General features: G+C 67.4%; 48 protein-coding genes and 1 pseudogene (2 of these 49 only partly in view). 32 read left to right on the top strand and 17 right to left on the bottom strand.

Features of this window, described 5'->3' with window-relative positions:
- The 11 genes from DES47_RS16200 to DES47_RS16250 form a co-directional block, all read left to right on the top strand.
- On the top strand, positions 1-673 hold the 3' portion of the coding sequence (locus DES47_RS16200; protein ID WP_133701779.1) for an ABC transporter ATP-binding protein. Its footprint begins 20 nt before the window's first position; the window shows 673 of its 693 coding nt (coding positions 21-693); its start codon lies off the left edge, out of view; it ends in the stop codon at positions 671-673.
- Between the two features lie 81 nt (positions 674-754).
- Positions 755-1,543, top strand: coding sequence for a septum site-determining protein MinC (gene minC, locus DES47_RS16205; RefSeq protein WP_133701780.1), 789 nt, complete (start codon positions 755-757; stop codon positions 1,541-1,543).
- Positions 1,544-1,612: 69 nt separating this feature from the next.
- Entirely contained in the window at positions 1,613-2,428 is an 816-nt protein-coding gene (minD, locus tag DES47_RS16210; protein ID WP_133701781.1) for a septum site-determining protein MinD, read from the top strand.
- Between the two features lie 3 nt (positions 2,429-2,431).
- Positions 2,432-2,695 (top strand): cell division topological specificity factor MinE, encoded by a 264-nt coding sequence (gene minE / locus DES47_RS16215; RefSeq protein ID WP_133701782.1) that lies wholly within the window; start codon positions 2,432-2,434, stop codon positions 2,693-2,695.
- Positions 2,696-3,028: 333 nt separating this feature from the next.
- A complete protein-coding gene (locus DES47_RS16220; RefSeq protein WP_133701783.1) occupies positions 3,029-4,168 on the top strand; it encodes a hypothetical protein in 1,140 nt (379 codons plus the stop codon).
- A 14-nt stretch (positions 4,169-4,182) separates the two neighbouring features.
- A complete protein-coding gene (locus DES47_RS16225) occupies positions 4,183-4,611 on the top strand; it encodes a type 2 periplasmic-binding domain-containing protein (protein WP_133701784.1) in 429 nt (142 codons plus the stop codon).
- A 75-nt stretch (positions 4,612-4,686) separates the two neighbouring features.
- Positions 4,687-6,192 (top strand): methyl-accepting chemotaxis protein, encoded by a 1,506-nt coding sequence (locus DES47_RS29610; protein ID WP_279537340.1) that lies wholly within the window; start codon positions 4,687-4,689, stop codon positions 6,190-6,192.
- 115 nt (positions 6,193-6,307) lie between these two features.
- Positions 6,308-6,838 (top strand): GNAT family N-acetyltransferase, encoded by a 531-nt coding sequence (locus tag DES47_RS16235; RefSeq protein ID WP_243748335.1) that lies wholly within the window; start codon positions 6,308-6,310, stop codon positions 6,836-6,838.
- A 91-nt stretch (positions 6,839-6,929) separates the two neighbouring features.
- Positions 6,930-9,572, top strand: a complete 2,643-nt coding sequence (locus DES47_RS16240) for a prolyl oligopeptidase family serine peptidase (protein ID WP_133701786.1) — start codon at positions 6,930-6,932, stop codon at positions 9,570-9,572.
- On the top strand, positions 9,573-10,532 hold the full coding sequence (locus tag DES47_RS16245; RefSeq protein ID WP_133701787.1) for a carbohydrate kinase family protein: 960 nt from the start codon (positions 9,573-9,575) through the stop codon (positions 10,530-10,532).
- Positions 10,533-10,535: 3 nt separating this feature from the next.
- Positions 10,536-11,450 (top strand): pseudouridine-5'-phosphate glycosidase, encoded by a 915-nt coding sequence (locus DES47_RS16250; RefSeq protein WP_133701788.1) that lies wholly within the window; start codon positions 10,536-10,538, stop codon positions 11,448-11,450.
- Here the strand turns inward: DES47_RS16250 and DES47_RS16255 are convergent.
- Both DES47_RS16255 and DES47_RS16260 read right to left on the bottom strand, forming a co-directional pair.
- Complete coding sequence (locus DES47_RS16255; RefSeq protein WP_133701789.1) at positions 11,434-12,183, bottom strand: alpha/beta fold hydrolase; 750 nt, start codon at positions 12,181-12,183, stop codon at positions 11,434-11,436. The genes DES47_RS16250 and DES47_RS16255 overlap by 17 nt on opposite strands.
- Positions 12,180-13,217, bottom strand: a complete 1,038-nt coding sequence (locus DES47_RS16260; RefSeq protein ID WP_133701790.1) for a M14 family zinc carboxypeptidase — start codon at positions 13,215-13,217, stop codon at positions 12,180-12,182. The genes DES47_RS16255 and DES47_RS16260 overlap by 4 nt, the downstream gene beginning before the upstream one ends.
- Before the next feature lie 118 nt (positions 13,218-13,335).
- Here DES47_RS16260 and DES47_RS16265 point away from each other — a divergent pair, with 118 nt between their 5' ends.
- Both DES47_RS16265 and DES47_RS16270 read left to right on the top strand, forming a co-directional pair.
- Entirely contained in the window at positions 13,336-13,545 is a 210-nt protein-coding gene (locus tag DES47_RS16265; RefSeq protein WP_133701791.1) for a helix-turn-helix domain-containing protein, read from the top strand.
- 14 nt (positions 13,546-13,559) lie between these two features.
- Positions 13,560-14,066, top strand: a complete 507-nt coding sequence (locus tag DES47_RS16270; protein WP_133701792.1) for a Clp protease N-terminal domain-containing protein — start codon at positions 13,560-13,562, stop codon at positions 14,064-14,066.
- A 20-nt stretch (positions 14,067-14,086) separates the two neighbouring features.
- Here DES47_RS16270 and DES47_RS16275 read toward each other — a convergent pair whose 3' ends face one another.
- Complete coding sequence (locus DES47_RS16275) at positions 14,087-14,818, bottom strand: LysR substrate-binding domain-containing protein (protein WP_133701793.1); 732 nt, start codon at positions 14,816-14,818, stop codon at positions 14,087-14,089.
- A 180-nt stretch (positions 14,819-14,998) separates the two neighbouring features.
- On the opposite strand from DES47_RS16275, the gene istA reads away from it, so the two are divergent.
- Together istA and istB are read left to right on the top strand one after the other, a co-directional pair.
- Positions 14,999-16,537, top strand: a complete 1,539-nt coding sequence (istA, locus tag DES47_RS16280) for an IS21 family transposase (RefSeq protein WP_133701794.1) — start codon at positions 14,999-15,001, stop codon at positions 16,535-16,537.
- A gap of 24 nt (positions 16,538-16,561) precedes the next feature.
- On the top strand, positions 16,562-17,326 hold the full coding sequence (gene istB, locus DES47_RS16285; RefSeq protein ID WP_133701795.1) for an IS21-like element helper ATPase IstB: 765 nt from the start codon (positions 16,562-16,564) through the stop codon (positions 17,324-17,326).
- Positions 17,327-17,519: 193 nt separating this feature from the next.
- Here the strand turns inward: istB and DES47_RS16290 are convergent.
- Positions 17,520-17,705: pseudogene (locus DES47_RS16290) on the bottom strand (LysR family transcriptional regulator); the annotation flags it as partial.
- A 97-nt stretch (positions 17,706-17,802) separates the two neighbouring features.
- Here DES47_RS16290 and DES47_RS16295 point away from each other — a divergent pair.
- On the top strand, positions 17,803-18,822 hold the full coding sequence (locus DES47_RS16295) for a zinc-dependent alcohol dehydrogenase family protein (RefSeq protein ID WP_133701797.1): 1,020 nt from the start codon (positions 17,803-17,805) through the stop codon (positions 18,820-18,822).
- Between the two features lie 288 nt (positions 18,823-19,110).
- Here the strand turns inward: DES47_RS16295 and DES47_RS16300 are convergent, their stop codons facing one another.
- Together DES47_RS16300 and DES47_RS16305 are read right to left on the bottom strand one after the other, a co-directional pair.
- A complete protein-coding gene (locus tag DES47_RS16300) occupies positions 19,111-21,924 on the bottom strand; it encodes a sensor histidine kinase (RefSeq protein ID WP_133701798.1) in 2,814 nt (937 codons plus the stop codon).
- Positions 21,921-24,755 (bottom strand): sensor histidine kinase, encoded by a 2,835-nt coding sequence (locus tag DES47_RS16305; protein WP_133701799.1) that lies wholly within the window; start codon positions 24,753-24,755, stop codon positions 21,921-21,923. The genes DES47_RS16300 and DES47_RS16305 overlap by 4 nt, the downstream gene beginning before the upstream one ends.
- Before the next feature lie 278 nt (positions 24,756-25,033).
- On the opposite strand from DES47_RS16305, the gene DES47_RS16310 reads away from it, so the two are divergent.
- On the top strand, positions 25,034-26,782 hold the full coding sequence (locus DES47_RS16310; protein ID WP_133701800.1) for a methyl-accepting chemotaxis protein: 1,749 nt from the start codon (positions 25,034-25,036) through the stop codon (positions 26,780-26,782).
- A 58-nt stretch (positions 26,783-26,840) separates the two neighbouring features.
- Here the strand turns inward: DES47_RS16310 and DES47_RS16315 are convergent, their stop codons facing one another.
- The 3 genes from DES47_RS16315 to DES47_RS16325 are packed head-to-tail and all read right to left on the bottom strand — an operon-like array spanning position 26,841 to position 29,355.
- Positions 26,841-28,166: an ABC1 kinase family protein gene (locus tag DES47_RS16315; RefSeq protein ID WP_133701801.1), complete on the bottom strand. Its 1,326-nt coding sequence runs from the start codon at positions 28,164-28,166 to the stop codon at positions 26,841-26,843.
- Positions 28,163-28,618 (bottom strand): hypothetical protein, encoded by a 456-nt coding sequence (locus DES47_RS16320; protein WP_133701802.1) that lies wholly within the window; start codon positions 28,616-28,618, stop codon positions 28,163-28,165. The genes DES47_RS16315 and DES47_RS16320 overlap by 4 nt, the downstream gene beginning before the upstream one ends.
- Complete coding sequence (locus tag DES47_RS16325; protein WP_133701803.1) at positions 28,615-29,355, bottom strand: TetR/AcrR family transcriptional regulator; 741 nt, start codon at positions 29,353-29,355, stop codon at positions 28,615-28,617. The genes DES47_RS16320 and DES47_RS16325 overlap by 4 nt, the downstream gene beginning before the upstream one ends.
- Before the next feature lie 172 nt (positions 29,356-29,527).
- On the opposite strand from DES47_RS16325, the gene DES47_RS16330 reads away from it, so the two are divergent.
- From DES47_RS16330 to DES47_RS16345, 4 genes are read left to right on the top strand one after another with little or no spacing between them, the layout of a single operon-like run.
- Positions 29,528-31,408 (top strand): M3 family metallopeptidase, encoded by a 1,881-nt coding sequence (locus tag DES47_RS16330; RefSeq protein WP_133701804.1) that lies wholly within the window; start codon positions 29,528-29,530, stop codon positions 31,406-31,408.
- Positions 31,405-31,902, top strand: a complete 498-nt coding sequence (locus tag DES47_RS16335; RefSeq protein WP_243748336.1) for a M48 metallopeptidase family protein — start codon at positions 31,405-31,407, stop codon at positions 31,900-31,902. Before DES47_RS16330 ends, DES47_RS16335 begins: the two co-directional genes overlap by 4 nt.
- On the top strand, positions 31,902-32,804 hold the full coding sequence (locus DES47_RS16340; RefSeq protein WP_208115029.1) for a DUF808 domain-containing protein: 903 nt from the start codon (positions 31,902-31,904) through the stop codon (positions 32,802-32,804). The genes DES47_RS16335 and DES47_RS16340 overlap by 1 nt, the downstream gene beginning before the upstream one ends.
- A gap of 13 nt (positions 32,805-32,817) precedes the next feature.
- Entirely contained in the window at positions 32,818-34,032 is a 1,215-nt protein-coding gene (locus DES47_RS16345) for an SLC13 family permease (RefSeq protein WP_133701806.1), read from the top strand.
- Positions 34,033-34,511: 479 nt separating this feature from the next.
- On the opposite strand, the gene DES47_RS16350 is transcribed toward DES47_RS16345, so the two are convergent.
- Entirely contained in the window at positions 34,512-37,055 is a 2,544-nt protein-coding gene (locus tag DES47_RS16350) for a putative bifunctional diguanylate cyclase/phosphodiesterase (RefSeq protein ID WP_133701807.1), read from the bottom strand.
- 11 nt (positions 37,056-37,066) lie between these two features.
- On the bottom strand, positions 37,067-39,334 hold the full coding sequence (locus DES47_RS16355) for a S8 family serine peptidase (protein WP_166652032.1): 2,268 nt from the start codon (positions 39,332-39,334) through the stop codon (positions 37,067-37,069).
- A 321-nt stretch (positions 39,335-39,655) separates the two neighbouring features.
- Between DES47_RS16355 and DES47_RS16360 the strand changes: the two genes are divergently transcribed.
- From DES47_RS16360 to DES47_RS16370, 3 genes are all read left to right on the top strand, one after another.
- On the top strand, positions 39,656-40,912 hold the full coding sequence (locus DES47_RS16360) for an esterase-like activity of phytase family protein (RefSeq protein ID WP_133701809.1): 1,257 nt from the start codon (positions 39,656-39,658) through the stop codon (positions 40,910-40,912).
- A 76-nt stretch (positions 40,913-40,988) separates the two neighbouring features.
- The gene (locus tag DES47_RS16365; protein ID WP_133701810.1) at positions 40,989-42,947 is read left to right on the top strand and encodes an O-linked N-acetylglucosamine transferase, SPINDLY family protein; all 1,959 of its coding nucleotides are present in this window, start codon (positions 40,989-40,991) and stop codon (positions 42,945-42,947) included.
- The gene (locus DES47_RS16370; protein ID WP_133701811.1) at positions 42,944-43,903 is read left to right on the top strand and encodes a tRNA dihydrouridine synthase; all 960 of its coding nucleotides are present in this window, start codon (positions 42,944-42,946) and stop codon (positions 43,901-43,903) included. The genes DES47_RS16365 and DES47_RS16370 overlap by 4 nt, the downstream gene beginning before the upstream one ends.
- Here the strand turns inward: DES47_RS16370 and DES47_RS16375 are convergent.
- On the bottom strand, positions 43,900-45,222 hold the full coding sequence (locus DES47_RS16375) for an NAD(P)/FAD-dependent oxidoreductase (RefSeq protein WP_133701812.1): 1,323 nt from the start codon (positions 45,220-45,222) through the stop codon (positions 43,900-43,902). The genes DES47_RS16370 and DES47_RS16375 overlap by 4 nt on opposite strands.
- 165 nt (positions 45,223-45,387) lie before the next feature.
- On the opposite strand from DES47_RS16375, the gene DES47_RS16380 reads away from it, so the two are divergent.
- Together DES47_RS16380 and DES47_RS16385 are read left to right on the top strand one after the other, a co-directional pair.
- Positions 45,388-46,062: a DUF4197 domain-containing protein gene (locus tag DES47_RS16380; protein ID WP_208115030.1), complete on the top strand. Its 675-nt coding sequence runs from the start codon at positions 45,388-45,390 to the stop codon at positions 46,060-46,062.
- Between the two features lie 76 nt (positions 46,063-46,138).
- Positions 46,139-46,723, top strand: coding sequence for a GGDEF domain-containing protein (locus DES47_RS16385; RefSeq protein WP_166652033.1), 585 nt, complete (start codon positions 46,139-46,141; stop codon positions 46,721-46,723).
- A 306-nt stretch (positions 46,724-47,029) separates the two neighbouring features.
- Here DES47_RS16385 and DES47_RS16390 read toward each other — a convergent pair whose 3' ends face one another.
- On the bottom strand, positions 47,030-49,663 hold the full coding sequence (locus DES47_RS16390; protein WP_166652034.1) for an ATP-binding protein: 2,634 nt from the start codon (positions 49,661-49,663) through the stop codon (positions 47,030-47,032).
- A 167-nt stretch (positions 49,664-49,830) separates the two neighbouring features.
- On the opposite strand from DES47_RS16390, the gene DES47_RS16395 reads away from it, so the two are divergent.
- From DES47_RS16395 to DES47_RS16405, 3 genes are all read left to right on the top strand, one after another.
- The gene (locus DES47_RS16395; protein WP_208115031.1) at positions 49,831-51,258 is read left to right on the top strand and encodes a tetratricopeptide repeat protein; all 1,428 of its coding nucleotides are present in this window, start codon (positions 49,831-49,833) and stop codon (positions 51,256-51,258) included.
- 96 nt (positions 51,259-51,354) lie between these two features.
- Entirely contained in the window at positions 51,355-52,386 is a 1,032-nt protein-coding gene (locus DES47_RS16400) for a PEP-CTERM sorting domain-containing protein (protein ID WP_133701816.1), read from the top strand.
- Between the two features lie 215 nt (positions 52,387-52,601).
- Positions 52,602-53,222, top strand: a complete 621-nt coding sequence (locus DES47_RS16405; RefSeq protein WP_133701817.1) for a UPF0149 family protein — start codon at positions 52,602-52,604, stop codon at positions 53,220-53,222.
- 10 nt (positions 53,223-53,232) lie between these two features.
- Here the strand turns inward: DES47_RS16405 and DES47_RS16410 are convergent, their stop codons facing one another.
- Complete coding sequence (locus DES47_RS16410) at positions 53,233-53,829, bottom strand: DUF938 domain-containing protein (RefSeq protein ID WP_243748337.1); 597 nt, start codon at positions 53,827-53,829, stop codon at positions 53,233-53,235.
- A 17-nt stretch (positions 53,830-53,846) separates the two neighbouring features.
- On the bottom strand, positions 53,847-54,779 hold the full coding sequence (locus tag DES47_RS16415; protein WP_133701819.1) for a LysR substrate-binding domain-containing protein: 933 nt from the start codon (positions 54,777-54,779) through the stop codon (positions 53,847-53,849).
- A gap of 99 nt (positions 54,780-54,878) precedes the next feature.
- Between DES47_RS16415 and DES47_RS16420 the strand changes: the two genes are divergently transcribed.
- Genes DES47_RS16420 through DES47_RS16430 form a run of 3 tightly spaced genes read left to right on the top strand, consistent with a single transcriptional unit; the run spans position 54,879 to position 55,756 of the window.
- The gene (locus tag DES47_RS16420) at positions 54,879-55,148 is read left to right on the top strand and encodes a hypothetical protein (protein ID WP_133701820.1); all 270 of its coding nucleotides are present in this window, start codon (positions 54,879-54,881) and stop codon (positions 55,146-55,148) included.
- 43 nt (positions 55,149-55,191) lie between these two features.
- Positions 55,192-55,422 (top strand): hypothetical protein, encoded by a 231-nt coding sequence (locus DES47_RS16425; protein ID WP_133701821.1) that lies wholly within the window; start codon positions 55,192-55,194, stop codon positions 55,420-55,422.
- A 58-nt stretch (positions 55,423-55,480) separates the two neighbouring features.
- Positions 55,481-55,756 (top strand): hypothetical protein, encoded by a 276-nt coding sequence (locus DES47_RS16430; protein ID WP_208115032.1) that lies wholly within the window; start codon positions 55,481-55,483, stop codon positions 55,754-55,756.
- Between the two features lie 8 nt (positions 55,757-55,764).
- On the opposite strand, the gene DES47_RS16435 is transcribed toward DES47_RS16430, so the two are convergent.
- A complete protein-coding gene (locus tag DES47_RS16435) occupies positions 55,765-56,613 on the bottom strand; it encodes a cupin domain-containing protein (RefSeq protein WP_133701822.1) in 849 nt (282 codons plus the stop codon).
- Between the two features lie 8 nt (positions 56,614-56,621).
- A protein-coding gene (locus DES47_RS16440) for a sigma-70 family RNA polymerase sigma factor (protein WP_133701823.1) crosses the window boundary here: on the bottom strand, positions 56,622-57,208 show its 3' portion. 154 nt of this gene lie beyond the right edge of the window; the window shows 587 of its 741 coding nt (coding positions 155-741); the start codon falls outside the window, past its right edge; it ends in the stop codon at positions 56,622-56,624.

Consider the following 57,208-nt stretch of genomic DNA (forward strand, 5'->3'; position numbering starts at 1 on the left):
AGTCCAGCGCATCACCAAAGACGTCAAAGACTCCACCGGAACCTTGACGATTCTGCATGAGATCAGCTTCAGCCTGCAGGCGCAGGAGTCGGTGGCCATCGTCGGCGCCTCGGGTTCGGGCAAGAGCACCCTGCTGTCGATACTGGCAGGTCTCGATACGCCGACCACCGGCTCGGTCAAGCTGGCCGGCACCGAGTTGTTCGACCTCGATGAAGATGCCCGCGCGGCGGTGCGATCCGCCCAGGTCGGATTCGTGTTCCAGAGCTTCCAACTGCTGGGCAACTTGAATGCGCTGGAGAACGTGATGCTGCCCCTTGAGCTGCAGGGCCACCCGGAGGCCAAGCGCCTGGCCACCGAGATGCTCAAGCGCGTGGGCCTTGGCGAACGGCTGAAGCACTACCCGCGCGTGCTGTCCGGCGGCGAGCAGCAGCGCGTGGCGCTGGCCCGCGCCTTCGTGATGCGACCGGCCCTGCTCCTGGCCGACGAGCCCACCGGCAGCCTGGACTTCGCCACCGGCGCCCAGGTGATGGAGCTGATGTTCGAGCTGAACCGAGAGGCCGGCACCACCCTGGTGCTGGTGACCCATGATGTGGGCATCGCCCAGCGCTGCCAACGGCAGCTGCACATCGAGGCCGGGCGCATGACCGAGGCCTTGGCGGCACAGCCCGCTTGAGAGGCTTTCTAGGGGTGAGCCTCAGGGCGCCACGTAAGGAGCAGCCATTACACTTGGGCTCCTTTCCAGTCCTGTCGCTCCATGCCTCTTGTTTCTGCAGCTGCGGCCGCCTCGTCGCCTCCCAATACGGCTGTGTTTGATCTGAAGAGCGCTTCGCTGACCCTGCTCGCGCTGCTGCTCAAAACCACGGACATCAAGGCGCTGAGCCAGGAAATGGCACAGCGTCTGGGCGAAACCCCCGACGTCTTCAGCCAGGATCCGGTGCTGATAGACCTGTCACCCGTGGCAGCGGCCGGCGAGATCGACTTCAAGGCGCTGGTCAAGCTGCTCAAGAGCTACAAGCTGCTGCCGGTGGCCGTGCGCGGCGGCTCTGGCGAGCAGATGGCCGCGGCGCTGGCTGCGGGGCTCGGCGAAGCGCCCGATGCCGGGCCTGCACCGGCCCGCCAGGAACCGCGTGTGCAGACCGTCGAAGTGATACGCGAAGTACCCGTCGAGGTGGTGCGCGAGGTCGAAGTTCAGGTTGCCGCGCCGGCCACCAGGACCGTCATCGTCGACAAGCCGCTGCGCTCGGGCCAGCAGGTCTATGCCAAGGGCGCCGATCTGGTGGTGATGGCCGTTGTCAGCCACGGCGCCGAAGTCATTGCCGACGGCAGCATCCACATCTACGCGCCGCTGCGCGGCAAGGCGATTGCCGGCGCCAAGGGCAATACCGAGGCGCGCATCTTTGCTGCGGTGATGGAGCCGCAGCTGGTGTCGATTGCCGGCATCTACCGCGCCATCGAGGGGCCGCTGGCGCCCGATGTGCAGGGCAAGCCGGCGCAGATCCGACTGGACGGCGAAAAGTTGCTGATGGAAGCACTTCACTACTGATCACGCATGCGCGGTCTGTCATACAGGCAGACGGCGTTTCACTCACATTCAATCGAAAGACCTTCATCTATGACGAAAATTGTTGTGGTGACCTCCGGCAAGGGCGGCGTGGGCAAGACCACGACCAGCGCCAGCTTTGCCTCGGGCCTGGCCCTGCGTGGCTACAAGACCGCGGTGATCGACTTCGACGTCGGCCTGCGCAATCTGGACCTGATCATGGGCTGCGAACGACGCGTGGTCTATGACCTGATCAATGTCATCAATGGCGAGGTCAATCTGACCCAGGCGCTGATCAAGGACAAGCAGGCCGACAAGCTCTATGTGCTGGCCGCCTCGCAGACTCGCGACAAGGATGCGCTGACCAAGGAGGGCGTCGAACGCGTGCTCGACGAGCTGAAGGCAATGGAGTTCGAGTACATCGTCTGCGACTCGCCGGCCGGCATCGAGACCGGCGCGCTGATGGCCATGCACTTCGCCGACGAGGCGCTGGTGGTGACCAACCCCGAAGTCTCCAGCGTGCGCGACTCGGACCGGATACTTGGCATGCTGAACTCCAAGACCAAGCGGGCCATCGAGGGCAAGGAGCCGGTCAAGGAGCATCTGCTGATCACCCGCTACAACCCGAACCGGGTCGAGGGCGGGCAGATGCTGTCGCTGGAAGACATTCACGAGATCCTGCGCACGCCGCTGATCGGCGTGATTCCGGAGTCGGAGTCGGTGCTGACGGCCTCCAACCAGGGCCTGCCGGCCATCCATCTGAAGGGCACGGAAGTGTCCGAGGCCTATATGGACGTGGTCGGCCGCTTCCTCGGTGAAGACAAGCCGATGCGCTTTGTCGAGGCCGTCAAGCCCAGCTTCTTCAAGCGCATTTTCGGAGGGCGTTGAGCGATGAATCTGTTTTCATTCCTGCTCGGTGAGAAGAAGAAAACCGCCAGCGTGGCCAAGGAGCGGCTGCAGCTGATCCTGGCCCACGAGCGCAACGGCCGCAGCGCCAGCCCCGACTACCTGCCGGCGCTGCAGCGCGAGCTGGTGGCGGTGATCTCGAAGTACGTCGCCATCAACCCGGACGACATCAAGGTGCATATGGAGCGCCAGGACAATCTGGAGGTGCTGGAAGTGAAGATCGAGCTGCCGGATCTGGTGACGCGCTAGACGTCGAGCCCTCGGCTCAAACAAACCCGCCGCCCGGAGTTTCCGGGCAGGCGGGTTTTTTTTGACCTGAATCAAGCAACGGCACATTCCGCACCAACTTGGGCCTCTTGTGCTATCGATTTTGTCAATTACACCATGAAATACGTTTTAACTTTTGTCACTTTTCCACCGATATGAGGGGGACAGCAGCTTTGCTGGGGTTGGGCTTGGTCCGGCGCCGGCAGGCACTTTTTTCATCACCAGGAGTCCCCTATGCACTCTCGTATTCACGTCATCGCGGCCGCATGCCTTGTGGCGCTCGCTTCCAGTGCCCAAGCTCAAGACGGCGCTTCCATGTTCAGCGTGTCGGGCTTCGGCACCGTGGGCGCCGTCAAGACCAGCACCGATATGGGGGCCTATCAGGCTTCCGTGCGCCCCGGTGGTGCAAAGTCCGACTGGAACACTGACGTGGATACCAAGCTGGCCGTGCAGGTGACGGCCACCTTCAACCCGATGTTCTCCGCCACCGGACAGTTGATGACCCGCGTCAATGGCGAGGGCAACTGGAACCCGGCCATCCAGTGGCTGTTTGCCAAAGCCAAGTTCGGCAAGGGCTTTAGCGCACGTGCGGGCCGCATCGGCGCGCCGTTCTTCATGGTCAGCGACTTCCGTGACGTCGGTTACACCAATGTCTGGGTGCGTCCGCCGGTCGATGTCTACGGCCAGGTGAACTTCAGCACCTTTGACGGTGCCGATCTGCTGTACCAGGGCGATGTGGGCCCGGCCAGCATCAATGCGCAGGTTTTCGGCGGCAAGGCCTCGGTGGACTTCGGTGGCGGCGTCGACGTCAAGCTGAAGAACCTGCTGGGCTTCAATGCCTCCGCGGAGATGGGTCCGGTCACCGTGCGTGTCGGTCATCTGAAGACGAAGCTGACGGTGCTGGGCAGCGCCGGGCTGAACTCCCTGGTTGGCGGACTCAAGCAGGTGGGCCAGACGCCGGGTCTGGGCGGCCTGGTCACCCTGGCCAATGACATGGATGTCAACGGCAAGAATGCCACGTTCACCGGCATCGGCATGGCGCTGGACTGGAACAACATCGTCGCCAGCGCCGAGTTCACCAAGCGCCGCACCGACAGCTATATCGCCGACACCACGGGCTGGTACACGACCGTCGGCTATCGCGTCGGCAAGTTCACGCCCTATGTCACCCTGTCCGAGATCCAGCAGGACAGCCCGACCTCATCCAACGCGATTCCGCCGCTGCCGCAGCTTGCGCCGCTGGCAGCCGGATTGAACGGTCTGCTGCGCTCGCTGGGGCAGAGCACGACCGCCGTGGGCGTGCGCTGGGATGCCATGAAGAATGTCGCCGTCAAGGGTCAGTACGACCGGATCAAGGTCGATGCGGGTGCCGCCGGTCTGTTCAACAGTGCCCTCCCGGGCTTGGGTGGCACGTCGGTGAATGTCTATAGCGTCGTTGTCGACTTCGTGTTCTGAGGAGGGGCCCTGTCATGAAGAACCAAATCTCCTCTCTTGCCATTGCCCTGGCCGCCGTGTTCGCCGCGCCGGCAGCGCTGGCCCAGGTCGCAGTCGTCGTCGGTGCCAAGAGCCCCGCGACCGCACTCAACGCCGAGCAGGCGGCCAATCTGTTCCTGGGCAAGTCCGCCCAGCTGCCCGGCGCCGGCAATGCGGTGCTGATCGACCAGGCCGAGTCGGCCGCGGTGCGCGACCAGTTCTACACCAAGGTGGCGGGCAAGTCGGCGGCCCAGGTCAAGGCGGCCTGGTCGCGGCTGGTGTTCTCGGGCAAGGCCACACCGCCCAAGGAAGTGGCCAATAGTGCCGAAGTCAAGAAGCTGGTGGCGGCAAACCCGGATGCCGTGGGCTACATTGAAAAGAGCGCAGTGGATGCGTCGGTCAAGGTCTTGCTGGCCGTTGACTGACGTTCTAGACGGGCGAGACCCCCCGGCAGCGCCCGGGGGTTGATCACAATAACGAGGTGCCGCATGAGCGTCCGCATGAAGATTTGGGCCCTGCCCATCATTGCCACAGTGATCTTTTCGCTGGGCATTGTGGTGGTCTTGTTCTCGTCGATGGGCACGATGAGCACGATCAAGGATGTGGGTGGCAGCAGCTACCCCTACCTTGATGCGACCACGCAGATGGGTAGCCAGTTGGAGGCGCTGTCGGGCACGATACAGAGCGCGGTAGCCGAGGGCGAGAAGAAGCGCCTGGATGAGGCCAACGAGCGTGCCACCGGCATACGCAAGACATTGGCGCGCATCGTCGCCCTGCCTGCCCATGCGGACGAAGGCAAGGCGCTGACCCAGGACTTCGAGGGCTATTACGCGGCAGCACTGGACACGGCCCAGCTGTTTCTGGGCGTCAAGCAGGGGGATGGCGCTGCCTCGGTGCCCGCCATGCAGGCGGCGCAGAAGAAGCTTGAAGAACGGCTGAAGAAGGACCAGGCCAAGGCCCAATTGACATTCTCCGAGGGCCTCAGCGGCGCCGAGAGCGGCGTGCGTGCCAGCCTGTATGCGACCCTGATCAGCGGCCTGGTGGTCGTGATCGTACTGGGCATCGCCTCCTGGCTGGTCATCGGCAGCGTCTGGAGCCAGCTGGGCGGCGAACCCGAATATGCCCGCGAGGCGATGCGCGCGATGGCCCTGGGCGATCTGTCACAGAAGATCGAGCTCAGCCCGGGCGACGAGACCAGCCTGCTGGCCGCCGTCGCGGCCATGACCGAGGGCCTGCGCAGCATGGTGTCCGGCGTGCGCACCAGCACCTTCCAGATCACCGATGCCTCGCGCGAGATCGCCGCCGGCAATATGAACCTGTCGGTGCGGACCGAGGAGCAGGCCTCCTCGTTGGCGCGCACCGCCAGCAGCATGGAGAAGATCACCGGCACCGTCCAGCAGAACGCCGAAAGTGCGCGCATGGCCAATCAGCTGGCCAGCTCGGCCTCAACCGTGGCCACCCAGGGCGGTGAGGTTGTCGGCGAGGTGATACAGACCATGGGCACGATCTCGACCTCGTCGAAAAAGATCGCCGACATCATTGGCGTCATCGACGGTATTGCCTTCCAGACCAATATCCTGGCCTTGAACGCGGCCGTGGAAGCTGCCCGTGCCGGCGAGCAAGGCCGCGGCTTTGCCGTGGTGGCCGCGGAAGTGCGCAGCCTGGCCCAGCGCTCGGCCCAGGCGGCCAAGGAGATCAGCTCGCTGATCAAGGCCTCGGTCGAGCAGGTCGAGCACGGTTCGGTGCTGGTGGAGCGCGCCGGCAGCACGATGCGCGAGATTGTCAGCTCGGTTCAGCGTGTCGGCGACATCATTGCCGAGATCTCGGAGGCCTCGAAGGAGCAGGCCACCGGCATCGGCGAGGCCAGCGCGGCAATCGCCCGCATGGACGATTCGACGCAGCAGAACGCGGCGCTGGTGGAAGAAGCCGCCGCCGCTGCCTCCAGCCTGGAGCAGCAGGCGGTGTCGCTGACGGAAGCGGTTTCCAGCTTCAAGCTGCAGTCCTAGCGGCCCCTCGTCCAGGGAATTTGCCGGGAATTTCCGGGTCAGAGCGGGATCGGCCCCTTTTGAGGGCACAATCCCGCCTCCCCGGAAGATTCGTATGCAAAGCAGTCCATCGCTCATGTCTCGTCAGTTGTCCCAGTACCAAGTTCGTCCCGCCACGCTTCGCGATGCCAAGGCCATTGCCCAGGTCCATGTCGCCGCCTCGCAGGCCGCTTACGCTGGCCTGGTGCCCGAGGACCATCTCAAATCCCTGTCGGTCGAAAAGCGCCAGGCCTTCTGGCGAGAAGCCATCGATCTGTGCGAGCCCCAGGTGCTGGTGGCCACCGAGAACGATCAGATCGTCGGTTTCGTCGGCTTTGACCGCTCGCGTGACAAGGGCACGCCGGCCACCACTGGCGAGATCTGGGCGATCTATGCCAATCCGGCCCTCTGGGGCACCGGCGTTGGCGCTGCGCTGTGGGAGGCCGCACGCGACGGTCTGGTGGAGGAGGGCTGTACCAAGGCCACGCTGTGGACCCTGTGGCGCAACGAGCGCGCCCTGACCTTCTTTGACCAGGCCGGTTTCAAGGCCGACAAGGGCTCGGCCCGCACGACCGAAATCGGCGGCGCCAAGATCGAAGAGATCCGGCTGCAGCGCGCCATCGTCTGACGGCTCCGGGCGCCAGGCGCCCCGGCCGGCATCAACAGACACCTAGAATCGCGGCTCGCTGCCCGCCGGCGGCAACTACCTGCGACTCTTCATGATCCTGAACCGCACGCTGGCCGCCCTGGCCTTTGGCGCGCTGGCCGTCCTTGGCAACAGCCAGGCGGCCTCCGCTCCCATCTCTGCCGCTGCACTCAAGCCGCAAGACCTGACCCTCGAGCAGCTGTACCGGGCCAAACCCTATCGCGGCGTCGATGCCAAGGGCATGGACTTTAGTCATGACGGGCGCTACCTCGCCTATCTGTGGAACCCGTTCGGCGAGGCTGGCACGGACCTCTACATCCACGACAGCCTGACCGGCCAGACCCGGCGCATCACCTCGCTGGCGGTGATGCAGGCCTATGACGCACCCGAGGATGTGGCCCGCTTTCGGCGCAAGGCCGAGCAGCGTGAGCGCGAGTACGCCCAGACCCAGGCCCGTATGCAGGACCAGGCCGCCTATCTGGCCGGCGCCAAGGTGGACCTCGGTGCCTGGGAGCGCGAGGCGCTGGAGCAGGCGAAGAGGGAGTTCCTGGACAAGAAGGCCAGGGATGAGGCGCAGAAGCGGCTGGAGGCCGAGCGCCTCGGCGACGAGCCGAAGAAGGAGGCCGACAAGACCGATGCCGACAAGGCCCGGGACAAGGACAAATCCGCCGACAAGGAGCTCTGGGAGTGGCGCGACGAGCTGAAGAAGAAGCTGGCGCGCGACAAGCTCAAGCCCACTGACACCTATCCCGGCGTCGAGGCCGTGCAATGGGCCAACAAGGCGCCCGAGCTGATCTTCCAGTACCGCGGTGACCTGTTCCGCGTGCAGGCTGCCAGCGGCGCGATCGAGCGCCTGACGCAGACCGACAGGCCCGAGCGCATCGTTGCCTACACGCCCGACGACAGCGGCTATGTGTTCATGGACGAGACCCGCGTGCTGCGGGCCGTTTTTGCCCAGGGCGGCGTGACGCAACTGAGCCGCGAACTGATCCATGCCGATGATGCCGAGCGCAAATACCGCATCGAGCGCAGCGTGCTGACAGAGGACCAGCGCTTCATCGCCCTGATCGCCCGCGCGCCGCTGAGTGTGGGTGACAAGATTCCTGCACCGCCGCCACCCAAGGTCCGGCAGGTCGAGATCATGAATTACGGCGAGCGTTTCGCCACCGCAAAGAAGGTGGACCGCGAGGTCTCCGACGACAAGCGCCTCCAGCAGCCCTTGGCCCTGTTCATCCGCAAGGTCGGCGCGGCCAACGCCGCACAGCCCGAGCCGGTGTTCAGCCATCCCGGCGGCGATGTCTGGTTCGAAATGAGTGCGCTGTCCTGGGCCAAGGACGGCAGCCGCTACACCTTTGCCACCTGGGAGCGTGAGAAGCAGCGCCTGCGCATCTATGTCGGCCTGGCCGATGAGGCGGCAGTACCCGAGCTGGTGCTGGAGCGCAAGGGCGAGGGCAAGACCGGCCATGAGGTGGTCAATGTGATCGCACCGCGCTTCACGCCCGATGGCAAGACCATGATCGCCGTGCTGGACGACGAGGGCTATCGCCAGCCCTATGTGATCGACACCGCCGCACGCACGGCCCGGGCCCTGCTGAAGGGCGAGTTCGAAGCCCATGGACTGATCGGCTTCACGCCCGACAGCCGCCACGTGCTGCTGGCCGCCAACAGGGACGATCCGGCGGCGATGAACCTCTATCGGGTGGACCTGAGCAACGGCGCGATGCAGGCGCTGGGCCGGGCGGGCGACTATCACCGCCAGCCCCGTGCCTCGGATGATGGCCGCAAACTGGCGGCCGTGGCCGGCAACTGGGCTCAGCGGCCCGAGCTGAAGCTGATTGATGCGGCATCGCCGCAGCCGGCGACACGCACCTTGACCGACAGCCACGACAAGGCCTGGGCCCAGGTGGACCTGCTGCGCCCCGAGCGCTTCAGCTTCAGGAACCGCCATGGCGACCTGGTCCAGGGCTATGTATTCAAGCCGCCGGGTTGGAGGGCCAGCGACCGCCGCCCGGCCATCGTCTATCTGTACGGCGGGCCGCTGAATGACCGCCACACCGTCGAGGTGGACAGCTTCCAGTCCACGGCCTACCTGTTCGGCATGTATATGGCCGCAAGGCATGGTTTTGTCACGGTGGCCTTCGACCCGCGCGGCCAGTCCAACTATGGCCGGCGCTTCAGCGCCGCCAACTGGGAGCAACCCGGCCAGGCGCAGACCGAGGACCTGCAGGACCTGGTCAAGCATCTGGGGCAGGGCTGGGGTGTGGACACGCAGCGCCTGGGCCTGACCGGCTGGAGCTTCGGTGGTTTCCAGACCCAGTACACGATGTACACGGACCCCGATCTGTTTGCCGCCGGTGCAGCCGGCGCCGGCCCCACCGAATGGGAGAACTACAACAGCTGGTACAGCGGCCGCACCCTGGGCAAGACCGAGCGCAGCAAGACCACGCTGAAGCGCTTCTCGCTCCTGCCGATGGCCAAGGGGCTGAGGAAGCCGCTGCTGCTGGTGCATGGCATGCAGGACCCGAATGTGCTGTACCAGGACACCGTCAACGTCTATCGCGCCCTGCTCGAAAGCGGCAAGGAGGGCCTGGTCGAGCTCTTCCTCGATCCGGACGGCGAGCATGGCCTGGACGGCGCCGTCAACCGCAAGGCGCTGCACAAGCGCTACGAGCGCTTCTTCCTGCAGCACCTGGGCCGCGTCGGCGGCAGACCCTGAATGGCCAGCAGCCTGCTGCCGCCGCCGCGCGCCCTGGTCTGCTGCCTCGGCGGTGCCAATGTGGACCGCAAGCTGACCAGCCTGGCGCCGCTGCAGATGGGCACCTCCAACCCGGTCGCGCAGCAGGAGACGCCCGGCGGTGTGGCACGCAATGTGGCCGAGAACCTGGCCCGCCTGGGCCTGCCGGTGAGCCTGCTGACGGCCGTCGGAGACGATGCCTCGGGCCGCGCGCTGCTGGAGCATGCGGCCGCCGTGGGCATCGCCACCGGCGGCAGCCTGCGTCTCGCCGATCAAGTCACCGGCAGCTACACGGCCGTGCTCGATGCCAACGGCAGCATGGTGCTGGCCATGGCCGCGATGGCCCTGTGCGAGGCGCTGACCCCCGACTACCTGGCCGGCTGCCGCCCGCAGCGCGCCCAGGCCAGCCTGACGGTGGCCGATCTGAACCTGCCCGCCGCCTCGCTGCAAGTGCTGCTGGACGAGGCGCGGGCCAGTGCCGCGCCGCTGGTGCTGGTGGCCGTCTCCGCGCCGAAGATGGCGCGGCTGCCGCAGGACCTGAATGGGCTGAGCCTGCTGGTGCTGAACCGCGACGAGCTGGAGGCGCTGGCCGGCGAGCCGCTGCCGAACCTGCGCGCCTTGACCCAGGCCTGCATGGCCCTGCGCGCGCGCGGCGTGCGGGATGTGGTCGTGACCTTGGGCTCCGAGGGCGTGGCCCACACCGCTGGCGACAGATTGCAACGCCATGCGGCGCCCAAGGTCAAGGTCGTCGATGTCACCGGTGCGGGTGATGCCTTCAGCGCCGGCCTGTGCTGGTCCCTGAGCCAGCAGCCGCAAGACCTGGCCCTGGCCTGCCAACGCGGCCTGGCCCTGGCCGCACTGACCCTGCAAAGCCCGGCCTCGGTCTGCCCCGATCTAAACCCCAACACTCTGCTGGAGCCGGCCGCCCGAGGCCGTGGCTGAAACATGAACGACTACCTGGTTTTCTCCAATGAAGTGGCCGCCGCGCGCGCCGCCGGTCTGCCCGTCGTGGCACTCGAGTCCACCATCATTTCCCACGGCATGCCCTATCCGCAGAATGTGCAGACGGCGCGCGAGGTCGAGCAGATCATCCGTGACGCCGGCGCGGTGCCGGCAACGATTGCCATCCTTGGCGGCAGGATCCGCGTCGGCCTGTCGGCGGCCGAGCTGGAGCAGTTGGGTACCTCGCCCGACGCGATGAAGGTCAGCCGCCGCGACTTGCCGTTTGTGTTGAGCCAGGGCGGCGTGGGCGCCACCACGGTGGCGGCGACGATGATCTGCGCCGAGCTGGCGGGCATCGAAGTCTTCGTCACCGGCGGCATCGGCGGTGTGCACCGCGGCGCCGAGACCAGCTTCGACATCTCGGCCGATCTGCAGGAGCTGGCACAGACCTCGGTGGCCGTGGTCTGCGCGGGCGTCAAGTCGATCCTCGACATCGCCCTGACCCTGGAGTATCTGGAGACCCATGGCGTGCCGGTGTTGAGCGTTGGTCAGACCAACTTCGCCGCCTTCTACACGCCGGACAGCGGCTTCAAGGCCGACTTCCGGCTGGATGCACCTGCCGAGCAGGCGCGCTTCATCCGCAGCAAGTGGCAGCTGGGCCTTAAGGGCGGCGTCGTCGTCAGCAACCCGGTGCCGGCCTCAGCCGCGATGCCGCGCACCGAGATCGATGCGATCACTGCGCAGGCGCTGGCCGAGGCCGGTGCCCAGGGCATCAGCGGCAAGGCGGTCACGCCCTTTCTGCTGGCCCGCATCAAGGAGCTGACCGGCGGACGCAGCCTGGCCACCAATATCGCCCTGGTCAAGCACAACGCGCGGGTCGGCGCGGCGCTGGCCGTGGCGCTCAAGGCTGCGAGCTGAGCCAGTCGATGATCTGATCGACGACCCAGCCGCCATCGTCCAGCGGCAGGTCATGGCCGGCGCTGGGGTGCTGGCGCAGCGGGCATTGCCAGGCTAGAGCCAGCGCGGCCGAGCAGCGGGAATCGACCAAGCTATCCTGGCCGCTGTTCAGCAGCAGCAAGGGCAGGGCGGGTTTCTCGAGCGGGGCGCGGTAGCGGCTGGCGGCCCACAGCTGGCGCAGCGCGTTGGCGCGGCTCACCGGGCAGTCGCGGCGGTAGCTCAGCCATTGCGCCAGCCGCTCGGCCTGTGGCGTGCCGGCATGGCGGCTGGTCAGGCGCAGCACCGTCTGCTCCCACTGCAGTGGAGTGGCGCCCAGGGCCAGCCGCAGCAGGGCAGGGTAGTTGGCCGGGCGCAGGCGGTGATGAACGGGGCTGAACGGCCGCAGGCTGGTGTTGATCAGCACGGCGGACTGCACGGCGCCGGCATGGCGCTGCGCCCACGCGACCGCGACCATGGCGCCCAGCGACATCGCGATCACGTTCACCGGTGTTTTCAAGCCAGCGCGCCGAGCCTCGCAGAAATCGGCCATTGCCTCAACCGTGCTCGGGCTGCGCTCGCGGTGCCACTGGCCATTGCCGGGCAGATCGAGGGTCAGGACCTGGCTCCCTGGCAGGGCCTTGGCCAGCAGGGCAGGGAAGTCGCCCCAATGCCGTGCCTCCCGCGTCAGCCCGCGCAGCAGCAGCCATGTGTTCACGGCTTGTTCCGAAGGGGTTGCCTTCGGTACCAGAGATCGAGCGCCTGCTGCTGATGCTGCTCGCGCTCATCGCCCCGCGGCAGCCAGCGCGGGTGGCCGCAGGCGGCACGGGTCAGGAAATCCAGCCAGGCCATATGGCTGCGCAGCACGCGCTGCTGGCGGTGGGTGATCAGCGGATTGAAGATGCCATGGCGGCTGAACAGCTGGCGCGGGTTCTTCTTGACCCACAGCCAGGAGCCCATCTCCAGGGTCAGCGGCAGGAAGATGCGGTCGGGTTGCTGCAGTGCCTGCGCGTACAGGTGGTCCCACAGATCGCCGTGGGCCAGGTAGTGGCGGCTTTGCGGTTCGAACAGATAGCGGTGCACCGGGTGGCTCTGATCGAAGATGCGCTTCAGCGCATGGATCTCGGCCAGGTGGGCCATCGGCGGCGTCTTGTGGGCATAGGGAAACCACAGCCTGTCATTGAGGCCGAAACCGGAGTGACAGTCCAGCGCCAGGCTGAACGGGTGGCTCAGCAGCTCCTGCTGCACCAGCGCGCACAGGGCCGCGCTCTCGACCTCCATCGCCGCGCCCTCGGCGCCGCGGTACCAGGGCAGGTCGGCGCTGAGCCGTTGGCCACCGATCATGAACAGGGCCCGCTCGCCGGCGTCGACCGGCGCATTGCGCATCAGGTCGACACCCTTCGGATTGGCCCGTGTGCCGCGCCACAGGCCGCCGGGGTTGACGATGGGCATGAAGACAAGACGAACCGCTTCCAGCTGGCGGTGCAGGCCGGTGTCCCACTGCAGGCGCTGCACCAGGCTGCTCAGATAGGCCAGCACGACCTCGGCGCCGATGCGCTCCAGCCCATGCACGCCGCCGAAGAATCCCACCGCCGGCACGTCCGGGCCGGGGTTGCCGAGGCAGACGGCATAGAGCGGAAAGCTGCGCTCGCCGGCCTCGGCCGTGGCCACTACCCGCGTCTGCAGCTGCGTGCCGCCGGCCTCGATGATGCGTTCCAGCTCCAGCAGTTCGGCGGGGGTGTCGTGGGTCACGGGGTGGGCTGAGCAGGCGTTGCCGCAGCTTAGCGGCCGCAGATGCCAATCGTGTGACAGCAGATGAATTTGTCAACAACCGTTGACGAGAAGATCGCTCGTCAACTAAAGTTGACCTATGAAAATGCCCTACTCCCTGTCTTCCAGCGACGACCCCGAGCAGGCACTTGCCGCCGTCGTGGCGCTGCGCCTGATGGCCGACAAGCTCGAGCGCCAGGCCGTCGCCAAGGCCTTGGAGCAGTGCTGGTCATGGGCCCAGATCGCGCAGGCACTGGGCGTTTCCAAGCAGGCGGCGCACAAGCGCCTTGCCGGCTTCATCAAGCAATGAACAGGGAGTTCACGATGTTTAAAGGGATCAGACAGCGCCTGCGCGATATGGGCACGATCAAGGCGCTGTGCAAGGGCGCGGAACGCCATGCGCTGCGCGACGGCCAGGCCGAACCCGGCGCCGAGCACTTCCTGCTGTCGGCGCTGGAGCTGCCCGATGGCTCGGCGCGCCGCAGCTTCGAGCGCTTGAAGATCGATCCGGCTCAGTTATCCGCCGCCATTGCCCGCCAGCATGGCGAGGCTTTGCGAGGCATCGGGCTGGATCCGGAGCCACTGGCCGCACTGGATACCGCGCCGCAACCGGCGGCCCATGGGCTGTACTGTGCCAGCGCCTCCGGGCAGGCGGTGATGCAGGGCCTGGCCGCCGGCCGGGGTCAGCCGCTGCTGAGTGCCCATGTTGTGGCGGTGATTGCCGGCATGCGCCATGGCGTGGCGGCCAGAACGCTGCGTGCCCTTGGCCTTGAGCCGCAGGCGCTGGCGGCCAGCGCTGCGCAGGAGATACAGGCGTCAAGGTTCGGTTGACGGGCCAGCTGACGATCCGCTCAACCCAGCAGCAGGGCCGGCACGCCGGCTGCCAGCGCATCAACCGCCGCACGCATCTTCATCGAGAGGTGCTGCGTGTAGGGCCAGACCGCGTGGACGTCGGTCGTCAGCCGGTGTGCGCCGTCCCAGACGGTGGCCAGTGTCCGGGCCCGCAAATGGGGGGCTGCCAGCCAGCGTGGCAGCCGGGCCAGGCCATGGCCGGCCAGGGCCGCATCGCAGATCGCCTGCACATCGTCGAAGCGCAGGCGAGGGCGCACGCGCAGCTGGACGGACTGGCCTTCGCTGCCCACCGCCTCCCAGGGGCTGTCCGGCCCGGGGTTGCGATAGACGATGCCCAGGTGCTCGGCAAAGTCCTCGGCGCGTGCGGGCATGCCGTGCTGCTGCAGATAGGCTGGTGCGGCGCAGATCACCCAGTCGTGCGCGCCCAGCCTGCGTGCGGCGAGGCTGGCGCTATCGGGCAGCGGGCCGGCGCGCAGGCCCATGTCGAAGCCTTCCTCGACCAGATCGATGACTCGGTCGGTGAAGGCAATCTCCAGATCGAGCCGCGGATGCTGCGCGGCAAAGCGGCACAGCAGCGGAGCGATGACATGCCGTCCCAGCAGCAGTGGCGCGGTGATGCGCAGCCGTCCGACCAGCTCGCGCCGGCCCTCGTCCAACGCCGCCTCGGCCGCGTCAAGCTCGGCCAGCACGCGCTTGCAGCGCTCGTAGAAGGCCTGGCCCGCCGCAGTCATGCGTATTTCAGCCCATCGTGGACAGCGTTTCAGGCTGATGGTGGACGGGATTTCAGCGTGATGGTGGACGGCATTTCAGCCTGATCGTGGACGCTGTTTCAGCGTCATCGTGGACGATGGGGGGGGGGCGCAGGTGATCTTTGACCGGCATAGGCTGGCCGCTTTTTGCGGGCCGATCCGATGCCAAACAACAGAGTCACGATGCGCCGTATCCGAGAGGCATTGCGCCTTCATCTGCAGGCCGACCTGAGCTTCAGCGAGGTCGGCCGCGCCCTCAAGATCTCCAAGAGCGTGGTCGGCAAGTACGTTTTGTTGGCGCGCGTGGCAGGCGTGAACTGCGCCGTGGCCGACAGCCTGAGCGATGAGGCTTTGGAAGCCCGGCTGTACCGGCCGCCGATGGCTAGGTCGAGCCACCAACTCGCCCCCGACTTCGGCGTCGTTCACCAGGAGCTCAAGCGCCCAGGCGTCACACTGATGCTGCTGTGGGAGGAGTACGCCAGCGCCAACCCGCTGGCCTACAAGTACACGAGCTTCTGCATCAAGTACCGCGAGTTCGCGAAGGCACAGCAGCGCTCGATGCGCCAGGTGCACGTCGCTGGCGAGAAGCTGTTCATCGACTACGCCGGCGACACCGTGCCCATCGTCGCTGCGGGCACCGGCGAGATCACGCAGGCCCAGATCTTCGTGGCTGTGCTGGGCGCATCGAACTACACGTTCGTCTACGCTACGCCGCGCCAGACCACCGAAGACTGGATCGGTGCGCAGGTATTGGCGCTGGAGTTCTTCGGCGGCGTGCCCAAGTTGATCGTGCCCGACCAGGCCCGGGCGCTGGTCAAGACGCACGGGCGGTATGACCCGGAGCCGGGTCGAGCGTACGAAGAATTTGCCCAGCACTACCGATGCGCAGTGCTTCCGGCTCGCCCCGCGCACCCTCGCGACAAGCCGAAGGTTGAAGCCGCCGTGCTGCTGGTGCAGAGGTGGATCCTGGCGCGTCTTCGCAACCGTCGTTTCTTCAGCTTGGCCGAGCTCAACCGGGCCATCGCCGTGTTGCTGGTGGACTTGAACCAGCGGCCGTTCAAGAAGCTTCCCGGCTGCCGGCGCAGCGCGTTCGAGCAGCTCGACGCGCCGGCGCTGACGGCATTGCCGGCCGAGCGCTTCCAGTTGAGCCGCTGGAAGTCGGCCAAGGTCAACGTCGACTATCACGTCGAGTTCGACGGCCACTACTACAGCGTGCCCCACCGGCTTGTGAACGCCAAGGTCGACGTGCGCGTCACCGGGGACTTGCTGGAGTGCTTCGCGTCCAACCAGCGCGTGGCCAGCCACGCGCTGAGCGCCGCGCGCGGCGGGTTCACAACCGCTCCCGAGCACATGCCGGCGTCGCACCGGGCGCACCTGGAGTGGACGCCGGCCAAGCTCATCGCCTGGGGCGAACGCATCGGCGTGAGTACGGCGGCGGTGGTGACTTGGCAGATGACGCATCGCCCGCACCCCGAGCAAGGCTACCGCGCGTGCCTGGGCCTGCTGGCGCTGGCGCGCAAGTACAGCGCACCGCGCCTGGAAGCCGCCTGCACCCGCGCTATGGCGATCCGCGCGCCGAACCTGCGCAGCGTGACCAGCATCCTGCAGTGCGGTTTGGACAGCCAACCCAAGCCGCTGGACGCTGCCGACAACCCGGTCATCGCTCACGAGAACGTGCGCGGCCCGGACTACTACCACTGACCACCACGAGAGAGAACACATCCGATGTTGAGCGAACACACCCTGGATCAACTGCGCACCCTGCGCCTGGACGGCATGGTGCATGCCCTGCAGGACCAGAGCCACAGCACCGCAGCGGCCGAGCTGTCCTTTGACGACCGGCTGACGCTGCTGGTGCAGCGCGAGATCGCCTGGCGCGACGACCGGCGCGTGACCCGACTGCTGAAGGCCGCCAGGCTCAAGGTCAGCGCAGCCTGCATCGAGGACATCAACTGGCGAGCTAGCCGCGGGCTGGACCGCCACCTGATCGTCGCTCTGGCCGGCAGCGACTGGCTGCGCCACGCGCGCAATTTGCTGATCACCGGAGCCACCGGCAGCGGCAAGACGTGGCTGGCTTGTGCGCTGGCCCACCAGGCGGCCCGCAACGGCTTCTCGGTGCTGTACGTGCGCGCAGCGCGCCTGTTCGATGAGCTGCAGGTGGCGCACGGTGACGGCAGCTTCGCCAGGAGGCTGGTGCAACTGGCTCGGCTGGATTTGCTTGTAATTGATGATTTTGCGATTGCGCCCATGGGTGCATCCGAACGCAACGACCTGCTGGAGCTGCTGGACGACCGCACCAGCGCGCGCTCCACCCTGATCACGAGCCAGTTGCCGGTCAAGGCCTGGCACACCTATCTCAACGACCCGACGCTGGCCGACGCCATCCTCGACCGGCTCGTGCACGCCAGTCACAAGATCGAACTCAAGACCACCAAGTCCCTGCGTGATGCGGCCGAGGGGGGCGCCTCCGGCGGCCTGGCAGGAGCCTAAAAATTCAGATCAAGTCGAGCACTTATTAAGTTCCGACACAGCCCCACGGAGAGGTCGCTTCAGACTGATCGTGGACGATTCAGCTACATTTAAACCAGTTCCTGCGCGCCTCCCCGTCGCCGCCACGGCAACGTCAGTTTTGCCGTCCGCGATCAGCCTGAAATAGGCGTCCACGATCGCTGAAATACGCAGCAGTCAGACTTTGCTGCCGGGTGGTGCGCTGGAACAGCCGCACCTCCAGCCGAGCCTCCAGCCGGGCGATGCTCTTGGCCACGGCCGAACGCGTCTGGCGCAGCTGCTGGGCAGCCAACGCGAAGCTGCCCGACTCGGCCACCTTGACGAAGGTGGCAATGCCCTTGAGCTGGTCTTCGGTGCTCATGATTGGTTCCTGTTTGGAATCTGACATCGTACTGAATTGCATCACTGGCGATTTTCCATCGCCATAGACTGAATCATCGTCAACACACGAGCCTGTCATGCACACCTACCAACTCCACCGCGGACGGGGCCTTGAGGGCCTTGAGCGGATCACGCTGACCCGACGGCCGCTGCAGCCGCATGAGGTGCGCCTGCGCGTCCATGCCGCTTCGCTGAACTACCGCGACCTGATACTGGCCCGGGGCGGAAGCCCGGAGCGTCCACCCCTGGTGCCCCTGTCTGATGGCGCCGGCGAGGTGCTGGAGGCCGGCCGCGCCGTCACCGCCGTGGCGCCGGGTGACCGTGTCACCGCAGCTTTCTACCCCGATTGGCTGGACGGCCCACCGACCGTTGCGGGCACGGCCCTGGGCCTGGGCGGTGGTGGTGCCGGCTGGCTGACGCAGGAGCTGGTGATGCCCGGGCAGGCCCTGATCAAGCTGCCCGCGCATTTCAGTTACCGCGAGGGCGCCACCCTGACCTGCGCCGGCACGGCCGCCTGGCATGCGCTGTTCGAAGCGGGGAGCCTCAAGCCCGGCAGCACGGTGCTGCTGCAGGGCACCGGTGGCGTCTCGTTGTGGGCGCTGCAGCTGGCCAAGGCGGCGGGGATGAGGGTCATCATCACCTCGTCCGATGATGCCAAGCTGGACTTCGCCCGAACCTTGGGCGCCGACGCCACGATCAACTACCGCACCCATCCCGAGTGGAGCGTCGAGGCGCGCCGGCTGAGCGGCGGCGAAGGCGTTGACCTGGTCGTCGATGTCGGCGGGCGCGGCACCCTGACCCAGTCGCTGCGCTCGGTGCGCATGGCCGGCGCGGTGGCGGTGGTGGGCGGCGTCAGCGGTTTCGGCGGCGAGCTGGAACCCTGGGCGCTGATCGATGGCGCAAGCCGGCTGCTGGGCGTGCTGGTCGGCAGCCGGGCCATGACCGAGCGGCTGGCCCGCTTTGCCGAGCTGCACAGCATCCGCCCGGTGATTGACCGCACCTTCGGCTTCAACCAGGTGCCCGAGGCCTATGCCTGGCTGGAGAGCGCCCAGCACCTGGGCAAGGTGGTGATAGACACCACGGCGCCGCTGCTGTGAGCCCTGCGTTTCACGCCATTTTCACAATCCCCCGCTAACTTGGCGGCTTCAGCATCCCGGTCTGGAGCCTGTCATGCGCAAGATCCTGAAGTCGCTCGCCCCGCAAGCCCTGCTGGATCGCTATTTCGCCGACCTGCGGGTGTTCGTCTGGCCGCTCGACAAGCTGTCATGAACCGCACCCTGACCCACGGCCTGGTGATCGGCTGCACGCTGCTCTATGGTGTGCGCGAACTGCTGGCCCTGCAGCGCCTGCGCTGGGGCGCCAGGTTCAAACGCAACAGCCACTGATTACTTCGGGGCCGTCAGCGGCAGGTCGATGACGAACAGCAGGCCTTCGCCGGCCGGGCTGTGGGCGCTGATCTGGCCGCCGAACAGCGAGCTGATGATGTTGTGGCAGATGTACAGGCCCAGGCCGCTGCTGCCCTGGCCCAGCTGCGTGGTGAAGAAGGGGTCGAAGATGCGGCGCAGATTGGCCTCGGACAGGCCCACGCCGTTGTCGCGGAAGTTGATCACGACGCGGCCCTCGTGCGGCGTTCCCGCGGAGATCTGGATCAGACCCTGCGCACGGCCGGCCAGACCATGGGTCAGCGCATTGCTGACCAGCTGGGTCAGGACCTGACCCAGTGCCCCGGGGTAGCCATCCACCGTCAGATGCTCGGGCAGGTCCAGCTCGATGCGGTGGCCGGCATCGACGAAGCTGGACATCAGGGTGCTGAGGATGTCCTGCACGGTGCCGCGCAGATCGAAGCGGCGGCGGCGCTCGGCCGCGCGGTCGGTCGCCACCTCCTGGAAGCTGCTGACCAGCTTGGCGGCGCGGGCCAGGCCCTGCACCAACTGATCGGCCGCCTCCGTGGACTGGCGCACGAAGTTGCTGACATCCGAGTGGCGCAGCGTCTGGGCCCTGACCTTTTGCTCGAAGTTCAGCGCCTGGTGCTGCAGCGTGCCGGCAATCAGCAGGCTGTTGCCTATCGGTGTGTTGAGCTCATGGGCCACGCCGGCCACCAGCGCGCCCAGCGAGGCCAGCTTCTCCTGCGCAACCAGCTTGTCTCGCGCCGCCTGCAGCTGGGCATAGGCATGGGCATTGTCCAGCGCGATCGCGCCATAGGCGCACAGGGTGCGGAAGATGCGCTGCTCGCGCTCGCCGTAGGCCTCGGGCCGCATTGACTGGATGGTCATCGCCCCGAGCACGCGCTCACCGGCGAGCAGGGGGGCGAACATGCGGCTGGCCGTGTCCAGCGAGCCGGGGATCAGGTTGGAGTCGGGCTCGTCGTCGCCGGGCTTGCGCAACATCAACACCTCGCGACGCTCACGCACGCAGCGGGCCGAACCGGCATGGGGGTCGTCCAGCGCCACCCGGCAGGCCGGCTGCGGCTGGCCGTTCTCGATGAACAGCGCGGTGCTCAGGCCGAGGCCGTCGTTATCCATCAGATAGATGGCGAAGGACTCCGCGGCCAGCAGCCCCTGGACATGCCGGTTCAGCGCTTCGAAGATGTCCGCGGCATCGAGGTGGGCCGTGATCTCCTGCCCGACCTTGCTCAGGCGTTCCAGCGTCTGGCTGGTCTGCTCCAGCACCTGGGCACGCTGTACCTCGGCCAGGGCCAGCTGGCGATGATGCTCGCCCTCGGCCCGCGTCGTTTCGGTCTGGTAATGGATCTGCAGCGCGATCGCGCGGTTGGTGGCCTCTGCGCCATGGGTTTTCTCCCGGGCCAGGCTGGCCTGCTGCGAGTAGTCGTAGGCACGCTCGAAATCGCCGGTCTTGGCGTACTCCCGGGCCAGTTGGTCCAGCAGGTCGCCCGGCGCCGTGTAGCCCTGGATATGGGTCATCAGGGCCAGCGCCAGCTTCAGGTAGTGCAGGCTGGCCGTGCCCAGCCTCATCTCGCCGGGGGCCGGCAGGCGGTGGCGCTCATGGATATTGGCCAGCACGCGCAGCAGCTCGATCTGCCGGTCGATGCCGCTGCGGCTGCGCGCCAGCTCCAGCGTGCCGCGGGCCATCTCCAGCGCGTCCTCGGCGCGGTCCAGCTGCGACAGTGCCTGTGCCTCGCCGATGCGGGCATCGATGACGAAGTCGATATGGTTCAGCACCTGGGCACGCGCCTCGAGCTGGGCGAAGTAGGCCAGCGCCGCCAGGTGCTGCTCCTGATTGGCGCTGAGTCGGCCCAGGTACATCAGGTTGATGGCATAGGCCCGCGAGCCAGCCAGCGGCTGCATCACGGACAGCGCCTCGCGCAGCAGTTCCTGTGCCGGCTCAAGGCGGCCGAGGCGGCGCAGCGTCTCGGCGGTCTGCATCAGGCATTGCCCCAGGCTGGACGGCCAGCCGGTCGGTCGGGCCAATGCCAGGCCGCGCTCGAACCAGGCCAGCGCCGAGTCGTTGTCATTCAGGTTCGAGAACGAACGGCCCACCGAGGTGGTGGAGACTATCGCCAGGCGCAGCTGGCCGCTGGCCTGTGCCGCTTCATGGGCCGCCATGAAATGGCTGGCAGCGCGCCCAAAGTCGCCGATCAGGCCGGCGCACAGGCCGCGATAGTCCTCGGCCAGCGCGCGCAGGCCGGGCGACTGCTGTGCCAGTGGCAGGGGGAACTCCACCGGCTCGCGGGCGAGGCGGATGTCGTGCAGCACGGTCGAGCGTGCCAGGCAAGCCCGGGCCAGGTTCTCGCGCAGGGCATCGCCGCGGCGCCGTGCCAGGTCGGCCGCGGTTTCAAAGTTCGCCTCGGCTTCGGTCGTCCGGCCCTGGTCGAGGCGGACCATGGCCAGCAGCATGCAGGCATCGGACTGGCCGATGCTGTCGTCCAGCCCGGAGAAGACGCTCGTCGCCTGCTGGATCAGCGTCGCGGCCGGCTCCAGTGCTGCGGTCTGCAGCAGGTGCTCGGCCAGCACCAGGTCGAGCCGGGCCAGCGCCCGCCCATGCTCCACGGCTGCCGCGTCGACGTCGATCAGCGCCAGCGCCTCGTCGCGCAGGCTCAGGGCGCGTGCCTGCTCGCATTGGCGCAACTGCCAGGCCAGTGCGACCAGCGGCGCCAGGCGCGTCGGGCCATGCGCATCGGCCAGCGCAGCCTCGAGCGCTTCACGCCCGGCCATCGGTGCAAAGAACTCTGGTGGACTCATGACTTGCCCTCGGGCGCCTGACGCGGCAGGTCCAGCGTGAAGCGGCATCCCTCGCCGGGTCTGCTATCGGCGCGGATCTCCCCGCCCCACAAGGTATTGACCAGGGTATGACAGACGAACAGGCCCAGGCCGCGACCGCTGTGCGCGCCGGCGCCGGCATCGTCGGCGGTGGAGAAGGGCTCGAACAGGCGCCGCAGCCTGTGCCCGTCCAGGCCGATGCCATTGTCTTGCACGCGGACCAGGATGCGGTCGCCGACGGCCTCCGCCGCGAGGGTGACGCAGCGCTCGCCGGCCTGATGGTCCGCGGGATAGGCATGCAGCAGCACATTGTCCAGCAGCTGCGCCAGCACATGGGTCAGGGCCTGCGGATAGCCCGACAGCATCAGGCCCTCGGGCAGGGCCAGGCGCAGCCGCACGCCGGCGGTCTGCAGCCGGGCCTGCAGGCCACGCAGCAACTGCTGGCCGACGGCAAACAGCTCGAACTCCTGGTGTGGCTCGGTCGGCCCCCGGCCGGCCAGGCGGGTGAAGCTCTGCACCAGGCGCGAGGCCTGCTCCAGCCCGCTGACCAGCAGCGCGCTGGCCTGGGTGCTTTCTTGCGCAAAGCCCTGCAGCTCGGCCCGGCGCAGCTCGTTGGCCCTGAGCTTCTGGTTCAGCGAGCCGGCACGGTGCTGCAGCGTCTCGGCCACCAGCACGGCATTGCCCAGCGGGCTGTTCATGGCCTGGGCCACGCCGGCCACCAGCGAGCCCAGCGTCGCCAGCTTGTCCTGGGCCAGCATCTTGGCCCGGGCCTGGCGCAGTTGCTCGTAGGCGCGGGCATTGTCCAGGGCAATCGCGCCATAGGCGCAGAGGCTGCGGAAGATGGTCTGTTCCCGCTCGCCATAGGCATGGGGGCGTACCGACTGCACGCTCATCACGCCCAGCACCTGATCGGCCACCATCAGCGGCGAATACAGCCGGCTCAGGGTCTGCAGCGTGCCGGGCACCAGGCTGGGGTCATATTGCTCGGGGGGCAGGTGGACGACCAGCTCGCGGCGCTCGCGCACGCAGCGGGCGGTGTTGGCAAACGGGTCGTTCAGTGCGATCAGTTCCACCGGCAGCGGCTTGCCGCGCTCCAGCACATAGGAGGTGCTGAGGTGCTGGCCATCGGGGTGCAGCAGGCAGATGGCGAACGCGTCGGCCGACAGCATGGCCTGGGCATGCTCGGCCAGCGCCTCGAAGACTGCGTCGAAGCGCAGCTGGGCGGTGATCTGCTGGCCGATGCGGCCCAGCTGCTCCAAGGTCTCGCTGGTCTGCTGCAGGGCCAGCGCGCGCTTGTGCTGGGCGGCGGCGAGTTGCCGGTGATAGGCCATCTCGACACGGGCGCGCTCGGTCTGGTGGTGCACCTGCATGGCGATCGCGCGGTCGGTCGCTTCCTGGCCGTGGATCGTGCCCCGCGCGACGCCGGCACGCTGCGAGAACTCGTAGGCGCGGGCAAAGTCGCTTTGGCGGGCGTACGCGCGAGCCAGCTGTTCCAGCAGCTCCGGTGGTGGTGTGTAGCCGCCCACGCCGGCCATCAGGGTCACGGCCTGTCCGAGGTAGTGCAGCACCGCATTGGCCTCCTGCATCTCGGCTGGCGGCGGCAGCGCATGCCTGGCATGCATATCGGCCAGCGCCTTCAGCACATCGGTCTGGCGCAGCACATTGGCCAGGCCGCGGGACTGCTCCAGCACCTGCAGGGCCAGCGCCTGCGCCTCCCGCGGGCGGTCGAGCAGGGACAGGGCGATCGCCTCGCCCAGGCTGGCATCGATGATGATCTCGTTGTGGTTGAGGCCTTGCGCGCGCTGGCCCAGCTCGCGGTAATGGGCCAGCGAAGCTTCGTGCTGGCCCATGTCCCGCTCCAGGTGGGCGAGGAACATCAGTGTCCAGGTGTAGGGGCGCGAGCCCGCCAGTGGTGTCAAGGTCTGCAGGGCCTCATGCAGCAGCTCGGAGGCGGCCTGGTGGCGGCCGAAGTTGCGCAGCGTCTCGCCGAAGTGCATCAGGCACACGCCCAGCGACCAGGGCCAGGGTCGCTGGCGCGCCAGGGCCAGCGCGCGCTGCATCCAGGTCAGGCTGGACTCATGATCGTTGAGCTTGGCATAGGAGCGGCCCAGCAGGCTGGTGCTCTCGACACAGAGGCGGAACTGGCCGCAGCGCGCCGCCGCCTCCTGGCTGGCGGCATAGTGGCCGGTGGACTCGGCAAAGTCGCCGCGCAGTGCAGCGGCCAGGCCCAGGTATTCGCTGTGCACGGCGGTCACGCAGGGATGGGGTTCGCTGCCGGGCTCCAGAACGCTGAAGCGCTGCGGCGACTCGGCGCGGCGGATATCGCGCAGCAGCTCCGAGCGGGCCTTGGCGATCTGGGCGAAGGCGATTCGCGCCGGGTCGCGGGCCAGCATCGCCGCATGGGCGGCGGCCGACCAATGGGCCTCGGCCGGCAGCGACTGGCCGCGGTCGGCCATGATCTGCGCCTCCAGCATATGGGCATCGGCCTGGCCCCGGGCATCGCCCAGCTTGTAGAACGCGGCCTGACCCCGCTGGCAGGCTGCGAGCGCCTGGTCCAGCTCGGCGTTGAGCCAGGCCACCTCGCCGTCGAGCATGTCCAGCCTGGCCTGCACATGCAGGCGCTCGTTCTCGCTGCTGGTGCTGGTGACCAGCAGCGCGCGGGCCTCCTCGGACAGCGCCATCGCGCGGCCGCCATCACGCTGGCGCAGATGCCAGGCCAGCGCGGGCAGCAGGCTCAGTCTGGCATGGGCGTGCAGCTGCTCAAGGGCTGCTTCCAGCCCGGCCAGTTCCCCGTCCAGCGCGAACAAATCCAATGCGCTACCTCGCCAATGCCCTGTCTCCTGCCGATGATGCCACTGCGCCGCCGGTGTTTTTGCCCACTTGTGGCGACCGTGCTCTCGGGGTCAACCCGCGCTCCGTCGGTTCCTGGGCTAAAAAGACATTACTGATAAAAACGGTCTGAATCTGCAATATCGGTCTTTGCGTCGCCGCAGCACTTCATTCGGGCGCGGCCGCGCCGAAAAGCTGTCATCGACGCCTTTGCCGCGCGGCACCGCGTGAGGGCCCACCCATTGATCTGTGAAAGCCCCTCATGAACTTCTTCAAGAATCTCAACATCGGCGCACGCCTGGGTGCCGGGTTTGCGCTGCTGATCGTGATCGCGGTGGCGGTGGTCCTGCTGGGCCTGTCCCGCCTGGCCGAGCTCAACGAGAGCCTGCAACTGATCGGCCATGATCGCGTGCCCAAGGTGCAAAGGCTGGCCGATATCTCCGACGACGTGCACCTGATTGCGCGCGAACTGCGCAATGCCTTGATTCTTGAGGACCCGGCCCAGCAGCGTGCGTCGCTGGAACTGGCCACCAAGTCGCGCGAGAACATCGGCAAGCTGCTGGACCAGCTCGCCCCGACCGTCACCTCCCCTGAGGGCCGAGCCCAGCTGGCTGCCGTGCAGACCGCGCGCGCGGCCTATGTGCCGGTGCAACTGGCGCTCATGGACTTGATAGCCAAGGGCCAGCGCGACGAAGCCAAGGCCCTGCTGGTGGACAAGCTGCGATCGGTGCAGCTCGAGTACATGAAGCAGCTCGACGGCTTGAAGGACATGCAGATCGGCCTGATCAACAAGGCCGCGACCGACGGTCAGGCTCAGTACTCGCAGGCGCTGGTGCTGATGCTCGGCCTGCTGGCGGCGATGGTGACCGGAAGCGCCGCCGTGGGCTGGTTCATTGCACGCTCGATCACCGTGCCGATCGCCCAGGCGGTGAAGGTGGCGCAGACCGTCGCCGCCGGTGACCTAAGCTCGCACATCGAGGCGCAAAGCAAGGATGAGACCGGCCAGTTGCTGCAAGCGCTGAAGGCCATGAATGACAGCCTGGTCACCGTGGTCGGCACGGTGCGTCAGGGTTCAGACTCGATTGCCACCGGCTCTGCACAGATTGCCACCGGCAATGCCGATCTGTCGCAGCGCACCGAGGAGCAGGCCAGCAATCTGCAGCAGACGGCGGCCTCGATGGAGCAGCTCAGCGCCACCGTCAAGAACAACGCCGACACTGCCCGCCAGGCCACTCAGCTGGCCAGCTCGGCCAGCGTCGCCGCCGCCAAGGGTGGCGTGGTGGTGGGTCAGGTGGTGGGCACGATGGAAGCCATCACCGCCAGCAGCAAGCGGATCAGCGACATCATCGGCGTGATCGACGGCATCGCCTTCCAGACCAATATCCTGGCGCTGAATGCGGCCGTCGAGGCGGCGCGGGCCGGCGAACAGGGCCGCGGCTTTGCCGTCGTGGCCTCCGAAGTGCGCAGCCTGGCCCAGCGCTCGGCCGAGGCGGCCAAGGAGATCAAGGTGCTGATCAATGACAGCGTCGTCAATGTCGAGACCGGCAGCCAGCAGGTTGGCGAGGCCGGCCGCACGATGGACGATATCGTGGCCCAGGTCAAGCGCGTCAATGACCTGATCGCCGAGATCAGTGCCGCCACCATCGAGCAGACCGCGGGCATCGGCCAGGTCAGCGATGCCGTGACCCAGCTCGACCAGGTGACGCAGCAGAACGCCGCCCTGGTGGAGGAAAGTGCGGCCGCGGCCGACAGCCTGAGCCAGCAGGCCGCCAAGCTGGTGGCAGCGGTGAGCGTGTTTTCGCTGGGCGGCGAGGTTCGTGGTCATACCGCGTCCACGCCGGCTCCGCGGGCCATCACCCCCAGCTTCAGCGCCAGGCCGGCCGCAGGGAAGCCCGCTGCGCCCAATGCCTCGCCCAAGCCGGCGCCGCGCCCCATGCCCAAGCCGACCGCCAGCAAGGCTGCCGCGCCGGCAGCGGCCGGTGCCGCGGGTGATGACTGGGAAAGCTTCTGAGCGTCAGGCGCCCACTCATCGGCAGCCGTTTATGCCGGCGTGGCGGTGGCTTGCCCGTTCATGCATGAATCCATCGGTTGGTGGTGCGCACCCGCGCGCCCAGCGCGCGCAAGGTCTGCAGCAGGCCCAGATAGCTTCGGTCGAAGTAGGGCATCTCGGGTGCCATGGACTGCAAGTGGGTGAGGGCGGTGCGTTGCCGGTCGGCGTGGGTTCTGGGCGGCGGTGGGTGTTGACCGAAGTCGAACACCGCCTGGGTGAAGGGCTGGACCTGCCAGGCCAGAAAGGGATTCAATGCCGGCAGCAGCTCATCGCGAAAGCGGTCGGCGCCCAGTTCGGGCGAGATCAGGCCCAGGGCCAGATAGGCCTGTTGCAGTGCCTGATGATCGCAGGGCTGGCGCAGCAGCGCATTCCAGGCGGCACTCAACCCCGCGCAGAAGGCGGGTGACAGCGTCTGGGTGCAGCCGAAATCCAGCAGCCCCAGGCGCCCCTTCGACATGAACAGGCTGTTGCCCGGATGCGGGTCGGCCTGCAGGCGCCCCAGCACGAAAACGCAGTGCAGCAACAGGTCGAAGAGCAGCTGGCCATAGCGGTCGCGCTCGGCCTGGCAGGGCCCGCTGGCCAGCCATTCGTTCAGGTGCAGGCCGGGCAGGCGCGTCATCGTCAGGACGCGCTGGCTGCTGCGTTCGGCCACCGGCCGGGGCACGACCAGGTCGGGCATCGAAGCCAGGTGCCGGCCGAACCAGCGCAATTGTTCGGCCTCCTGCCGGTAGTCCAGCTCCTCGGCCAGCTTGAGTTCGATGTCGGCCATCATGCGCGCCAGCACCTCGGGCTTGGGCAGCGACGCCGAACCAAGGGCCAGGCCCTGCAGCAGCCCGCGCAGCAAGGCCATATCGCTGCCGATCGAGGCGGCCATGCCGGGGTACTGCAGCTTGACGGCGACGGCCTCGCCGCTGTGCAGCGTGGCCCCATGCACCTGGCCCAGACTGGCGGCGGCAAAGGCCTGCGGCTCGAAGCCGGCGAACAAGTCCTCCGGCCCGGCGCCGAACTCCTGGCGCAGCAACTTGATCACCAGCGCCCGGTTCAGTGGCGTGACCTGGTAGTGGGCGCGTGCCAGCTCCCTGCGCATGCCTTCGGGCAGCAGGCCCAGCTCCAGGCTGAGCAACTGCGAGGCCTTCAACGCCGTGCCCTTGAGCTGATTCAGCGCGCCGAACAGGATGCGGCCCAGCTTGGCCTCGTGGGCGGCGCGGGCCTGCGTGCCGGCATCGTCCGACTGCGTCAGCACCTGTGCCTTGCGCGCCAAAGCAGCCATGCCAAGCTTGACCGCAGCGGTGCCCGCGATGGCGCCACGGGCCAGGCGGCCGCTGTGCGGGGCTTTGCCGCTCATCCCAGCCGCTCCCAGACCTGGATCAAGTCGATCAGATGCGCCACACCGTAGCCCAGGCAGATCAGCGAGCTCCAGATCAGGAAGGGCGTCACCTGCGCTGGGGCGAACCATTGCAAGGGGATCAGGGCCAGGCCGCGCAGGCAGTAGATGGCGGTGATCAGGGCTAGCGCCAGGCGCGGCCAGGGCAGCATCCATGCCAGTGACTCGGGCGGCGCCCAGGCGCCGCTGGCCGTCAGCGCGTACAGCGCCCACAGCCCCAGCACCAGAGCAATGCCGCTGGTCAGCAGCGGCGGCCACCAGTGGCCGGCCTCGCTCATGCGGGCCATGCCTTCGCCGGCACCGAAGAAGCGGTACCAGCGCGCCCCGCCGAACACGATCAGCACATGCAGGGCCGCGGCGATGCCGCTCAGGGCGGCGGCCAGCAGCAGCCAGCCGTTGACGTCGGCCTTCATCGCTGCACCCCCGCCGAGAGACCGCGCCTGGCCAGGGCGAGCAGGTCCAGCAGGCCGCCGCCCTGATCCTGCAGCAGCCGCGCCAATTGGCTGCGCAGCATGAAGCCGCCCAGGTCCAGCAGCTTGTTGATGATGCCGCTCTGCAGTGCCAGCACCAGCACGCCCAGGCTCAGGTCAATCAGCTGCGTGGTGTTGCCGAATTCATCGGACTCGTCCTTCAGCCAGTAGGCGGCGACGCCATAGACGTAGTCGGCCAGCAGGCCGCCCAGGCTGGGCGTGAAGGCGCAGGGGGCAATTTCGCCGACGGCCTCGGCCTGCTCCAGCATGTCGACAAAGGCCTGCTGGAGCAGCTTCTTGCCCGGCATGGCCTGCCCCAGCAGCAGCATCGGTGCGCGCTGCACCATCTGGTGGGCCATGGCGACGAATTCGCGGTCGGCGAGCAGCAGTTCAAGCAGGCTGTCGATCAGCAACTGCATGCGCTCCTGGAGCGCGAACGCCTGTTGCCCTTTGGTGCCGCCCATCAGTGCCAGCGCCTCGCCGGCCTGCAGCTCAAAGTAGGCCAACACCAGCTTCTCCTTGCTGGGGAAGTAGTTGTAGATCGTGGCGTCTCCCAGCCCGGCGGCGCGACCGATCTGCTTCATCGTCGTGCCGTCGATGCCTTGGGCCGTCATCAGATCGACCGCGGTGCGGAGTATCAAGCGCCGCGTCTTGTCCTGCTGTGATCTGGAAGTGCGCATTTATGTGTTCTAGATACCGTATATTGTGATTATTGTGCAATTTATTGGATAGTTGGTATTCTTTTGTGGGGTGTTGAGGGCAATGCCTTTGGCGGCGAACCCGGCTCCACAGCCTCGCGAGTCGCGCAAACCGCTATCCTCCCGGGCTTGTCATTGCATCAAGGCCCGATCGATGGAATCGTCACAAGCGTTTTTTGACCAGCTCAACAGCGACTATCTGCAGGTCCACAAGACCAAGGAAGACCTGTTCTGGGCCACCTATATGGCCACCAGCGAGGACCATGCCGGCTTCGCCCGCGCCGAGCAGGCTTACAAGCAGTTCATCGCCGACCCGGCTCGGCTGCGCGCCACGCGCGAGCATCTGGCCCTGGCCGAGGCGGCCCCCCCCGGCCCGGAGCGCGACGCCCTGATCCACGGCCTGAAGGGCTGGCTGGCGGTGTTCGATGCCAATATCCTGGAGAGTGCCGAGGCCGCCGCGCTGCTTGACGAGCTGATCGCCGCCGAGGCCGCGCTGTTTGCCAAGCGCCAGGCGCTGGTGCTTCGGCATGTGAATGAGCAGGGCCAGCGCGAAGACGCCACGCTGGGCGGCTTGGCCACCAATCTGGCCATGAACCCGGTCGAGGCGCACCGCCGCAGCTCTTTTGAAGCCTTTGCCGAGCTGGAGCGCTGGGTTCTGGCCAATGGCTATCTGGACCTGGTCAAGTTGCGCAACCGCTTTGCCCGCGCCCAGGGCTTTGCCGACTTTTTCGATTTCAAGCTGCGCAAGACCGAGCGCATGACGCCGGCGGCCCTGTTCTCGGTGTTGGACGACTTCATTGCCCGCACCGCGGGCGCCAATGAACGCGCGCTGGCCGAGGTCAAGGCCCGGCATGGCGAGGCGGCGCTGCAGCCCTGGAACCTGCGCTTCTTCACCAATGGGGATGTGGTGCGCCGCATGGACCCCTTCCTGCCCTTCGGCAAGGGCCTGCAGCGCTGGGTACAGAGCTTCCGGCGGCTGGGCATCCAGTACCGCGGTGCGACGATGCAGCTGGACCTGTTGGAGCGCAAGGGCAAGTACCAGAACGGTTTCTGCCACGGTCCCATCCCCGCCTATTTCGATGCCCAGGGTCGCTGGGTGCCGGGCCAGATCAACTTCACCGCCGAGGCCAAGCCCGACCAGGTGGGCAGCGGACTTCGCGCCATTGCCACCCTGTTCCATGAGGGCGGCCATGCGGCGCATTTCGCCAATGTGACGCAGAACTCGCCCTGTTTCTCGCAGGAGTTCGCGCCGACCTCGGCCGCCTATGCCGAGACGCAGTCGATGTTCTGCGACTCCCTGCTCAACGATGCCGACTGGCTCAAGCGCTATGCGGTCGATGCCCAGGGTCAGGCCATGCCCGATGACTTGATACATGAGCGCATCGCCAGCACCCAGCCGATGATGGCTTTCAATGAGCGTTCGATCGCACTGGTGTCCTACTTCGAGGCGGCCGTCTATGCGCTGGATGATGACGAGTTGACGGCCGAGAACCTGCTGGCCCTGGCACGCCGCTGCGAGCAGCAGGTGCTGGGCATGGACAGCCCGCGCCCGCTGCTGGCCATCCCGCATCTGCTGAACCAGGAGTCGGCCTGCTCCTACCACGGCTATCTGCTGGCCCATATGGCGGTCTACCAGACCCGGGCTTATTTTCTGCAGCGCTTCGGCTACCTGACCGACAACCCGCAGATCGGCCCCCTGCTGGCCGAGCACTACTGGGCGCCCGGCAACAGCATCGACCATGATGCGACCCTGCGCAGCCTGACCGGCGAGGGCTTCAGCGCCCGCCATCTGGCCGCCGAGTGCAATCTGTCGGTCGATGAGGCCTGGGCCCAGGCGCAAGCCACGATGCGGGAGGCCGCGCAGCGCGCCTACCCGGCCGAACATCCGCAACAGCTGGACGCCTTGATACGCGTCGTCCACGGCGCCGAGCTGCTGGCCGACAGCAGCGCCGGTGAAGAGGCGATGTGCGAGCGCTTCGAGACCTGGGTCGGTCAGCGTTATGCAACTTCTGCTGCGCCAGCGGCGGTGCAGTGAAGTATCTGCTCGGCTATCCCGAAACCCTGCTGGCCCAGGTGCGCGAGCTGATCGCTGAAGGCCGGCTGGGTGAGATGCTGGCCAAGCGCTATGCCGAGCCGCACGAGGTGCGCACCGACCGCGCGCTGTTCGACTACACCCAGGCGTTGAAGAGCCGCTTCATGCGCAGCGCCGAGCCGCTGGTCAAGGTGCAGTACGACCAGAAGCTGAAGGTGATGAAGCATGCTCTGGGCACCCACACCACGGTGTCGCGGGTGCAGGGCAGCAGGCTCAAGGCCAAGCGCGAGATCCGCGTCGATGCGCTGTTCCGCGAGGCGCCGGCGGCCTTCCTGAAGATGATCGTCGTGCACGAACTGGCGCATCTGAAGGAGCGCGAGCATGACAAGGCCTTCTACCAGCTGTGCCAGCACATGGAGCCCGACTACCACCAGCTGGAGTTCGATCTGCGTCTGTACCTGACCCACCGAGACATGCAACCCAAAGGAATTGACTGATGGCCACCAGCCTGCTTGCCCTGCTCGACGACATTGCCACCATGCTCGACGACGTGGCCGTGATGACCAAGGTCGCGGCCAAGAAGACCGCCGGCGTGCTCGGCGATGACCTGGCGCTGAACGCCCAGCAGGTCACCGGCGTCAGCGCCGAACGTGAGCTGCCGGTGGTCTGGGCGGTGGCCAAGGGATCCTTCGTCAACAAGGCCATCCTGGTGCCCGCGGCGCTGGCCATCTCCTACATCGCACCCTGGCTGGTGACGCCGCTGCTGATGGTGGGCGGCGCCTATCTGTGCTTCGAGGGCTTCGAGAAGCTGGCGCACAAATACCTGCATGCGCCCGCCGAGGACGATGCCCACCACCAGGAGCTGACCGCCGCGCTGGCCAACCCGGCCGTCGATCTGGTCGCCTTCGAACGCGACAAGATCAAGGGCGCGGTGCGCACCGACTTCATCCTTTCGGCCGAGATCATTGCCATCACGCTGGGCACGGTAGCCGCCGCGCCCTTTATCAGCCAGGTGACGGTGCTGACCGGCATGGCCGTGGTGATGACGGTGGGCGTTTATGGCCTGGTGGCCGGCATCGTCAAGCTCGATGACCTGGGCCTGTATCTGATGCGCAAGCCGGGCCCGCTGCAAAGCCTGGGCGCCGGCATTCTGAAAGCCGCGCCCTGGCTGATGAAGGGCCTGTCGGTGGTCGGAACGGCGGCGATGTTCCTGGTCGGCGGCGGCATCCTGACCCATGGCATCGCGCCCCTGCACCATGCGATCGAGGCCTGGACCACGGGACTTGGCAGCGTCGCCGCAGCGGTGCTGCCGACAGTGATTGATGGCCTGCTGGGCGTGGTCGCCGGCGCGCTGGTGCTGGGCCTGCTGACCGGGGTGCAAAGGCTGCGGGGCAAGTGAGGTGACGCTGGCGATGGATGCCTGGGTGCTGGCGATCTTCGCCATCGTCTATCTGGGCATGATTCTGGGGGGGCTGCCGCGCCTGCATCTGGACCGCACCGGCGTGGCCCTGCTGGGTGCCATCGCCGTCGTCGGGCTGGGCGTGATGACGCCCGAGGCGGCGGCGCAGTCCATCCATCTGCCGACGATACTGCTGCTGTTCTCCTTCATGGTTGTCTCGGCCCAGCTGCGCCTGGGCGGCTTCTATGGCTGGGTGACCACCGCGGTGTCAGGTCTGAACCTCGGGCCTGCGGCCCTGCTGGGCGTGGTGATCCTGGTCGTGGCCCTGCTGTCGGCGGTGTTCAGCAATGACATCGTCTGCCTGGCGATGGCGCCTATGCTGGCCGACGCCTGCGCCCGCAAACGTCTGAACCCGGTGCCCTTTCTGCTGGCCCTGGCTTGCGCGGCCAATATCGGCTCGGCGCTGACCCTGATCGGCAACCCGCAGAACATGCTGATCGGGGAGACCTTGAAGCTGCCCTTCGGCGCCTATCTGCTGGAGGCGCTGGTGCCTGTGACCTTGAGCCTGCTGGCGCTGTGGGCCTGGCTGGCGCGCGGGCTGTCGCGGCCGTACACGCCGGTCGCGATGATGGCTGCAGGCGATGACTTCATCGCGCTGGACCGCTGGCAAAGCGCCAAGGGCGTGGCCGTGGCTGCCGCATTGCTGGCCGTGTTCCTGTTTACCGACTGGCCGCGCGATGTGGCGGCCCTGGTCGGGGCAGGGCTGCTGCTGCTGAGTCAGCGCTTTCACTCCAGCAAGGTGATGCGCGAAATCGACTGGGAACTGCTGGTGTTGTTCATGGGCCTGTTCGTCGTCAACCATGCGCTGGAGCTGACGGGCTTGAGCGCCCGTGGCGTGGCGGCGCTGGCGCAGTCCGGCGTTGATCTGAGCCAGCCGGCACCGCTGTTCGCCTCGACCCTGCTGCTGTCGAACCTGGTCTCCAACGTGCCGGCCGTGATGCTCTTGCTGCCGCTGGCCAGGGAGCCCTGGGCCGGGCCGCTGCTGGCCCTCGTCAGCACCCTGGCCGGCAATCTGCTGCTGGTCGGCTCGATCGCCAACCTGATCGTGGTCGACGCCGCGCGGCGCCAGGGCATCGCCATCGACTGGCGCCTGCATGCCCGGGTGGGTGTGCCGGTGGCGCTGCTGAGTCTGGTGGTGACGGCGGGGTGGTTTGCGGTGCGGGGTTAAGAGCGCGACCGGTCACCCGTTTTGAGGGAACTGCCTTGCGAGGAGCCTGGGGGCGCATTGCGAGCACAAATGATGGCACGCCACTGCTGCCACGCCACCCTGGTTCCGCGCAGGCGCAGCCCCGCCAGCCGACGGGCGCCGGTGCGGGGCTGAAGCGCTCAGCGGCTAGGGGCAGCGCGCCCTGGCGCGCGATTCCAAATCTAGCTGGGCGCGATTGTCCGAGGTGAGTGAGCGTAGCGACCGGTCTGCAACGACCGGCCCCTATCCCGATCGTCCGGCCCAAGCCGCGAGCACCGAGCTCGGACAGAAGACAGCCCCTGCGGGCTGTCTTCTGCCTGGCTAGGGCCATGACGCATGCTTGCGTCATGGCCGCAAGGCAGTCGCCCTGCAAGGGCGACCCCTGCACTGAAGCCCGGCGGCTGGCGGGGCTGTGCCTGCGCCGCCACCCAGCCGCATCGAAGTTTGGGAAAGGAACGCCCTTATTGAGGAGCCAATCTCGGCTCCCGCAGCAGATCGCGCACCTGGGTCGGGTTCAGCGGGCGCGACAGCAGATAGCCCTGGCCGATGGGCGTGCCCATGTCCTTCAGTCGCTGCAGTTGTTCATGCGTCTCGATGCCCTCGGCCACGACCTGCTTGTTCAGCGAGCGGCCCAGCGACAGGATCGTGCGCACAATCTCGACGTTCTGCTGGCTCTTGGCCATGCCGATCACGAACGAACGGTCGATCTTCAGGCAGTCGAAGGGCAGGGTGCTCAGATAGGCGAGCGACGAGTAGCCGGTGCCGAAGTCGTCAATGCCCAGCTTCACGCCCAATGCGCCGAGCTCGGCCAGAGAGCGCATCGCCAGTTCGCGTTGCTCCATCAGCGCGCTCTCGGTGATTTCCAGGGTCAGAAGCTGGGCCGGCAGCCCGTGGCGGCGCAGCACTTCGGCCACATGCGGCACGAGCTGCGGGTGTGAAAGGTCCTTGCCCGACACGTTGACATGCATCACCAGTGCCGCTGATTCCGGCGCCTCGCATCGCCAGACGGCTAGCTGACGTGCGGCCTCATCGATGGCCCAGGCGGTGAGGGCCTGGATGCAGCCCGTTTCCTCGGCCAGCGCAATGAACACGGCTGGGCTGATCGGCCCACGCGTCGGATGCACCCAGCGGGCCAGCGCCTCGAAGCCGTTGAGTCGGTAGGGGTCGAGATCGAACAGTGGCTGGTAGGCCAGCGACAACTGACCCTCGCCGATGGCATGGCGCAGATCCGCCTCGAGCTGCAATTTGTGGCCGAGCTGCTCGTGCAGGCTGGTGTCGAACATCGCGATCCTGCCCTTGCCGTCGGCCTTGGCCTTGTACATCGCCAGATCGGCGTCGCGCAGCACCTCGTCAGGCAGCCGGTAGCCCAGGTCGCTGAAGGTGATGCCGATGCTGACCTGCGGCCGGATTTCGGTGCCGTAGATGCTGACCGGCAGCTCCAGTGCGGCGAGCACCCGATGGCCGAGCGCCAGCACATCCTGCTGGTTCGAGGTCTCCTCCAGCAGGATCGCAAATTCGTCTCCGCTCAGGCGCGCCACCAGATCGCGCGGGCGCACGCAGACGCTCAGCCGTCTGGCCACCTCCTTGAGCAACTCGTCGCCGGCCGCATGACCGAGGTTGTCGTTGACGATCTTGAAGCGGTCCAGGTCCAGGTACATCAGCGCAAAGCTGCAGCGCTGATCGGTGCGGCTGCGCTCGACGGTGGCCTGCAGGCGCTCCAGGAAGCAGTTGCGATTGGGCAGGTCGGTCAGGCTGTCGTGGTAGGCGATGTGGTGCAGCTCGCCCTCGGCATGGCGCCGCGAGGTGATGTCGTGCAGCTGGAAGATCAGGCAGGCATCGGCTGTGGCATCGTCGTCGAAGCGCGCGCAGTGCAGCGATACCCAGGTCTGGCGCTGGTGCGCACCGATGCAGCGCAGCTCGGTGGAGAACATGTCTTCGTGCCGACTCGAGACACCGGCCACATGACGGTCCAGCAGGCTGGCGTCCCCAGCATGCAGCAGGCTGCGAAAACTGCGCTGCTGGATCTCGCCGGCGCTGTATCCCAGCAGCTGGCACAGCGCCTGATTGACCTGCAGCATCTTGCCGTCGGCTGCGACGATGGCCATGCCGATCGACGCGTGGGTGAAGGCGGCGTGGAAGCGCTTCTGGTTGTGGGCGGCTTCGAGCTCGGCAGCGGTGACGCGCGCTTCCTGGGCTTCGTGCTCGACGATCTGCTGCCTGAAATGCGTGCGCAGCAGGGCCAGCGACAGACCCATCACCAGCATGCCCACGGCCACGGCTGCGCGCCCGAAGCTCTGGGCGTTCAGCGACAGCAGGCCGGCCAGCATCGCCGACACCAGGGTCAGCGCACCGACCCAGCCCACGCTGGAGAGCCACTCATCCCAGCTCAAGCTCAGCTGTCGCTTGAGGTAGATGACCTTTGTGAGGGCCCAGGTGCTGATGGCAAAGTGCGCCAGCGCTCCGACCGCCAGGGCAGCCAGATGCGCGGCCGGTTGCGCAAACCCGAGCCCCTGCAGGGGCGGCGCAAGCAGGGTGAACAATGTGCCGCCCACCGTCATGCCGATGGTGGCCGCGGCAAGGCTGCCGACGCGGCTGGTCAGCCGCTTGGACGAGCGCGACGAGGCGAGGTAGGCCTCCACACCTGCGGTCAGCGCCGCGGCCGGTGCGCCATGCAAGGCCAGAAGCAGGAACAAGACGGCGTCGCTGGTTGATACCGACAGCTTGCTGCGTGGAATCTGGATCGGAAATGCCGCGGCGAGCATGGCCAATGCCGCCCAGCCCAGGACTTCCCAGAGCTCACCCGGCGGCAGTCGCGTCAGGCCGACGAGGTTGTAGCCAAAGGCCACCGCGCCCGTCAGTGCCAGCACCAGCCAGAACCGGCTGGCAGCCAGGTTGTAGTCGTGCAGATGGCTCCGGTAGAAACCGGTGCCCTTGAACCAGGCCCAGAGGGCACCACCCTGCGCAGACCCGGTCGTGGGGTCGGTGTTGTCCGCAGGGCGGCCCATGGCTGTTTCGGTCAGCGTTCGCCGCCGACGCTGGGGTCGGCAATGCCGGCGGGGTCGCGCACCGACTCGCTCAGCACCAGGCCCTCGCTGAGGACCAGGCCTTCGCTCAGCACGAGGCCTTCGCTGAGCACCAGACCTTCACTGAGGACCAGACCTTCGCTCAGCACCAGGCCCTCGCTGAGCACCAAGCCTTCGCTGAGCACCAGTCCGCTGCCGGCAAGGGCCCGGCCCGACAGCAGGCCGGTTGACGACCATGGGCTCAGCGCTGAAAGCGACGACGGTCCGGTCATCCAGAGCACACCCGAGGTCACCAGTGATAGGCGACCGCTGAGGCGTGCCTCGGTGATCGACCGGGGCACTGTGTTGAACGTCAGGGGCCAATAGGTGACGGTGCTGCGCAGCACCAGATTGCGGGTCCAGTTCAGTCGAGGGTCGTAGATGGGCTGGAACTTGGTGAACAGTGCGTCGCCCGATAGCAGGTGGTTGCCTCCGGCCGTCACCATGCGCGCCCAATGGAAGGTCTGGCCGTTGATGGTCGACTGCGGGGTGGGCAGGTAGCGGCCCGAGGCCAGCAAGGAGTCTCCGGCACGCAGGTTTCCGGCGGCCAGCGCTGGGGCGATGTCGGTACGCAGCGCCGCGGCCAGGCGCACGGCACCTTCAACGTTCAAGGCGCCCGTGCCCTGCTGCAGCAGGTTGGGGCCGTTCAGCGGCTGGGCCGTGTACTGCAGGATGGCCTTGACCAGTGGCGGCGTGAGGCCCGGGTTGACCTGCAGCATCAGGGCGACGGCGCCGGAGACTGCCGGCGCGGCGACCGAGGTGCCGCTCATCTCCATCAGGGTCTGGTTCGGCGCCTGCGCGGCACCGGGTATGGCGGCCAGCTGCGGGTAGGTGGTCGCCAGCAGGTTCCAGCTGTTGCGATTGCCCGAGGTGTCGGCCGCCAGCGCGCCGATGAGGCGGTTGCCGGGGGCGACCAGGTCGGGTTTGAGGAGGTTGTCGGTCCAGCGTTCACCGCCCGCCAGTACGGTGCGGCCACGGGTCGGGCCTCGCGAGCTGAAGCCGGCGAGCGTGTCATCGCTGCGAAACGAGGTGCCACGCGGATTGGCTGCGCCGACGGTGATGACAGACGGATCATGGCCGGGTGAGCCGACCGCGCCGTAGACCTCGCGTCCGTCGGCGGTCTTGCCGGCGTTGCCGGCGGCGACCACAACGATCACACCGGCGGCGCTTGCTGCGCGGGCGGCGCGGGCAAGAGGATCGGTGACAAAGGATTCCGTCGAGCTGGCGGCCAGGCTCAGATTCATGACGCGGATGTTGAGCAACCGGGCGTGCTGGATGACCCAGTCGATGCCGGCGATCACGTCGGCCAGATTGCCCACGCCCTTGTCATCGAGTACGCGCACGTCGTAGAGGCTGGCATTGGTCGCCAGGCCGGATGAGTCGGGCGACTGGTAGCTGCCGCTGCCGGCAGCGATTGATGCCACATGGGTGCCATGACCATAGGCGTCGGAGATGCCTGAGCCGGGCTTCTGAACCCGGGAGAAGCCGGTCAATGCCTTGCTGCCGTCAAGAGCGATGGTGGCTTCGACCGAATTGTCCGTGCCCTTGGTCCACCCCAGCTGCTTCCAGCTCTTGCCGAATTCGACGAAGTCGACGGCCTGACGCACCCGGCTGCTGACCTTGACGCCATTCACGCTGGTGCCCAGGCTCTGGTGGTTCCAGGCAATGCCGGAGTCGACCACGGCAATGCCGACGCCGCTGCCGTTGAGCATCCCCCGGAATGCAACATCGGCGTCGACGGCGCCGGTCGATGTTTGCAGCAGGCTCGCGGTGCGCGCAACTGCGCGATTGGGCGATACGCTGATCACATCGGCGCGGCTGGCCAGCTCCGTCAGCTTGGCTGCCGGCAACATCACCGCCAAGGCGCGAATCGAGGTGTAGTTGTAGTACACAGAGCCGCCGGCCGACAGCACGTATTTGCGCAGCGAACTCAGGCTGGCATCGTCGCTGCTGGCCACCACCATGGCGCGCACCAGCAACTCGCCCTCCACCGTTGCGGCCCAGGGGACGAAGGCGGTGCCGTTTGCGGTCGTGGACGCCGTCGTGTTGCCGGAAGCCGCGTTTGCGAGGCCTATCAGGTCGGGGGCGATCTTGACCTTGACGAGCTGGTCCGGGCTTGCTTGCGCCCTGGCCGGTGCCGTCAGCAACAGCGAGGCGGCGCTGGCGACAAGCATGAGCGCCTTGCGGATGGCGCGCAGCGAAGGGAAGGACCTGGGAGTCATTGAGTATCCTGTTCGGTCTGGAGGCCCATAGGGCCTGAAAGGCATGGCTGGGTTCTGATGTCGACCGATTACATCGTGGTATCGGCTGCCGTGCCGAACCGTTGAGACACCAGGCGCTGGATGGTGGGTCGGGGCGTGACATGCGTCACGCAATCGCGCCGCCCGGAGGCTCCGCCGATGCCGGCCGGCGGGACCGCGCCCGCAGGCGCGGCATCGATGCATAGGCCGTTTGGCGCTTCCATCGGCCTGCAGATGACCCGCTGACGTCATCTGAGGCAGCCAGACTGCGCCTGCTCTGTTCCCAACGCGCAAGAGGATTCCATGCACCAAGACACCCATACCCGGCTGAGCGGCCGCCTTGGTCTGGCCATCGTGGCCGGACTGATGATCGCCGCCTATGGCGAAGCCCAGGCCGCCAGCCTCAACTACCTCGGCCAGCAGACCCTGGCCACCGGCACCCAATTTGCGGGCACCCAGGTCGGCGGCCTGTCCGGCATCGACTACAACGCCCGCACCGGCGGCTACTTCGCGATCAGCGACGACCGCAGCCAGTTCAACCCGGCCCGCTTCTATGGCCTGAACCTGGACCTGGCCCAATTCCAGCGCTCCAACACCCCAGGCTCGGCCGGTGTGGCCTTCAACCAGGTCACCACCCTGCTGACGGCCGGCGGCAGCGCTTTCGGCGCACTGACGGTGGACCCGGAGTCCATCCGGCTCCTGCCAGGCGCCAGCGGCCCGACCCTGCTGTGGACCAACGAGGGCCAGCGCTCGGCGGGCGGCTTCCAGAGCCCGACCCTGCGCCAGGCGGCGCTGGACGGCGGCCATCTGCGCGACTTCAGCGTGCCGGCGGCCTATATGCCCACCGGCAGCAGCTCGGGCGCCGCTGCCGGCGACAGTGGCATCCGCAACAACCTGGCTTTCGAGAGCCTGACCGTGTCCAAGGACGGCAAGACTGCCTGGATTGCCACCGAAAACGCGCTGGCCCAGGACGGCCCTGCCGCTGCGTTTGGCGTGGCCTCGCCGTCGCGGGTGGCCCAGTTCAATGTCGCCAGTGGCCTGCGCGAACGCGAGTACGTCTATCTGACCGATGCGGTCACCGATGCGCCGAACCCGGCCGGTAGCTTCGCCACCAACGGCCTGGTCGAGCTGCTGGCGATTGACGACAGCCATTTCCTGGCCGTCGAGCGTTCGTTCTCGACCGGCGTGGGCAACAACATCCGCATCTATCTGAGCTCGACCGCCGGGGCCAGCGATGTCTCGGGCCTGGCTTCGCTGGCCGGCCAGAGCTATCAGGCGATGAGCAAGAGCCTGCTGCTGGATCTGGGCACGGTGAAGAACGATGATGGCTCGGCCCTGCTGCTCGACAACGTCGAGGGCATCACCTTCGGCCCGGTGGTCAATGGCAAGCAGACCCTGGTGCTGGTGGCCGACAACAACTTCGCCTCCAGCCAGCAGACCCAGTTCATCGCCTTCTCGGTCGATGGCGCGCTGGCCCCGGTGCCGGAGCCCACAAGTTGGGCGCTGATGCTCAGTGGCCTGCTGGCCCTGGGCGCGGCCGCGCGCAAGCAGCGCAAGTAGAGCGGCGCCCCTCCCGGATTGCGGCGAGCGGGGTGGCCAGGCGGGCAATAATGCGCGCCTGCCACCCAGCCGCCGCATGAGTCTCCCGCCTTCCGTTCCCGCCGTACCGCAAGCCGAACTGCAGGCCCTGTTCGCGCTATTCAGCGCCCGCCGCCATGCCGAGATGGAGGCCCACGCCCGGGCCTTGCTGCTGCGTCATCCGCGGGCCGGCGAGGTTTGGAAGGGCCTGAGCGTGGCCCTGCTGGCTCAGGGCAGGCCGGCGTTCGAAGCCTTGCAGCAGGCCGCCGCGTTGCTGCCCGGCGATGCCGATCTGGCCTGCAACCTCGGCCTGGCCCTGACCGGGCTGGGTCGGCTGGACGAGGCGGCCGCCAGCCTGCAGCGGGCGCTGGCCTTGCAACCCGGTTTTGCCGTGGCCCATCTGAACCTGGGCAATGTGCTGACGGTGCAGGCCCGCTGGGCAGAGGCGGCGGCCAGCTACCGCCATGCGCTGCAATTCAATCCGAATCTTGTGCAGGCCCACTTCAAGCTGGGCATCGCCCTGGCCGAGCAGGGGCAGCACGTGGCCGCGGCCGCCAGCTACCGCGAGGCGCTGCGGCTCAAGGCCGACCATGCCGAGGCCCACGGCAGCCTGGCCAATGCCTTGCAGGCGCAGGGCCGGGCCGAGGAGGCGCTGGTGCATTACCGGCAAGCCGTGCTGCTGCAGCCAGGCTATGCGCTGTTCCACAGCAATCTGGCATTTGCGCTCAAGGAGCTGGGTCGCTTCGACGAGGCCGCGGCCAGCTATCGCCGCGCGCTGGACTTGGAGCCGCTGAACTTCGAGACGCGCAGCAATCTGATCTTCATGCTGAACTACCTGCCCGAGGCGGACGGGGCGCTGGACGAGGCGCGGCAGTTCGGTGAACAGGCGTTGCGGGTGGCTCGACCGTTCGCGAGCTGGAATTGCCCGCCCGAGCCAGGCCGGCGCCTGCGCGTGGGCCTGGTGTCGGCCGATCTGCGCAACCACCCGGTCGGCTATTTCGCTCAATCGGTGCTGGCCGAACTGGGCCGCGACGTGGACCTGGTCGTCTATGCCAATCAGGCGAATGACGATGCGGTGTCAATGGTCATCCGCAGCCACTGCCAGCGCTGGCATGGGGTGCGGGCGCTGAGCGATGAGGCGCTGGCTCAGCTGATCCATGCCGATGCGATCGACGTGCTGATCGACCTGGCCGGCCACACCGCCCACAACCGGCTGCCCGTCTTCGCCTGGAAGCCGGCCCCGGTGCAACTGAGCTGGCTGGGCTATTGCGCCAGCACCGGGCTCTCGACGATCGACGGCTTTGTCGGCGACCCCTGGATCACGCCGCCGGGCGGCGAAGCGCAGTTCATCGAGCCGGTGCTGCGCCTGCCCGAGACCTTTCTGTGCTTCACGCCACCGGCCCTGGACATCGCGGTCGGCCCCTTGCCGGCGCTGGCCCAGGGCTGCATCACCTTTGGCTGCTTCAACAAGCCGCTGAAGATGAACGAGGCCGTGGTCGCGCTGTGGGCTCGGGTGCTGCAGGCCGTGCCCGGCAGCCGCCTGCTGCTGAAGGGCGGTTCACAAGAAGCCGTGCGCGAGGGTTTTGCGCGCCATGGCATCGGTCCCGAGCGCCTGCTGCTCGAAGGTGCCTCACCGCGCGCCGCGTATCTGGCCGCCTACAACAGCGTCGATATCGCGCTGGACCCGTTCCCGTATCCGGGCGGCACGACCAGTGTCGAGGGCCTGTGGATGGGCGTGCCGGTCTTGAGCCTGCGCGGTGCCACGGCCCTGTCTCGCCAGGGCGAGAGCCTGCTGCAAAACCTCGGCCTGTCCGACTGGGTGGCGGCCGACGAAGACGACTATCTGGCCCGTGCCGTCGCCCATGCCAGCGATCTGCCGGCCCTGGCCGCGCTGCGTGCCGGCCTGCGCGAACGCCTGCTGCGGTCGCCGCTGTGCGATGCTCCGCGCTTTGCCGGCCATCTCGACGCGCTGCTGCGCCAGGCTTGGCGCGGCTGGTGTGAGGGGCAGGGGCGATGACGATACTGCTGGCGCCCATGGAAGGCCTGCTCGACTTCACGCTGCGCGATGTGCTGACCCGCGTGGGCGGCATCGACCGCTGCGTGTCGGAGTTCATCCGCGTCACCGGCACCTTGCTGCCGAATCGCACCTTCATCCGCATCGTGCCCGAGCTGCTCAATGGCGGGCGCACGCCGTCGGGCGTGCCGGTGCGCGCGCAGTTGATGGGGTCAGATATTGCCTGCCTGGCCGAGAACGCAGCCAAGCTGGCCGAGCTGGGGCCCGCGGGCATCGATCTGAACTTCGGCTGCCCGGCCAAGGTGGTGAACCGCCACGGCGGCGGGGCGGCGCTGCTGGACGATCCGGAGCTCATTCACAAAATCGTGTCGGCAGTTCGCGCCGCGGTGCCGCAGCCGATGCCGGTGTCGGCCAAGATGCGGCTGGGTTTTCTGTGCACCAGCCGCACCTTGGACTGCGCGCAGGCCATCGAGTCAGCCGGCGCCGACGAGCTGGTGGTCCATGCCCGCACCAAGGCCGATGGCTACAAGCCTCCGGCCTACTGGGACCGTATTGCCGAGATTCGCGCCAGCTTGAAGATTCCTGTCATCGCCAACGGCGAGATATGGACCGCCGAGGACGCCGCTCGCTGCCGCGAGCAGTCGGGCTGCCACCCGCTGATGCTGGGCCGTGGCATGGTCGTCAACCCGGGGCTCGCGCTGAGCATCCTGCAGCCCGGCGCCGGTGTGCTGGCCTGGGACGAGCTGTTGCCGCTGATCCGGCATTTCTGGGGCCTGATCGATATCCACATCGAGCCCCGGCACCGCGCCGGCCGGCTCAAGCAATGGCTCAATTATCTGCGCCGGCTCTACCCCGAGGCCGAGGCCGTCTATGCCGATGTGCGCACGGTCAATGACCCGGCCCTGGTGCGGGCCCGCGTGCACCAAAGTTTTGATGCACGGGAGCTCATCGCAGCCTAAGCATGGTCCTGCGCCTGCGGCACCACCCGCGCATTGCGCTCGAAGGTCCAGTAGGCCCAGGCCCAGTCGATCAGCACGATCAGCCGGTTGCGAAAACCGATCAGGAAGTAGATGTGCGCGAACAGCCAGAACAGCCAGGCGAAGTAGCCCGAAAAGCGCAGGGCACCCAGGCCCGGCACGCCCAGATCGACGACCGCCGCCTTGCGGCCCACGGTGGCCAGGTTGCCGTAGTCGGCATAGCGGAAGGGCTGGGTGGTCTGCCCCCTTAGCCGCCGCAGCACATTCGCCGCCGCGCTGCGCCCCATCTGCTTGGCCGCCGGGCTGACGCCGGGCACCGGCCTGGGCTCTGCACCGGGCGTGTAACTCTTGGCCGCGGCCAGATCGCCGATGACGCTGATCTCCGGGTGGCCCTCGAGGCTCAGGTCCGGCTGCACCAGCACGCGGCCGGCGCGGTCCAGTGTCGCACCGACGCTGTCGGCCAGCGCCCGGCCCAGCGGCGAGCCGGCCACGCCCGCGGCCCAGACGACGGTGTGGCTGGGCAGCGCCTCGGTGCCGGCGGTCGATTCGAAGCGCACGCTGTCGCCGTCGATATGGGTGACGCGGCAGCCGGTGCGAAGCTCCACGCCGAGCTTTTGCAATTGCTCGGCCGCGCGCTGAGACAGCGCCGGCACAAAGCTGCCCAGCACCCGGTCCGAGCCCTCGACCAGCACCACCCGCGCCTCGCGCGAATCGATGCGGCGGAACTCGCTGACCAGCGTGTGGCGGGCCATCTCGCTCAAGGTGCCGGCCATCTCGACGCCGGTAGGCCCGGCGCCGATGACGACGAAGGTCAGCCAGGCCTGGCGCCGGGCGGGGTCCTCGCAGCGCTCGGCCTGCTCGAAGGCATTGACGACGCGTTGACGGATGTTGAATGCATCGGTCAAGGTCTTCAGGCCCGGCGCATGGGCGGCCCATTCGTCATGGCCGAAATAGCTGTGGGTGGCGCCGGCGGCGACGATCAGATGGTCGTAGGCGAGCTGCTCGCCGTCATGCAGGGTGACCCTCCGGCCCGGCGCATCGATGGCTTTGACCTCGGCCTGCAGGATGGTCAGATTGCCGCGCCGCATCTGCGGCCGCAGGATGTGGCGTATCGGGCCCGAGATCGCCGGTGCGCTCAGGCCCGCGGTGGCCACCTGGTAGAGCAGGGGCTGGAACAGGTGGTGGTTGGTGCGGTCCACCAGCGTGATCTCCACCTCATCCCGCGCCCTGGACAGCGCCCGCACCGCTTCGATACCGCCAAATCCACAACCAATCACCAGCACCCGGGTCTTGCCACTCATTGCAGTCCTCCTGTTGTTTCAACCGATTCAAGCAGACTCTGCGCAGGGATGCTGGCGCCCGGGTGGCAAACATCCGATTACGGGCCTGATATGAGCGCCCGACATGGCGCGATGCCAAGTCGGCAACAGCTGGCATCATGGTCGTCAAGCCAACGGGAGATGCTCATGATCAGCCGCCGCCAGTTCAGCCACTTCAGCTCGCTGGGCCTTGTTCACCTGCCGCTGTGGGCGGCCGATCTGTCCGAGCGCGATGCCGCCTCGGGCATACGCGCGGCGTTGGAGCGCGGCGCCATCGCCGCGGTGGCCCTGCTGGGCCGGCAGGATGGATTTCTGGGTAACGACAAGGTGCGCATAGGCCTGCCCGGAGCGCTGAACGATGCGGCCAAGCTCTTGCGCGCCACCGGCCAGCAGAAGAAGGTCGATGAGCTGATCACCGCGATGAACCGCGCTGCCGAGGCCGCCATTCCCGAGGCCAAGGCACTGCTGGTGCAAACGGTGAAGAACATCTCCGTCAAGGACGCGCTACAGATCGTGCGCGGTGGCGACACAGCGGTGACCGACTTCTTTGCCCGCAACACCCGCGAGCCGCTGAGCGCCAAGTTCCTGCCCATCGTCACCAAGGCCACCCAAAAAGTCTCGGCCGCCGAGAAATACAACGCCGTCGCCGCCAAGGCCGCCAAGTTTGGCCTGGTCAAAGATGAAGACGCCAACGTCCAGCAATACGTTACCCGCCGTGCGCTGGACGGCCTGTACCTGATGATTGCCGAAGAGGAACACAAGATCCGCCAGGACCCGGTGGGCACCGGCAGCGCGATCCTGAAGAAGGTGTTCGGCCGCTGACCGCACCCCGGGTTATGGAGCATGAGCGGTGTCCTGGCCCTTGGCTAGCATGGGGCATCGCCACCTGGGAGTACCCATGACCGTTGCACATGCCATTGCCCATGCCGACCTGCGGGCCGTGCCCGGCGTTCTGGACCGTCAGGCCATGCAGCCGACCTTCGAGTCGATTGCGCAAGCCGCGCGGGCGTCCGGCCGGTCACTGGCCGTGCTGACCCTGGATATCGACCACTTCAAGGACTATCAGGACGAACACGGCCCGGCGCAGGCAGAACAGGTGCTGACCCAGCTGGCCATGCTGCTGCAGCAGCTGCAACCGAGCAGCGCCAGCCTGGCCTACCTCGGGGCGGACGAATTCATGCTGATACTGCCCGACACCGGGCTGGCAGCCGCAGCCGAACTGGCCGAGCGCCTGCGCGATCGCATTGCCACTGCCCTGGCCCAGCTGGGCGGCTTGCGCCCGCTGACGGCCACCATAGGCGTGGCCGCCAGCCCGCCCAACCAGGACTGGCAGGCCACCACCCTGCTGACCCTGGCCGACGCCCGCATGACGTTTGCCAAGCGGCGCCTGCTGCCGCATCACAACCTGGTGTGGGCCGGCACGCTGCCGTCCGACTGGTATCTGCGCCTGGACGTGCCCGCCGGCATCTGGCCGAGTCTCTGAGCCCGGACGGACAAGGCGGAAGCCTTGGCCCGCCGAGGCCAGAGGCCTCGGCCTTCGGCAGGCACGAGCAGTCCTCAGGACTGCCCGTGTCCAGCCTCAGCCTGGCGAAGGACTTGCGGCGATACAAGCCGCAAGGCTGAGCCCGGACGGACAAGGCGGAAGCCTTGGCCCGCCGAGGCCAGAGGCCTCGGCCTTCGGCAGGCACGGGTATTCAGGACTGCCCGTGCCCAGCCCCGTCCTGGGCAGGGCCAAGATCGGCTGCCTGCCTCTGACAACTGCGCACTCATTGACCCCCTCATCGTGCCGTCAACCCACACCACCCCTCGCAAAGCCTGCGTCCCCATCCCACAAGGCGCCTTCGGCCAGCAGCGCTGACATCTCGGCCGCTGGCAAGACAGACCGCATGCCGGCCAAGACAGCCTCGCGGATGCGGCGCTCGGGCGAGTGCAGATCCAGCCCCTCGTCGGCCCTGGCGCGGTCGGCGCAGCCGACCAATTGCAGCGCAAGGCGGCCCTGACCGCGTTTGAACGCCAGCAAGGCCAGCGGCATGAGCATGCCGCTGGCCGAACCCAGGCTGCGCACCAGCTGGGCGCGCCCCTGCAAGATCGCGGCTTCAGCCTCAGCCAGGCTACCGCGTTCGAGCAGGGCTGGCACCATGTGCTGGAAGGCATTGAAGGCTTCTTCCGGACGCCCCAGTTCCGTCGCCACGGCAATGGCACGCCGGCAGGATGCGATGGCATCGTCCACCAGACCCAGCGCAAACTCTGTGTCGGCCAGATTCCCCAGCGCGGCGATCTCGCCCACACCGCCGGCCTCCCGTGCCAGCGCCGCGCTGCGCAGGCCGGCCTCGCGACAGGCCTCCATGCGTCCACCCTGGTCGTGGCACCACTCCAGCGCGGCCTGCCGGCGGCGGCGCAGGACGGGCGACCAATCCGGCGCCTCAAGCAGTTCAGCTTCGCGCAGCAGGGCGAGCGACTCGTCATCGCCGACCACAGCTCGGGGCGCTCCCCCCAGCGCGCACAGCGCCCGGTACAGGCCCACCCGGTCGCCGACCTCGCGGAACCCCAGCAGCGCCAGGGGCGCATCGACCGCCCACTCGGCGGCTGGCCGCAACCGTGTCCGCGCCAGCAGTTGATGGGCCAGACGAAGCCTTGCGCCGAGAGTGACCGGCACCGCGTCATCCAGGCAGTCGCGCGCCAGCCGGCAGAACTTGAGACCCTCGCCAAATGAATCCACTTCGCTCCACAGCCAATCCCCGTGCGCTGCCAGTGTGATCGCCAGCAGGCGGGCGGCCCCCGGGTCGACGGTCGCGGCATCGGACGGATGGGCCAGCAGGCCGGCCAGCCATTGCATGGCCGCGCGCAAGTTGTCCAACTCGGGCTGCAGTCGGCCCATCAAGACATCGAAACGCTTTTCGTTGACCACCAAGTTGTCGTAAGACTTCAGGAGATCGCCCAGCGCTCTCGCATGGCGAAGCCGCATGGCGTCGAGTTCGTCAGCCAAATCGAGTTGCGCCAGCGCGAAGGCGCGTGCTGGCTCAAGCAGCCTATAGCGCTGGTCGCGCAGGTGGCGCGGATCGTCGCCCGCATCCGCCATCAGCAGCGACTTGTCGACCAGCGCGCCGAGGTGGTCCAGCACGGCCCCGGGCGTGAAGTCCGCATCGACCAGGACCCGATGCGCAAGGTCCAGCGAGAAGCCGCCCGAGAACACTGCCAACCGGCGCCAGATGATCTGCTCTTCCCGGGTCAGCAGCGCATGACTCCATGACAAGGCAGCGTGTATCGTCTGCTGGCGCATCGGACCGCGACCAGGGCGCTTCCCCAGCACGCCCAGGCGCTCGTCCAGTCGCTGCTGAAGACCCTGCACACCCAGCAAGGGCATGCGGGCCGCCGCCAGCTCGATGGCCAGTGGCAAGCCATCGAGTCGCCGACAGATGTTGACAACAGCCGGCAACACGTCGGGCGTCGGGGAGAAACGCCTGTCGACGGCCTGGGCGCGAGCGATGAACAGCTGCACCGCCCCGCTCCGTGTGGCCGCCCGGCCGTCGGAGTCGGCGATGGCGTCGGCGGGATCAGGCAGGGCGAGCGGCGCCAGGCGAAAAACCTGCTCGTCCACCACGTGCAGGGGCTCCTGCGAGGTGGCCAGCACGCGCACGCGCGGGGCGCGTTGGCGCAGGGCATCGACCAATTCGGCCACGTGTTCGAGCATGTGCTCGCAGTTGTCCAGCACCAGCATCAGGTCCTGCCCGCGCAGCGCGGCTGCAATCGTCCCTGCACGGGTCGCCCCAGGAGCCGGCACCATGGGCAGAACGATGCCCAGCGCATTTGCGACGGTCATTGCCACCTGTCCACCGTCGGTCAGCACCGACAGATCCGTCAGCCAGACGCCGCCGGCGAAACCGAGCTTGCAGGCGTGCGCCGCCACCAGAGCCAGCCGGGTCTTGCCGATACCGCCCGGTCCGACCACCGTCACCACGGCATGCTCGCGCAGGCATTCGCCCAGGTCGGCTATTTCGGATTCCCGGCCGATCAGCGGCGCCATCGCGGGCAGTTGCGCCTCGCGAACACGGGCCGCTGCAGCCGAGGTTGCAGTGAGGTCTGGGGCAGCTTCACGGCCCACATCGCCGGCCGTCGAGAGCTCACCCTCAGGCGCCAGCGTGAACATATAGCCACGCCCTGGCACCGTGACGATGGCCTCCGGCCCGAACACCTTGCGCAATGCCGAGATGTGCTGCTGCAAGTTGTTTTCCTCGACGACCAGCCCCGGCCACACCAGATCAAACAGTTCTGCCTTGGAGACCACAGAGCGCCGGCGCTGAACCAGCACCAGCAGCAGGCTGGTCGCCCGCGGGCCGATGCGGACCGGAGCCCCATCGTGCAGCAGCACGCTGCGGACCGGATCGAGCCGAAAGCGGCCGAATCGAAGTGCGTGGTCGTCCATCACGCATGCAAGTGTGACAGACAGCGGGCGGCAGGCAGACTGCAGGCCGGCTCTCGCCACAGCCGCGGCACCGCACGCCATTCATAGCGATTCAGGGCGACGGCAAAGACCTGAAGAGCTGCTGGACAGATCATCAAGCCCTCGAAACCGCGCCATCGGAGGCTCGAATGAACCTTGAAGACTCAGCAGGTCACGTGGTCAGCGGCTGCGTGCCGGCCGCGCTGGAACATCTTGAACTGGCACAGCATCAGTTGCGCTGCTTCATCGGCGACCCGGTGGCCAGTGTCGGCGCGGCGCTCGCCGCAAGCCCCGAGATGGCCATGGGACACCTGCTGCACGCCTACCTGCACCTGCTGGGCACCGAGCCGGACGGCATCGCCGTTGCGCGGGATTCGCATCGCCGCGCGCTGTCCTTGCCGATGACCGATCGCGAACGCGGCCACCTGGCTGCGGTGGGCCACCTGGTGCGCGGACGCTGGGCTGACGCCGGTCGCACACTCGAGGACCTGAGCATCGCCTACCCGCTGGACGCACTGGCCCTGCAGGCGGGCCACCAGATCGACTTCTTCCGTGGCGACTCGCGCATGCTGCACGACCGCATCGCCCGTGCGCTGCCGCACTGGGGCGTCGAGACGGCTGGCTTCCACGCGGTGCTGGGCATGATGGCCTTCGGGCTGGAGGAGACCGGGCGGTACGGCCGTGCCGAAGCGCTGGGACGCCGCTGCGTCGAGATCCAGCCGCTCGACGGCTGGGGCCAGCATGCGGTGGCCCACGTGCTGGAAATGCAAGGGCGTCGGCAGGAAGGCATTGCATGGATGCGCGGCAACCTGCCAGCCTGGAGCGAGGGCAGCTTCCTCGCCACCCACAACTGGTGGCACCTGGCGCTGTACCACCTTGACCTGGACCAGATCGATGAGGTGCTGACCCTGGTCGACGGCCCCATCTGCGGCCCGGCGTCCGGCGTTGTGCTGGACATGGTGGACGCCTCGTCACTGCTGTGGCGCCTGCACCTGCGCGGCATCGACGTCGGCGAGCGCTGGCAGGCGCTGGCAGACCGCTGGGCGCCGCTGACGACCGCAGCGAATTACGCCTTCAACGACATGCACGCCATGATGGCCTTCGTCGCGGCCGGGCGTACGGCCGGCGCCCAGGCCCTGCTCGAAGCCCAGAACGCGGCCGCCGAACGCGATGACGACAACGCGGGCTTCACCCTCGAGGTCGGCCAGGCTGCGACCCGTGCGATAGCGGCCTTCGCCGATGGCAGGTACGAGCAGGTGGTCCAGTTGCTGCGGCCGGTCCTCCACGTGGCGCATCGCTTCGGCGGCAGCCACGCACAGCGGGACGTGATCGACCGGACCCTTATCGAGGCAGCTCGACGTGCCGGCCTGACCTCGCTGTTCGAGGCGCTTATGCACGAACGTGCCAGTGCGAGAGGTCTTGTGATGGCGCCGCAGAAGGCACCCGTCGAGCTCGGCCATCAACCAGGAGTCGGCCGTACGCACGAAGTTCATACGGGCGGCTTCGTCGAGTGTGCCAACCGCCTGAACCACCCTCTGCAGAGCAGCACGGTGGGCGGCTTGGGGGCTGGGGGCTGACTGCCCCTGGCTACCCGGTCAGGCCTCGACCTTCGCGTGGCGCGGGTCATCGCCAAATCCCTTGTCGCCTCGCCCTTTTCAAGATGGAGATTACTCATGCGAACCCTCGCTCTCATGTTCCTCGGCGTCGTCGTCGGTTGGGCCGCCGGCGGTGAATGCCATGCCTTGAATGTCACTCTGCTGCCGAGGATTCCTGGCTTACCGGCGAGCCTGGGTTTGGGAGGAGGCCAGACCGGTGCGACCCTTGGCACGGCCGTGCAAGGGGTGATCACAATCACCGACCCTGCACCGAACCCCGGCATCCAAACTGCATTTGATGCCTACTCCTCACCCCTTGGCTATGTCAACGCAGCCCCTTTGGGAGAAAGTTCGGATGGCCGCGCCGTTGCGGTCGGTGCGACAGCGGGGTTCATCAACAGCAAAGCAATTGCCAGGCCCGGCCAGCTCCGCGCCTTCGCGGTCGCGGGCGGCGGCGGAGGCTCTGTCACTGGGGTAGCAACCGCGACCGCGTTGTTTGTTGACACCGTCACCCTCGTCACCGGCAACGAGTTTGCGATCGATTGGGCTGTGCATGGCAGCGTCAGTGGGGGCTATTCCATTTTGACTCCCGATGTCCGTCCCCTCACGCGCCCCGGAGCCGGAGCCCAGATGCGCGCGCAGGTCTGGTGTGTTCCTGTTGGGGTGAATCTGGCGCAGGCAGCGCAGTCGAATTTTCTTGGCTCCTACTATCAAGACACCTCATGGGTGTTCGACATCGAAACAGGTGAGGCCGTGGCGACCACCCGCGAAATCAAACCGCCTGGATTTGGTGATGCTGAAGCTATCAAGGAACCACCCGGGACAAAATTCTGGGTCGTGGGTCTGCTCGAAGTCACCGCCGCCAGGGGCGCAGGTTCCGGCGGAACCGTCTACCCTTCGTCATTTGTTACCGGGACGGCCGACTTCATGAACACGGTGGAGATGACGATCGAGTCCCGAAGCGTCCCCGGGCAATCCGGCGTCACCTCCTTTTCTGGCCACGACTATTCGCCCAGTGCGGTGCCCGAGACTTCGACTTTGGCAATGCTCATCGTTGGCGGTGCGGCCATGCTCTTCCGTCGCCGAATGGCGTACTGTTCGGGTGTCTAGCTGCCGTTTGCCGAGAGGCTCCGGAAGGCGGTACGCGGTGGGGCCCAACGACGGTCTGCAAAACCTCGGTCGCGGCTTTGACCACTTCCAGGCTAGCGCACCTTGGCAAAAGGGGGCGGTGCCGCTTATTGGAAGTTCGAGAAGGCTGCCGCCGGGTCATCCCGCCGCTGAGTTAGGCTCGCATACTTGCTTTCCTTTCCGAACCGGCCCCGCCCATGGACTACCCCCAATACAACCCGCAAACCGACAATGCCCCGCTGAGCGACGACGAGCTCAATGCGCTGGACGATTTGCTGCAAGAGCTGCCCGCCGACGAGGCGATGAATATCGAGGCGATGGATGGCTATCTGACCGCCTTGCTGGTCGGCCCCGGCGACCTGAGCCAGCGGCCCAGCGCCGACTGGCTGCCGGCCGTCTGGGGCGGTGACGGCGAGGGCAACGCGCCATTCCCCAGCAACAAGCAGCGCAAGCGCGCCACCCTGCTGGTGCTGCGCCATCTGCAAAGCGTGGCCATCGAGTTGCGCGACAAGGGCGAGGCCTGGCAGCCGATCTTCAGTGTGGCCGAGGTCGATGACCGCGATCTGGTCGACGCCGAGGTCTGGTGCATAGGCTTTTTGCAGGCCGTGGCGCTGGACCCCGAGGGCTGGGGTGCCCTGTTCGATGACGCTGAGATCGGCGCCGCCCTGGTGCCGATCGCGCTGCTGGGTGGCGATGAGGAAGACCTGAGCCCGGAAGACGCCCAGCGCCTGGGCGATCTGGACGTGCGCGATCAGCTCAGCCGTGCAGTGCTCGATGCGGTGGTGCTGTTGCACCGGCGCAAGTTCCCGGCCGCCTGATCCACCTGATTCAGCCCCGGGCGAACACCAGCAGCAGATTGTTGGCCGGCATGCTGATCTGCTCGATCAGCTGCAGGTCGGCGCGCAGTGCCTCGGCTTTGACATCGTCCAGGCCGCGCAGCCCCCAGGCCGGGTTGCGCGCGCGCAGGTCGGCATCGAAGGCCTCGTTACTCGGCGCAGTGGCAACACCTGGCACCCGATAGGGCCCGTAGGTGATCAAACGCCCCAGTGGTGACAGATGACGCGCCGCGCCCTGCATCAGCGCCGCGCAGGTGGGCCAGGGCGAGATGTGCAGCATATTGGCGCAGAAGATGGCGTCCAGCGTCTGCGCCTCTGCGGGCAGCGGCCACACCGGCGCCAGCACATCAAGCTGGATCGCAGGCAGCACATTGGCGAGCCCAGCGGTCCAGGCGGCGATCGAGGCCAGGTTGGCGGCGTCGTAGTCGCTGGGCTGCCAGGTCCAGCGGGCCAAGCCGGCGGCGAAATGTGCCGCATGCTGGCCGGTGCCGCTGGCGATCTCCAGCGCCACGCCCTGGGCGGGCAGCAGCCGCTGCAAGACCTCCAGAATGGGCTGCTTGTTGCGCTCGGCGGCGGGGGCGTTCAGCATTCTTGGAGATTGTGGCGTCATGGTGTTCCCAGGTGGGTTGAGGTCTGCAACTGCTGTTCCGAGCGTTCCAGCTCGGCCACCAGCCAGGTGCGCAGCGCCTGCAGCGGCGGCCAGTCGCGCAGCTCGGGCGGATGCACGAGCCAGTAGGAGTCATGGGCATCGTCGGGCAGGGCCAGTGGCGAGAGTCGCACCAGCCGGCCCTCGCGCAGGGCGTCGGCTGCCAGCAGTTCCCGGCTGAGGGTGATGCCAAGATCCTGTTCGGCGGCCTGCAGCATCATGCCGGCATCGTTGAAGGCCGCCACCGGGTTGATGCGGCAGCGCACGCCGGCTAGCGCAAACCATGCCTCCCAGCGCGACACATTGCCCAGCAGCGGTTCGTCGGCCAGTCGGGCGGGCAGGCTGGTGGGGTCACCGCCCTGCAGCCGGTGGGCGGCGCGCGGAGAGCCCAGCACCACCGAGGGCGAGTCGATCAGGCATTGCCCCTCCAGGCCTCGCCACGGCCCCTGGCCCTGACGCAGCGCGGCATGAAAGCCCTCGCGCTTCAGATCTATCACTTGTTGCGAGGCGTGCAACTCCATCGCGATATCGGGATGGAGCTCGTGCCATTGGCCCATGCGCGGCAGCAGCCAGCGCTGGGCGAACGAGGGCAGGACGGTGACGCGCAGCCGGTGCGCCGTGCCGCTGGCGGCCGCCGCGGCGGCGCGCATGCCCTCGTCCAGCTGGGTCAGCGCCGGCTCGACGGCGCGCAGCAGGGCCGCGCCGGCGGCATTCAGCACGATGCGCCGGCCGCGCCGGTCGAACAGCTCGAAGCCCAGCTGCTCCTCCAGCAACTTGATCTGCTGGCTCACTGCGCTGTGCGTCAGGTGCAGTTCTTCGGCCGCGGCACGCAGATTGTCGAGCCGGGCCACGGCGCGGAAGGCGGGCAGGGTGTGCAGCGGTAAACGGCTCATCTGGTAAGCATATCTGACCAATCAGTGCAGAACAAGTCGATTCCATTGAGGCCACTGGGTGACTAAGCTTACCAGCACGAACTACCCAAGGAGCCGACCATGACCAGCACCGCAAGCACCTGCCCAGCCTTGACACCCTCGGCGCCGGCCCTCCGCGCCGGCTGGCTGATGGGCCTGCTGCAGTCTTGGCAGCAGCTGCGCGCCCGGCGCCGCGCCAAGTTGGAGATGCTGGCCCTGGCCGAGCTGAGCGAGCACACGCTGGACGACATCAATGCGCCCTGTTGGATGCACCTGGAAGCCAAGGCCCAGCGCGAGGCCGAACGTCAGCGCCTGGAGAGTTTTCGCATGGGCAGTCATCAGGCCTGGTGAGGCGGCTCTGCGGTAACCTTCAGGCTTTGCCCAGGACCGCACTGTGAAAACCTACAACATCGAAGTGCAGAAGGTGAAGAGCCAGAGCTTTGCTCACGGCCTGATCAAGCTGCATGTGGACGCCCTGATCGCGCCGGCCGTCACACCCGAAGACAAGGCACCGACCAGCGCCCTGCTCTTCACCGAGGAGACCGCGCGCGTGCTGCTGTCGCTGCTGAAGACCCAGCTGCTGGAGTTGGATGGCCGCAAGGCCAAGAGCCGGCATGGGCGCTAAGACAGCGTAGCCGGTGACCCAAGCCTCGCACAGTGCGAGGCTTGCTAAGCTGGTGCGCATGAAAGTTTCCGAGCTTGCCTGGGGATCCTCTGCAAAACCCCCATGGGCCGCGGCGGCCGACTTTGCCGCCGGCATCACCCTGTTGCCCTTGGGCTCCATCTACGCCACCATCGATGCTTCGCTGAAGCTGCTGGCACGGGGCCGGGTGGTCAGCGCCTCGCGCCTGCTGACCGTCTGCGCCGCCGATGTGTTTGCCGTCAGCGACGGCAAGGAGACTCTGTGCGCCACCCTGCTGGGCACGGCGCGCAATATCGACATCACGGCGCGGGCCTGAGGCCCGGCTCAGACAAACTGCAGATCCAGATCGCCGTGGGCGTAGATCACCACGCCGGTATCGGTTTCGGTCAGGGTGTGTCCGCTGCCGGCCGGGGCCAGCTGGTAGTCGCCGGTCTGCAGCAGGATGTCGTCCAGGAACAGCTCGCCCTGGACCATCAGGCATTCCTCGTCATGGCCATGACGGTGATGGGGCACCTGGGCACCGGCCTCGGCGAAGTACAGCAGCGCTGCCTGCCCATCGCGCTGCCACAGCACGCGCCGACGTATGCCCGGCACGAACTCGGGCCAGCCGGCCTCGGCATCGCGCACGGTCAGGGGCTGATCTCCCTGCTGCGCCGGCAGGTCGGACTCGCGAAGGAACAGCAGCGCGCCCCCGGCCGACGACCATTGCGCCGAGGCATGGCCGGCCGGGGTGACGTGATAGTCGCGCTGCGACAGCGACTCACCGCCCAGCATCGCGCTGCGCGATAGCAGCAGCCATTCGCGGTGCAGAGAGGCGTTGTTCAGCGTGGCCGGGTCGAAGCTCGTGCCGGCGGCCAGCTCGATCAGCGTCGCGCCCAGCGGCTCGCCGGGCCGCAGCGGCTGGCCAGCCTTGGCGCGGTACAGGGTCTGCGCCGTCACGCCCGGGGCAAGGGTGTGGCGCAGAGCCGAGCGCCGACGCACGGTGAACATGGCGGCCTCGGCCAGGCGCGCCGCGGCCAGGCGATCGGTCAGGCGTTCACGGAGCGCCGCTGGCGGCTCAGGCGCCTGCCAGGCCTGGGCCAGCGGCTCGGCCAGCAGCGTGCCCAGCGCATGGGCCAGTGGATCGGGCGCGGGCCGGATAGTCATCAGCGGGTCGGTGGATGGTTTGCTCATGGTGTTCCTCAGGCCGACAGCGCCTGGGCGGTGGGCTCGTTGAGCAGTTCGCGCAGGATGATCAGCGCGCGGCGGATTTGCGATTTGACGGTGCCCAGCGGCAGCTCGGTCTGGGCGGCAATCTCCTCATGGCTGAGCCCGCGCAGAAAGGCCAGGGCCACCAGCTGCCGGGGCTGTGCACCCAGGGCCAGCAGCGCGCGCTGCAAGGTGGCCTGGCCCTGGCTCAGGTCCAGCAGCTCGTCCAAGGCGCGCAGGCCGGTGTCCACCAGGCTCGGGGCCTCGTCGTCGTCCAGGGTGTCATGATCGAAACGGGACTCGCGTCGCAGCGCATCGATGGCGCGCGAGCGGGCCATGCCCAGCAGCCAGGTCAGCGCGCGGCCACGGCTGGCATCGAAACGCAGCGCCTGGCGCCAGACCTGGAAATAGGTGTCCTCGACCACCTCCTCGGCCCAGGCCGGCCGGCGCACGATGCGCAGCACCAGGCCGTAGACACGGCTCAAGGTGGCGTCGTAGAGCGCCGACAGCGCGCGCTCGTCGCGCTCGGCGATCTGGCCCAGCCAGGCCACCAGCTGGGCATCGTCGGCGCAGGGCTTGC

Source organism: Roseateles toxinivorans (assembly GCF_004362525.1).
Taxonomy (GTDB): domain Bacteria; phylum Pseudomonadota; class Gammaproteobacteria; order Burkholderiales; family Burkholderiaceae_C; genus Paucibacter; species Paucibacter toxinivorans.

Coding starts and splice junctions, on each gene's coding strand:
- DES47_RS16420 (WP_133701820.1), top strand. CDS start 54,879: ATGACCAGCACCGCAAGCACCTGCCCAGCCTTGACACCCTCGGCGCCG.
- DES47_RS16340 (WP_208115029.1), top strand. CDS start 31,902: ATGGCCACCAGCCTGCTTGCCCTGCTCGACGACATTGCCACCATGCTC.
- DES47_RS16320 (WP_133701802.1), bottom strand. CDS start 28,618: ATGAAGGCCGACGTCAACGGCTGGCTGCTGCTGGCCGCCGCCCTGAGC.
- DES47_RS16240 (WP_133701786.1), top strand. CDS start 6,930: ATGATCCTGAACCGCACGCTGGCCGCCCTGGCCTTTGGCGCGCTGGCC.
- DES47_RS16315 (WP_133701801.1), bottom strand. CDS start 28,166: ATGAGCGGCAAAGCCCCGCACAGCGGCCGCCTGGCCCGTGGCGCCATC.
- DES47_RS16380 (WP_208115030.1), top strand. CDS start 45,388: ATGATCAGCCGCCGCCAGTTCAGCCACTTCAGCTCGCTGGGCCTTGTT.
- DES47_RS16415 (WP_133701819.1), bottom strand. CDS start 54,779: ATGAGCCGTTTACCGCTGCACACCCTGCCCGCCTTCCGCGCCGTGGCC.
- DES47_RS16360 (WP_133701809.1), top strand. CDS start 39,656: ATGCACCAAGACACCCATACCCGGCTGAGCGGCCGCCTTGGTCTGGCC.
- istA (WP_133701794.1), top strand. CDS start 14,999: ATGCCAAACAACAGAGTCACGATGCGCCGTATCCGAGAGGCATTGCGC.
- DES47_RS16345 (WP_133701806.1), top strand. CDS start 32,818: ATGGATGCCTGGGTGCTGGCGATCTTCGCCATCGTCTATCTGGGCATG.
- DES47_RS16350 (WP_133701807.1), bottom strand. CDS start 37,055: ATGGGCCGCCCTGCGGACAACACCGACCCCACGACCGGGTCTGCGCAG.
- DES47_RS16245 (WP_133701787.1), top strand. CDS start 9,573: ATGGCCAGCAGCCTGCTGCCGCCGCCGCGCGCCCTGGTCTGCTGCCTC.
- DES47_RS16355 (WP_166652032.1), bottom strand. CDS start 39,334: ATGACTCCCAGGTCCTTCCCTTCGCTGCGCGCCATCCGCAAGGCGCTC.
- DES47_RS16295 (WP_133701797.1), top strand. CDS start 17,803: ATGCACACCTACCAACTCCACCGCGGACGGGGCCTTGAGGGCCTTGAG.
- minD (WP_133701781.1), top strand. CDS start 1,613: ATGACGAAAATTGTTGTGGTGACCTCCGGCAAGGGCGGCGTGGGCAAG.
- DES47_RS16365 (WP_133701810.1), top strand. CDS start 40,989: ATGAGTCTCCCGCCTTCCGTTCCCGCCGTACCGCAAGCCGAACTGCAG.
- DES47_RS16220 (WP_133701783.1), top strand. CDS start 3,029: ATGTTCAGCGTGTCGGGCTTCGGCACCGTGGGCGCCGTCAAGACCAGC.
- DES47_RS16375 (WP_133701812.1), bottom strand. CDS start 45,222: ATGAGTGGCAAGACCCGGGTGCTGGTGATTGGTTGTGGATTTGGCGGT.
- DES47_RS16385 (WP_166652033.1), top strand. CDS start 46,139: ATGACCGTTGCACATGCCATTGCCCATGCCGACCTGCGGGCCGTGCCC.
- DES47_RS16225 (WP_133701784.1), top strand. CDS start 4,183: ATGAAGAACCAAATCTCCTCTCTTGCCATTGCCCTGGCCGCCGTGTTC.
- DES47_RS16395 (WP_208115031.1), top strand. CDS start 49,831: ATGAACCTTGAAGACTCAGCAGGTCACGTGGTCAGCGGCTGCGTGCCG.
- DES47_RS16370 (WP_133701811.1), top strand. CDS start 42,944: ATGACGATACTGCTGGCGCCCATGGAAGGCCTGCTCGACTTCACGCTG.
- DES47_RS16330 (WP_133701804.1), top strand. CDS start 29,528: ATGGAATCGTCACAAGCGTTTTTTGACCAGCTCAACAGCGACTATCTG.
- istB (WP_133701795.1), top strand. CDS start 16,562: ATGTTGAGCGAACACACCCTGGATCAACTGCGCACCCTGCGCCTGGAC.
- DES47_RS16400 (WP_133701816.1), top strand. CDS start 51,355: ATGCGAACCCTCGCTCTCATGTTCCTCGGCGTCGTCGTCGGTTGGGCC.
- DES47_RS16270 (WP_133701792.1), top strand. CDS start 13,560: ATGTTTAAAGGGATCAGACAGCGCCTGCGCGATATGGGCACGATCAAG.
- minE (WP_133701782.1), top strand. CDS start 2,432: ATGAATCTGTTTTCATTCCTGCTCGGTGAGAAGAAGAAAACCGCCAGC.
- DES47_RS16310 (WP_133701800.1), top strand. CDS start 25,034: ATGAACTTCTTCAAGAATCTCAACATCGGCGCACGCCTGGGTGCCGGG.
- DES47_RS16435 (WP_133701822.1), bottom strand. CDS start 56,613: ATGAGCAAACCATCCACCGACCCGCTGATGACTATCCGGCCCGCGCCC.
- DES47_RS16325 (WP_133701803.1), bottom strand. CDS start 29,355: ATGCGCACTTCCAGATCACAGCAGGACAAGACGCGGCGCTTGATACTC.
- DES47_RS16235 (WP_243748335.1), top strand. CDS start 6,308: ATGTCTCGTCAGTTGTCCCAGTACCAAGTTCGTCCCGCCACGCTTCGC.
- DES47_RS16265 (WP_133701791.1), top strand. CDS start 13,336: ATGAAAATGCCCTACTCCCTGTCTTCCAGCGACGACCCCGAGCAGGCA.
- DES47_RS16250 (WP_133701788.1), top strand. CDS start 10,536: ATGAACGACTACCTGGTTTTCTCCAATGAAGTGGCCGCCGCGCGCGCC.
- DES47_RS29610 (WP_279537340.1), top strand. CDS start 4,687: ATGAAGATTTGGGCCCTGCCCATCATTGCCACAGTGATCTTTTCGCTG.
- DES47_RS16275 (WP_133701793.1), bottom strand. CDS start 14,818: ATGACTGCGGCGGGCCAGGCCTTCTACGAGCGCTGCAAGCGCGTGCTG.
- DES47_RS16300 (WP_133701798.1), bottom strand. CDS start 21,924: ATGAGTCCACCAGAGTTCTTTGCACCGATGGCCGGGCGTGAAGCGCTC.
- DES47_RS16430 (WP_208115032.1), top strand. CDS start 55,481: ATGAAAGTTTCCGAGCTTGCCTGGGGATCCTCTGCAAAACCCCCATGG.
- minC (WP_133701780.1), top strand. CDS start 755: ATGCCTCTTGTTTCTGCAGCTGCGGCCGCCTCGTCGCCTCCCAATACG.
- DES47_RS16410 (WP_243748337.1), bottom strand. CDS start 53,829: ATGCTGAACGCCCCCGCCGCCGAGCGCAACAAGCAGCCCATTCTGGAG.
- DES47_RS16405 (WP_133701817.1), top strand. CDS start 52,602: ATGGACTACCCCCAATACAACCCGCAAACCGACAATGCCCCGCTGAGC.
- DES47_RS16390 (WP_166652034.1), bottom strand. CDS start 49,663: ATGGACGACCACGCACTTCGATTCGGCCGCTTTCGGCTCGATCCGGTC.